This window comes from Azonexus fungiphilus (assembly GCF_003634965.1).
Lineage (GTDB): Bacteria > Pseudomonadota > Gammaproteobacteria > Burkholderiales > Rhodocyclaceae > Azonexus > Azonexus fungiphilus.
This window is the reverse complement of sequence record NZ_RBXP01000011.1, coordinates 506,512-562,960: the sequence shown is the minus strand read 5'-3', so window position 1 is coordinate 562,960 and position 56,449 is coordinate 506,512. Positions and strand designations below refer to the sequence as shown.

Sequence of the window (56,449 nt, the reverse complement as noted above, 5' to 3'; positions counted from 1 at the left end):
ACGGCGTGGGCGTAGGGCGACTTGAGGAACTCGAGGAAGGCGGCGGCGGCCGGGTTGTCCTTGCCTTTGGTAAGGATCACGGCGTCCTGGTGGATCGGCTCGTGCATCGCGCCGGGGACGATCCAGGCCGAACCGCTGCTCAGCTTGCCGTCCTTGAACACCTGCGAGAGGGCGACGAAGGCCAGGTCGGCGTTGCCGGTGCTGGCGAACTGGAAGGTCTGGGCAATGTTCTCGCCCTGAACCAGCTTGGGCTGGACGGCGTCGAGCAGCTTGAGCCGGGTCAGCGTCTCGATCGCGGCGGCGCCGTAGGGTGCGGTCTTCGGGTTGGCCACCGAGAGCTTGTTGAACTTGCCACTCTTCAGGACCTCGCCCTTGCCATCGACGAAATCGGCCTTCGCCGACCACAGCACCAGCGTGCCGACGGCGTAGGTGAAGCGGCTGCCGGCGACCGTGCCGCCTTCCTTGTCGAGCCTGGCCGGGGTCGTGTCGTCGGCCGCCAGGAAAACCTCGAAAGGCGCGCCGTTGCTGATCTGGGCGTAGAACTTGCCGGTCGCGCCGAAGGACAGCACGGCCTTGTGGCCGGTCTTGCGCGCGAATTCGGCAGCAATTTGCTGCGCCGGTGCGGTGAAGTTGGCGGCGACGGCAACCTGGACTTCGCCGGCATGGGCACCAGCCGCTGCCAGCAGGGTGATGAACAGGACGGACAGACGCTTCATGGGGCTTCTCCTGGGAAGATGGAAGGGGTCAGGCGTGCTTGCAGAGGATCACCGACGAGGCCTTGAACACCGCGCAGGCCGGTTCGCCGACGGCGATGCCGAGCTTCTCGACGCTGTCGTGGGTGACCACGGCGCAGACCGACTTGCCGTTCTTCATCGCCAGCGTCACTTCCGAATTGACCGGGCCTTCGTGGATGCGGGTGACTTCGCCCCACAGGTGGTTGCGCGCCGTGGTCTTCACCGCCGGGTCGTTGAGCAGCAGTACCGACGACGACTTGACCAGGGCGTTGATCTCCATGCCGATCGCCAGGCCGAGGTTCTCGGCCGACTCGCCGGTGATCACGGCGACCAGTTCGTTGTCGTCGTCGAGCTTGAGGCGGACCTCGTAGTCCACCTGGCCGGCACGCAGGCCGACGATCTTGCCGGCGAACTGGTTGCGGGCGCTGGTCTTCATCGACATGCGCTTCAACAACTGGCTGAACTGCTGGAAATCGCTGGCCTGGCCGTCGTTCATGCTCGCCGTCAGGCGGTCGAGTGCCGCCTGGTATTCGGCTTCGAGGGCGCGGTAGAGGGCGATCACCTTGCGTCCGTAGTCGGTCAGCTGGGTGCCGCCGCCGTGCTTGCCGCCGGTCGAGCGCAGCACCAGCGGCTGTTCGGCCAGGTTGTTCATCGCATCGACCGCGTCCCAGGCCGCCTTGTACGAGAGCGGCACGGCTTTTGCAGCCTGCGAGATCGAGCCTTGCTGGTCGATCGCCTCGAGCAGCCGGATGCGGGTGTCGCCGAGAAAGGTTCCGAGCGGGCCGTCGAATTCGAGCTTGCTGCGCAGTCGCGGAAGGGCTTGGTTCATTTCGTTCTATTGTTCGTTATATAGCGATTCCGAGTTTACCGGAAAATTACTGTCGCGCTATGGTTGCTTTTGCATAACCGACATCGCTACAGTGCGGACATCCCCGGCTGATCACGTTACTTATTTGGCTATATAGCGAAAACCGGGCCAGAATCATCACCGAACCAGGAGAACGCCATGAATGTCAGCGCCCGCAATGTTTTCAAAGGGAAAATCAGCGCCATCACCGACGGCGCGGTCAACGCCGAGGTCGAACTCGAATTGTCGGGAGGCGACAAAGTTGTCGCAATCGTCACAGAGGGCAGCGTCCAATCGCTCGGCCTGGCCGTCGGCAAGGAAGCCGTCGCCTACGTCAAGGCGCCCTGGGTGATGTTGCTCGCCGGCACCCCGGATGTCCGCTTCTCGGCCCGCAACCAGCTGGCCGGCGCGGTCAGCGCGCTGACCCGGGGGGCGGTCAATACCGAGGTGGCGATTGCGCTGGCCGGCGGTACCGTCGTGCATGCGGTGGTCACCAACGAAGCCGTGCTTGAACTGGCGCTCAAGGTCGGCGCGCCGGCGACGGCGCTGATCAAGGCCAGCCACGTGATCCTCGGCGTGCCGGCCTGACGGCGAAGCTCGGATCAGTCCTGCAGCTTGGCGAACCAGGCCTCGAGCGCGGCGGCTTCGGCGGGTAGTTCGCTGGCCAGGCCGCCGGTGAACTCGCGCCAGGCGTCGAGATGGCGAGGCTGGACGATGGCCAGCACGGGCACGCCCTGGCTCATGAACTCGAGCATTTCCGGGGCGAAGCCCTGGCCGATCGATTCCATCCCGGAAAAACGGTTGAAGACGACCAGTTCGGCACCGCCGGCGGCGACCCGGCGCAGCACGCTGCTCGCTTCGGCGAGGGCGGCGGTGTCGAGGCCGCAGGACTTGGCGGTGCTCACCTTGCATTGCAGGATCGGGTGGCTGGCGCCGGTCTCGATGTCGATCAGGCAGACGAAGCTCAGCTCGCCGCTGTTGCGCATGTCCTGGAGCAGGCCGCCGACGCGGACGCCGCGTTCCCTGAGGGTGGCGACGAAATCGCCGACGACGCGGTCGACGTCGATGTCGCGGGCGGGAACGATGGCGGCGATCGGCAGGCGGTCGGTGGCAGAAGTGTCGGCGGGCATGGTGCGATTCTAGGCGTTTGTGGCGATTCTGCCCAAAGTTCGTCGCCCGGATCGCGGCACTTTTCCGCTTTCCTGCGGTCGACGGCGTCCTCCCGCGTAAAATACGCGCTTTGCTCGCCGGCCGCGCCGGAAAAGGTTAGATAAACGCATGACCATTCAACAGAAAGTGCCGACCGTCGGCTTCGTTTCGCTCGGCTGCCCGAAGGCCGGTTCCGACGCCGAACTCATCCTCACCCGGCTGCGCGCCGAAGGCTACGAGATTTCGCCCAGCTATGACGATTCCGACCTGGTCATCGTCAATACCTGCGGCTTCATCGACGCCGCCGTCGAGGAATCGCTCGACGCCATCGGCGAGGCCCTGAACGAGAACGGCAAGGTCATCGTCACCGGCTGCCTCGGCGCCAAGGGCGACATCGTCCAGACGACGCATCCGTCGGTGCTGGCGATCACCGGCCCGCACGCGATGGAAGAAGTCATGGGTCACGTGCACCAGCACCTGCCCAAGCCGCACGACCCGTATTCCGACCTGGTGCCGCCGCAGGGCATCCGCCTGACGCCGGAACACTACGCCTACCTGAAGATTTCCGAAGGCTGCAACCACAACTGCACCTTCTGCATCATCCCCTCGCTGCGCGGCCCGCTGGTTTCGCGCCCGGTCGGCGATGTCCTCGCCGAAGCCGAGAACCTGGCCCGGGCCGGTGTGAAGGAGATTCTGGTCATCTCGCAGGACACCAGCGCCTACGGCGTCGACCTCAAGTACCGCACCAGTTTCTGGGGCGGCAAGCCGGTGAAGACCCGGCTCAAGGAGTTGTGCGACGCGCTGTCGTCCTTCGGCATCTGGGTCCGCCTGCACTACGTCTACCCGTATCCGTCGGTCGACGACGTCATCCCGCTGATGGCCGAGGGCAAGATCCTGCCTTACCTCGACGTGCCCTTCCAGCACGCCAGCCCGAAGATCCTCAAGGCGATGAAGCGCCCGGCCTCGGCCGAGAACACGCTGGAACGCATCCGCAAGTGGCGCGAGATCTGCCCGGAAATCGTCATCCGCTCGACCTTCATCACCGGCTTCCCGGGCGAGACCGACGAGGACTTCGACCAGCTGATCCAGTTCCTCGAGGACGCCCAGCTCGACCGCGTCGGCTGCTTCGCCTACTCGCCGGTCGAGGGCGCCACCGCCAACGAACTCGCCGGCCTGCCGCCGGAAGACGTGCGCGAAGACCGCCGCCGCTGGCTGATGCAGGTCCAGGAAGACATTTCCGCCGACAAGCTGGCGGCCAAGATCGACACGGTGATCGAGGTGCTGGTCGACGAAGTCGATGAAGAGGGCACGATCGCCCGCTCCAAGGCCGACGCGCCGGAAATCGACGGCGTCGTCTACCTCGACGGCCATTTCGACGCCCAGCCGGGTGACTTCCTCAAGGTCCGCGTCATCGACGCCGACCACCACGATCTCTACGCCCAGGTCGTCTGATCAGGACCAGAAGACGCCGTCGGCGTCTTCGTCGAGCAGCGCGATCAGGCGCTCGATTTCGCGCACCGGCTTGCGCGAATGCTGGCGCCACGGCGGCGTGCCGCCGAAGTGCGGCGCGTCGAGCAGCCAGGTGCCGGCGGCCGGGTTGTAGCGGAAGCGGGCGATCTCCAGGCTGAGCCAGCGGTTGTCGAGCTGGCGCGAGTCGACGACGATCACCGCGTCGTCGGTAAAGCGCAGTTCGAGGCGCTGCGTCGCCCGGGCGTCGGCGGGAACGCGGCGCTCGCAGTAGGCGCCGAGGCGGTTGCGGACGAGGTGCTGGATGAGGACGGGCAGCGGCATGGCGTTACGGATGGCGGACTATGCCCGGATCATAGACCGTGCCGGCAACGGCGGGAAGCGTTTGACGCTGTTCCGGCGCCTGCCGGACAATGCCGGACCGACACGCGAAAGGCGGACATGCAGGCTTTGCTCGATACCTTGCGGCAGTTGCTCGGCGCGGACCAGGTGCTGGTCGACGCCGCCGCTACCGCGCCCTTTCTCACCGACTGGCGCGGCCGCTATCGCGGCGCGGCGCTGTGCGTCGTCCGCCCGGGCAATGCCGAAGAAGTCGCCGCCGTCGTTCGCGCCTGCTACGCGGCCGCCGTCCCGGTCGTGCCGCAGGGCGGCAACACCAGCCTGTGCGGCGCGGCGACGCCGGACAGCAGCGGTCGGGCGGTGGTCGTCAGCCTCGGCCGCTTGAACCGGATTCTGACGGTCGACCCGCAAAACAACACGATTTCCGTCGAAGCCGGATGCACGCTGGCCGCCGTCCAGGACGCGGCGCGCGCCGTCGACCGGCTGTTTCCGCTGGCGCTGGCCTCGGAAGGCACGTGCCAGATCGGCGGCAACCTGTCGACCAATGCCGGCGGCGTCCAGGTGCTGCGTTACGGCAACATGCGCGAGTTGACCCTCGGCCTGCAGGCGGTGCTGCCCGGCGGCGAGTTGTGGGACGGCCTGCGCGGCCTGCGCAAGGACAATACCGGCTACGACCTGAAGCAGTTGTTCATCGGCGCCGAGGGTACGCTCGGCGTGATCACCGCCGCCGTGCTCAAGCTCTTTCCGCTGCCGCGCACGCAGACCACCTGCTGGCTCAACGTGGCTTCGCCGGATCTGGCGGTCGACCTGCTGAATCGGGCAAAAACCGCCTTCGATGCACAACTGACTGCCTTCGAACTGGTCTCCGAGGTCGCCCTCGGCCTGGTCCTGCGCCACATTCCGGGCAGCACGCGACCGGCGGCGGCGAGCCCGTGGTACGTGCTGGCCGAGTTTTCCGACGCCGATCCGGCGGCGGTCGAGCGCTGGCTGGGCGAACAGGTCGAGTCCGGCCGCGTCGGCGACGGCACCATCGCCGCCAGCGAAGCCCAGGCCCGGCGGCTGTGGGCGCTGCGCGAGGCGATTTCCGAAGCGCAGAAGATCGAGGGCGTCAGCATCAAGCACGACGTCGCCGTGCCGGTCTCGGCCATCGGCGAATTCCTGGCCCGGGCCGACGCGGCGCTGGCCGCGGCCTTTCCCGGCATCCGCGTGGTTGCTTTCGGCCATGTCGGCGACGGCAACCTGCACTACAACCTGTCGAAGTCCGATGCCGCCGACAACGCCGCCTTCCTGGCCAGCCAGCCGGCGGTCAACCGCATCGTGCACGACACGGTGCACGCGCTGCGCGGCACGATTTCGGCCGAACACGGTATCGGCCAGCTCAAGCGCGAGGAAATCCTGCGTTACAAGCCGGCCGTCGAAATTGCGCTGATGCGCACGCTCAGGCGGGCAATCGACCCGCGCGGGCTGATGAATCCCGGCGCACTGCCGGGGGCGGAGTGAGTTCGGCGGCTTCCTGCAGTTCGTCGCGGATCACCCGCAACAGCAGTTCGTCGAGCGTGTGGAAGCCGATCTCGCAGCGCGCCAGTTGCTCCATCGCGAAAGCCGCGCCGGTGCCGAAGGCCTCGCGCCGGATCGAGTCGTGGATCAGTCGCACCGTCTGGTAGGGAAAGCCGAAGATCACTTCGTGCCGGCCGACGATGCCGCCCAGGCGCAGCGAGGTGATGTGGTCGCGGTCGACATCGAGGACTTCGGCGATGCGTCGGGCGGTGCCGGAGATTTCGGGCTTGTCGCGGAAATGCTGCTCGACGATCTCGACGTCGGCAAAAGGCGCGATGCGTCGCAGGATCTTCGACGACAGCAGCAGGAAGTTGATGCCCAGCGTGATGTTCGGCGACGAGAGTACGCGGGTATTGCGCCCGAGGTCGCGGATGTAGTCGAGGGTCGCTTCCGGGTAGCCGGAAATCGCGGTGACCAGCATGATGCCGCGTTGGCGGACGGCTTCGCCATACTGGTGCACACTATCGACGTCGGAAAAATCGATGATCCCGTCAACCGGATTCGCATCCAGCCAGTCTCCGAAGCTGGCGCTGTCGAGGGTGGTCACCGGGATGTCGAGCTCGGCCGGGGCGCCCGAGCGGCGGGCAATCCAGCACAGTTCGAAGCGCGGGTCGTCGTGCAGTACGCCGGCGACCGCCTGGCCGGCCTTGCCGTAACCGATGAGTCCAATTTTGAGCATGGGTTTCTCCTTCAATGTGGTTTGCTTGATCTTCTGTCGATAGTCACCTCGAGGGATCGACGAATATTTCGGGGAGCCGGCGTCCTGCCTGCCGGCATGGTCTCTGTTGTTGTTCTGGTGGGCCGTCTGGCGGCCTGGTGCGACGAGCGGGGGAAAAAATGGGGGGAAATCCCCCCGTAAAAAAACCTCGTCGAAAAGGAATGGAGTTACGACTTAAGTTACAACTCCATTGCAGGGCAATATAATTGAGGCCCGAAAATCGCGCAACATTATTTCCGCCAGGGGGCGAGATTGAAAACCAGAAACCCGCCGTCCGGCCAGACGGCGCTCGATGTCCTGCAACAGTTCCGCCTGATCTACGGTTCGATGCGCCGGCATTTCCGGCAGGTCGAGGAACGCTGCGGCATGCCCGGCTCGCAGATGTGGGTGCTCCAGGAAGTGCAGCGCTCGCCCGACCTCGGTATCGGCGAACTCGCCGCGCGCATGGGCATCCACCAGTCCACCTGCAGCATCCTGGTGGACAAGCTGGTGGCGATCGGCTGCCTGGAAAAACGCAAGCAGCAGCGCGACCAGCGGCGTGTCGGCCTCGGCCTCACCGACGCCGGACGGCAGGCGCTGGCGGCCTTGCCCGGCCCCGCCGAAGGCATCCTGCCGGAAGCCCTGGCGGCCTTGCCCGATGTCGTCCTGAAAACATTGCACATCAATCTTGAAGAACTGCTGCGGCACCTGCCGGGCAGGGAAGACAAATACGCCAGCATGCCGCTTGCCGACATGCTGCAGCCATCACAAGGAGAATGACTTGCTTCGTACCCGCTATGGAATCCTATTGATCGCCCTGGCGCTCGGTGGCTGCGCCGGTGGCCAGGTGTTCGACGGCGCCGCCAGCGCGCCGGCCGCCGAAACGCCGGCCAAGGCGACCAAGGCCGCGGCCGTGCCGGCGCCGCCGATGGCCGACGAGAAGGCGATCATCGCCGCCGTCGACGTCGCCAACAGCGTCTTTTTTCAGCCCTCGGCCAGCGCCGTCGATGCCGACGGCCGCCGCCTGCTGCTCGAGCATGCCGCCCGCCTGAAAGCCAACCCCGACCTGGTGGTGACGCTGCTCGGCCATACCGACAACCTGGGCAGCCCGTCGTACAACCTGGCGATCGCCGAGCAGCGGGTCAATGCGGTGCACGCCATCCTGCGCAGCCAGGGCGTGCCGCAGACCCAGATCCGCCGCCAGGCGGTCGGCAGCGAGGCGGTGCCGCTGGCCTGCAAGTCGGCGCAATGCCGCAAGGTGATGCGCCGGGTGCAGCTGGTCTACGGCGAGTAAAACCGGCTCAGTGGATCGACTGGCTGGCGTCGCCGTCGAACAGCGCAGCGACGTCGGCCGGGCTGAAACGGTAGTCGCGGTTGCAGATGTCGTCGCGGATCAGGATCTCGCCGTGCTCGGCGACGATGGTCTCGGCGTCGGCGCGGCCCAGGCTGCGGATCATGTCGCGCACCTTCTCCCAGTCTTCCGGGCAGTGGTAGACCACCGGCAGCGGGTCGTAGACGCGGATGCCGCCGGCCGCGATTTCCTCGTGGAAGAGCCGGCCGAGCAGGGCCTCGGCGTCGAGTTCGAGCAGTTCCGCCGGCTTCACCGTCGCCGCCAGCTGGGTCACCCGGTGCCAGCCGTCGGCGTCGAGCTTGTCGGCATCCGGCAGCTTCTGCAGGAACAGGCAGGCGGCGGCCTTCGGCGCGGCCGTGCAGAACAGCCGTGACGGCTGCTGCTCGGACTGCTCCAGGTAATGCTCGAAAATCTGCGCGATGCTCTCGCCGACCAGCGGCACGTAGCTCTGGTACGGCTGGCGTGCGCTCGGCAGGTCGAGGCTCATCAGCAGCTGGCCGCCCTGGTGGGCGCCGAGCAGTTCGGGCACCGGCGCCGGCAGCACCACCGGGTTGCTGCGCGCCATTCCGCGCATCTGCAGCTGTTCGTTGCAATCCATGACCAGCAGCTGGATCGGCCCGTTGCCACGCAGCTGCAGCGTCAGCCGGCCCGGCTGCTTGAGCTGGGCGGCGATCAGCGCCGTCACCGCGGCCGTCTCGCCGAGCAGTTGCGCCACCGTCGGCTGGTAGTCGCGCCCGGCCTGCATCTGCTGCCAGGCGTCGTCGAGGCGGACGACGGCACCGCGGATGTCCAGGCCCTCGAACAGGAAACGCTGCACGTAGCCGCTCATTTCAGCTTCTCCGCGTAGGTTTCCGGGGCAAAGCCGACGAGCAGCTCGCGGCCGGTATCGAGCACCGGGCGCTTGATCAGCGCCGGATACTGGGCCATCAATTTCAGGGCTTTTGCCGCGTCGACCGTCGACCGTTCCTCGTCGGAAAGCTTCTTCCACATCAGGCCGCGCGTGTTGAGCAGTTTCTCCCAGCCCGCCCGCGCCGCCCAGTCCGGCAGATTGGCCTCGGCCACGCCGGCCTTCTTGTAATCGACGAATTCGTAAGCAATGCCTTTCTCGCCCAGCCAGTTCATGGCTTTTTTCATGGTGTCGCAGTTCTTGATGCCAAAGACGCGGATCGTGCCCATCTCTGTTCTCCGGTTCGTGTTTGGGGAAGGGCGTGATTATCCCAGCTTTTGCCCAGCTCAGTTTCGGGACGGATTGCTGCTGAAGGGGCAATAGTGATGCTTTGGCCCCGGACATGGAGCCAATCGGATTGGACGATTATTTTCTGGTAAATCTTTTGTCATGGCGGCTAAGATCGCGAGAGTCGATAAAAATGCCTTTGGGGTGCGGCTATGAACGAATTCACGCCTACGGATTTAAAAACCATCCTGCACTCCAAGCGGGCCAATCTCTACTACCTCGAACACTGCCGGGTTCTGGTCAATGGTGGTCGCGTCGAATACGTGACCGACGAGGGATCTCGCTCCATGTACTGGAATATTCCCATCGCCAATACCACGTCGGTCATGCTCGGGACAGGAACGTCGATCACCCAGGCTGCCATGCGGGAATTGGCCAAGGCGGGGGTGATGGTCGGTTTCTGCGGGGGCGGCGGCACGCCCTTGTTCAGTGCCAACGAAATCGATGTCGAAGTCGCCTGGTTTTCGCCGCAAAGCGAATATCGCCCGACCGAGTATCTGCAGGCCTGGGTTCGTTTCTGGTTCGACGACGCCAAGCGCCTTGAAGCCGCGAAAGCCTTCCAGCGGGTCCGTCTCGACTTCATCGCCAGGCAGTGGACCAACAATCGACAGTTGTCCGACGCCGGTTTTCAGGTCGACGCTCATGTTCTGCTCAATGCGCTGGACGCTTCGCGCCAGCAGGTCGAAGCTGCAATCGACAACACCGCCTTGCTGACCGAAGAGGCGCGACTGACCAAGCATCTCTTCAAACTGGCAGTGAATGCGGTTGGCTACGGTGAATTCACGCGCGCCAAGCGCGGCGGCGGCACCGATCCGGCCAATCGTTTTCTCGATCACGGCAACTATCTCGCCTATGGCCTTGGTGCCACGGCAACCTGGGTGCTCGGTCTGCCGCACGGGCTGGCAATCCTGCACGGCAAGACGCGGCGTGGCGGGTTGGTCTTCGACGTGGCCGATCTGATCAAGGACGCGCTGGTTCTGCCGCAAGCTTTCATCTCGGCCATGCGCGGCGACGATGAGCAGACTTTCCGCCAAGGCTGCATCGAACGCTTCACCCAGACCGAGGCGCTCGATTTCGCCATCGACACGATCAAGGCCGTCGCGCTCAAAACGGGGGCGGCCGAATCATGAACATCATGCTGATTTCCCAGTGCAGCAAGAATGCGCTGGTCGAAACCCGGCGCATTCTCGACCAGTTCGCCGAACGGCGCGGCGAACGGACGTGGCAGACGGCGATCACGCAAAACGGGCTGGATACCCTGCGTCGTCTACTGCGCCAGACCGCCCGCAAGAATACGGCGGTGGCCTGCCACTGGATACGCGGCAAGGACCACAGCGAACTGATCTGGATCGTCGGCGATGCCCGCCAGTTCAACGAACGCGGCGCCACGCCGACCAATACGACCAGCCGCGACATCCTGCGCGCCAACGACGAAAACGACTGGCACAGCGCCGAAGTGATCCGCTTGCTGGCAAGCATCGCCGCGCTATTTCACGATTTCGGCAAAGCCAGCGAAGCCTTTCAGAACAAGCTGAATAGCGGCCAGCCTCTGGCCGACGCCTATCGTCACGAGTGGGTGTCGCTGCGCCTGTTTGAAGCTTTCGTGAATGGCGATAGCGACGCCGACTGGTTGGCGCGGTTGGCCGATCTTCCGGATGGTGCAGCCAAGGAGGTTGAGGCCCGCTTGCTCAAGGATGGGCTGGGCGCCAGCAACGTCAAAACGCCGTTTGCCACCTTGCCGCCCCTGGCGCAGGTGGTCGGCTGGCTGATCGTCAGCCATCACCGCATGCCGACGCCGGAAGCCCTGCATCACAAGGCGCTGGCTTATCTGCCCGCCAATATCGAAGCCAACTGGTGCGGCGCCCGCGAAGGTGCCAGTCAAAAAGAAGTCGCTGCCTGCTGGCATTTCCCCAAGGGCTTGCCGCTGAGCAGCAAACATTGGCGCGAGCATGCGGGCAAAGCGGCCTCGGCCTTGCTGCAACAGCAGGGGAGGGTTCCACGCGATTGGCGCCAGGAGGCTTACGTCCTGCACCTTTCCCGCATGGCGCTGATGCTGTCCGATCACTACTACTCCAGCCAGCCCAGTCGCGAGCGTTACGGCGACAAGGTCGGCAAGAAGGAGGCGGTCTACGCCAATACCGACCGTAAAACCGGCCAGCTCAAACAGCGTCTCGACGAACACCTGATCGGCGTCGAGGTGAATGCCAGCCGTGTCGTGCGGGCCTTGCCCCGGCTGGCGGCGCAACTGCCGCGTCTGGCCCGCCACAAGGGCTTTCGCGAACGCAGCAAGGATGCCTTTGCCTGGCAGAACCGCGCTTTTGACCTAGCCGAAGGCCTGCGCGCCCGCTCGGCGGAACAGGGCTTTTTCGGCATCAACATGGCGTCGACCGGCTGCGGCAAAACCCTGGCCAACGGCCGCATTCTCTATGCGCTGGCCGATTCGGGGCGCGGGGCGCGGTTCACCGTCGCCCTCGGTTTGCGCACGCTGACCCTGCAAACCGGCGATGCCTATCGCGACCGCCTGCGTCTCGGCAGCGACGAAATGGCCGTGCTGGTCGGCGGTGCCGCCGTGCGGGCGCTGCATGAGCAGCAACAGGCGGAAGCGCGGCTACAGGCCAATGGCTCGGAATCCGGTGCCGAACTGCTGCCCGAATACAACCAGGTTTTCTACGACGGCAGTCTGGAGGATGGCCCGCTGAACCGCTGGCTGGGCGAAAACCAGCCGGCCAGCAAATTGCTTAACGCGCCCATCCTGGTGTGCACCATCGACCACCTGATGCCCGCCACAGAAGGCACGCGCGGTGGCCACCAGATTCCGCCGATGCTGCGCCTGATGAGTTCCGATCTGGTGCTCGACGAGCCGGACGATTTCGGCATGGAAGACCTGCCGGCACTCAGCCGTCTGGTGCATTGGGCCGGCATGCTGGGCAGCCGGGTGTTGCTTTCCTCGGCCACCTTGCCGCCGGCGTTGATCGAAGGCCTGTTTCAGGCTTATCTGGCCGGTCGGCAGCAGTTCCAGCAGCATCGAGGCCGGCCCGGCCTGCCGCTCAATGTTTGCTGCGCCTGGTTCGACGAGTTCTCGGCGGAGGCTTCCGAGCACAGCGCTGCCGAAAGCTACCGTACGGAGCACCAGAATTTCGTGCAGAAACGCCTGGCCCGGCTGGCGCGCGCCGAAGCACGGCGGCATGCCGAAATCCTGCCGCTGCCGATTGCCCAGGCCAAGCGTGAAATCGTCTGTGCCGAACTGGCGCAAGCCTTGCGGCCGCAAATGAGCCGTCTGCACCAGTTGAATGGCACGGTCGACCCGGTCAGCGGCAAGACAATCAGTTTTGGCCTGGTGCGCTTCGCCAACATCAATCCTCTGGTTGCCGTGGCGCAGGAGTTGATCCGCCTCGGCGCCGAGCGCGGCCAGCGCATTCACCTCTGCATTTACCACTCGCGCCATCCGCTGCTGGTGCGTTCGGCCATCGAAAATCGACTGGATCGCCTGCTCAACCGGAAACAGCCGCAAGCCGTCTTTGCCGAGCCGGAAATCCAGCAGGCGCTCGCCGCCGGCCCGGAAGCCGACCACCTCTTTGTCGTTCTCGCCACCGCCGTCGCCGAAGTTGGGCGGGACCACGATTACGACTGGGCGATTGTCGAACCCTCGTCGATGCGCTCGATCATCCAATTGGCCGGCCGGGTGCGCCGCCATCGGCCGGAAGCCTACGCGCCCACCAACTTGTTGCTGCTCGATACCAACATCCAGCACCTGACCACTGGCATGAGCCAGCCAGCCTTCTTGCGTCCCGGCTTCGAATCGTCCAATCCGGCGGCCAGGAACTTCCGGCTCCTGAGCCATCGTCTGGCCGAACTGCTGACACCCGAGCAATTGAAAAATATCGACGCTTCCAGCCGCATTCGCGAGCGCGATGTACTTAGCCCAACCGGCAACCTCGTCGATCTTGAACATGCCCGCTTGCGCGAACTGATGCAGGCGGCGTCGTCCGGACAAACGCCGCTCAGCCTGCCTGTGCCTCTGTGGTGGACGACCGGCGCGCATCTCAGCGGTTACCTGCAGCGCCGCGATCCCTTCCGTCTGGACAGGCTGGGCCGGCAACGTTACGGCCTGCTGCCGGATGAGGACGGGGAGATTGGCTTCTATCGCTTTGGCGACGACGGCAAGCCGGTTGCGGTCGACAACCTCCTGCATCGAATTGCCCTGGAAACAGGTCCCGGCCTGGGCTTCTGGGGCGAGCCGGATTACCCGGCGGCACTGGCCAGTCTGGCCGAGCGTCTGGACATGGAACTCCGCGAGTGCGCGGAGAAATTCGGCGTGCTGGATTTGCCGTTGAAGTCCGTGGAGGACGGGCTGCGAGTTGATGAAGAGTGGGGATTTCACCCCGTTTTGGGTTTCAGCAGGTTTGGCTAAGCAGTTTTCAGCAAAGGAGAAGAGAGGATGACAGAGCCAAGTAATCCACTGGCACCACCAGCTTCGGTGGCGTCGATCAAAGCGGTGATCAATGCTTTTCTGCAAGAGCGCCTCCAGCCCAAGCTGGAAAAGCTCAAGCCGGAAGAGGATGAGCAGCGGCAAGCCTTGCTGCTGGATTACCTGCCGGCAAACTGGATTCCCGATGCCGCCCGGCGGGTTGGGCAGATTCAGCAAGTCACCCATGCCCTCAAATTCACCCATCCCGATGCGCGCGGTTCCAGTCTGAGCGTTGCCGGCAATCCGGCGGTTGGTGAGGAAATCGTCGGCACGCATACGGTGGCCCAGCGCTTGGCGCCGGATGTGGTTGGCAATGCGGCGGCGCTGGATGTGTATAAATTTCTCCGCCTTTCGGTGGGCGGAAAAACCATCCTGGATCTTGCCGCAACGGCTGATCCTGCTCTGGCTGCAGCGTTTTCCGATGATGCCGATCTGGCGAATACCTGGATGGCGGCATTCGCATCGCTGACCGAAGCCAAGGGACAGCCGGCTTCCAACAAGCTCGCCAAGCAGGTGTATTGGCCGATTGAAGGCCAAAACTACCATCTACTAGCCCCCTTGTTCCCGACCTCGTTGGTACACGGCTTGTGGAAGCGAGTCCGCGAGGATCGCTTTTCCGACGAGGCCAAGGCGGCGCGGGAGGCGAGGCGCAACGGGCTTGCCCATCCGCACGGTTATTGCGAATACCCGAATGTGGCGATTCAGAACTTCGGGGGCACCAAGCCGCAGAACATCAGCCAACTGAACAGCGAGCGCTATGGCGAAAACTACCTCTTGCCTTCGCTGCCGCCGAACTGGAAATCCGCCGAGGTTCGCGCGCCGCTGGCGGTCAGCAGCGTTTTCGACCGCATTTTCGGCAGCCGTCCACGGGTACGCGAGCTGGTCCGCATCCTGAAAGAGTTCCTGGTCAGCGTCGAACATGCCGGGACCAACATCCGCATCCGCGACAAGCGGGCCGAACTGGCCGGCTTGATCCGTGACGAGGCGTTCCAGTACGCCGCCGAGTTGCGGCAACTGGAACCTGGCTGGAGTGCATTGCCCGAATGCCTACTCAATAGCGCCGAGCAATGCTGGCTCGACCCGGAGCGGGTTGAGCAGGACGCCGATTTTGCCAGCCTGCGTCAACGTGGCGACTGGCAGGACGAAATCTGCCGGCGCTTCGGCAACTGGCTCAACGCCCGCCTGACCACACCCAGCACGCCGATGGGCGCAGTTGAGGCGGCGTATTGGCGCGATGTTCTGGACGAGGAAATGCGCATGATGCGCGATGAGGTGGCCGACGATGAGTGATGTCTTTGCCTTGGTTCTGTTGCCGCATCTCAAGGTCCAGAACGCCAACGCCATCTCCGGGCCGTTGACCTGGGGTTTTCCTTCGCCGACCGCCTTTGCCGGGTTTGCCCATGCACTGGAGCGCAAGTTCGCGGCGGAGCTGGCTGAAGGCTTTGCCGGTGTGGGCATCATCTGCCACCACTTCGAACCGCAGGTTTTTCAACCGCCGGGGCGTCGTACCCAGGTGTTCCGCTTGACCCGCAATCCGGTCGGCAAGGATGGCGGCACCCTGGCGCTGGTCGAAGAAGGCCGCGCCCACATGGAAGTCAGTCTGGTTATCGCCGTCCGGGACTACAAGTCTGAAGGCGACGGCAAAGAACTGGCCGAACGGCTGCACCACGCCGCCCAGGGCATGCGGCTGGCCGGCGGCAGCCTGCTGCATCAGGCGGGGAAACGCTATCAGGCCCAATGGTGGCCGCTGGCCGGCGATGTCGAGGGCGACGCGAGGATATTTCGCCGCCTGCGCCGTCGCCTGTTGCCGGGTTTTGCCTTGGTTCAGCGAGACGACTTGCTGGCCGGCCATCTGGCGGAGATGCGGGCAATCCAGCCGGATAGCAACGCTCTCGATGCCTTGCTCGATCTTTCGCGCCTCAACATCGAGCCGGTCGTCAGCCAAGCAGACGAGGCCGATGCGCCGGTGAAATGGGAAATCCGCCGCAAGCCCGGCTGGCTGGTACCGCTGCCCATCGGCTATGCCGGCATTTCGCCGCTTTACGCGCCGGGCGAGGTGGAAAACGCCCGCGACGCTGCCACGCCTTTCCGCTTTGTCGAAAGTCTTTACTCGCTGGGCGAGTGGGTTAGTCCGCATCGGCTGAACGACCTGAGCCAACTGCTGTGGACGCAGGAATCCGACGCCGCCAACGGCATTTATCGCTGCATCAATCGCTATTCCGAGTCTTTGAACAACCTCGTGCTTGCCAACTTCAAGGAGCAACAAAATGGCTAAAACCGACCTGAAAACCGCTTCCGTCCTCGCTTTTGAACGCAAGCTCGATCCTTCCGACGCACTTTTCAGTGCCGGGAAATGGGGCGACCGTAGCAATGGCGAAAAATGGGTAGCCGTCACCGTGCGCGAGAAATCCGTGCGCGGCACGATCTCCAACCGCCTCTCGACCAAGGACCAGGACCCGGCCAAGCTCGATGCCTCGATCCAGTCGCCGAATTTGCAGACAGTCGATGTCGCAACCCTGCCCAACGACGCCGATACGCTGCGCGTGCGCTTTACCCTGCGCATCCTGGGCGGTGCCGGAACGCCCTCGGCATGCAACAACGCCGACTACCAGATCAAGCTGCAAGGCACGGTGCAGCGATACGCCAAAGAGGTTGGCTTTGCCGAACTGGCCCGGCGCTATGCCAGCAACCTGGCCAACGGCCGTTTCCTGTGGCGCAACCGGATGGGGGCGGAACAGATCGAAGTTCAAGTGCGCCAACTGGTGCAGGGCGAAGCCGCGCAAAGCTGGACTTTCGAGGCACTGGCATTCTCACTGCGCGATTTCTCGTACGATAGCTCGGCGCTGGGCGAGTTGACCAAGGTGATCGAGCAGGGGCTGGCTGGGCAAGCGCACGCCTTGCTGGAAATTGTTGCCTACGTGCGAGTCGGCGATGGGCAGGAGGTTTATCCCTCGCAGGAACTCATTCTCGACCGGGGCGACAAGAAGGGCCAAAAGAGCAAGACGCTCTACGTCGTGGGCGACGTCGCCGGCATCCATAGCCAGAAAATCGGCAATGCCCTGCGCACCATCGATACCTGGTACCCGGCGGATGAAGAGAACGGGAACATCGGCCCGATTGCGGTGGAACCGTACGGCTCGGTGACTTCGCAAGGCAAGGCCTACCGCCAACCGAAGCAGAAAGCGGATTTCTACAATCTGCTCGATGAGTGGGTGCTGAAAGACAAAGCGCCGGAAGCCGGTAATCAACATTACGTGATGGCAACCCTGATCCGCGGCGGTGTCTTTGGCGAAAAGGACTGAGGCATGGATTCCTATCTCGAACTCCAGCTATTGCCAGACCCGGAGTTTCCCGCCAACATGCTGATGAACGCCCTGTTCGCCAAGCTGCACCGAGGTTTGGTCAGCAATGGGGAAGGGCGGATCGGGGTCAGCTTTCCCGATGTCGAGCAGAAAGGTATCGGGCTCGGGGCGCGACTGCGCCTGCATGGGACGGCGGCCGATCTTGAGCGGCTGATGTCGGCGAACTGGCTACAAGGGATGCGCGATCATCTCTTGTGTAGTCCGCTCAGTTCGGTTCCCGCGAACGCGGCTTACCGGGTTGTACAGCGCGTGCAGGCTAAAAGCAGCCCGGAACGGGAGCGGCGGCGCTTGATCGCGCGCAAGGGAGTCAGCGTCGAGTCAGCGGTTCAGGCGATTCCGGATAGTGCCGCCGAGATGCTGCGCTTGCCTTACGTGCTACTCACCAGCCAAAGCACGCAGCAGCAGTTCCGCTTGTTTGTCGAGCATCTTCCCGTGCAGAAAGATGCTGTATGGGGGACCTTCAGTGCTTACGGGCTGAGTTCCACCGCGACCGTGCCCTGGTTTTAGACCCTTTTTCAGGGGGTGAAATATCCCCCTGAAAAATCAATGGGTTGGTCGAGCGTGTGGGTTTTTGGTTTTTGCGGCTGGAATGGTGTTTTTTCTTTAAAAATTCGATTGATAGGTAAATTTTTTGTACGTCACTGCCGGATAGGCAGCTCAGAAAGCCCAGCTGATCGACACCTTGCCGCGCACGACCGTCACTGCCGGATAGGCAGCTCAGAAATGCAGCGGCAACCGCAACCGAGGCGCCGCCGTCGTCACTGCCGGATAGGCAGCTCAGAAAGAGTGGTCAACGGGAAAATGGTCCTGATTGCCCGTCACTGCCGGATAGGCAGCTCAGAAACACGACGGCGTGCAATGGATTGCACCCAACTACGTCACTGCCGGATAGGCAGCTCAGAAAATGGGCATCTACAGCGCCAACCCGCCGCCGGGCGTCACTGCCGGATAGGCAGCTCAGAAATTGTAGAGCCCAAGACGGTCGTTGAGGGCGAGCGTCACTGCCGGATAGGCAGCTCAGAAAGCCCCCGCGACGAGATTTTTTTTCCACGTTACCGTCACTGCCGGATAGGCAGCTCAGAAAATCCAGGCCGACAAGTCCGTTCCGGTCAATCGCGTCACTGCCGGATAGGCAGCTCAGAAACGGCGGGAACGCCACCGGCCCCGGAAACCCAACGTCACTGCCGGATAGGCAGCTCAGAAAACGCCGGAACCCCACATTTCCGTACAGGAGCGCGTCACTGCCGGATAGGCAGCTCAGAAACGACACAATCCAGTTGTTGTACCCGCGAACGCCGTCACTGCCGGATAGGCAGCTCAGAAAAACAGCCTGGCCGAGGCCACAGGAAAGACCGTCGTCACTGCCGGATAGGCAGCTCAGAAAGCAATGGGGGCAATTGATACGCATGGCTACGCCGTCACTGCCGGATAGGCAGCTCAGAAAAATAGTGCACTTGTAGACTGTCTGTGCGTAAGCGTCACTGCCGGATAGGCAGCTCAGAAAAGCAGGTGCTGGAACTGCAGGTGATCGAGAACCGTCACTGCCGGATAGGCAGCTCAGAAAGCCAGCGCGTGCAGCGGGTCGGTCGGCCAGGTCGTCACTGCCGGATAGGCAGCTCAGAAAACCACCTGTTTCGACGGCCAGTACTTCTTCGACGTCACTGCCGGATAGGCAGCTCAGAAACAGGTCGTCATCGACCAGATCGGTCAGCATGACGTCACTGCCGGATAGGCAGCTCAGAAAAAGAGCCTGGAGCTGGTCGGCGAGGACTTCGCCGTCACTGCCGGATAGGCAGCTCAGAAACAGGGAGGCATCGTAGGTATTGATCGAAAAGGCGTCACTGCCGGATAGGCAGCTCAGAAAAGCGGGCTGACGCGCGAAACGCCGCGAGTGATCGTCACTGCCGGATAGGCAGCTCAGAAAGGCGCCCCTTTCGGTTTTTCCACCCCTTCACCCGTCACTGCCGGATAGGCAGCTCAGAAACGGAGCGGGGTGTTGCGATCAGCGGTCAGAGCCGTCACTGCCGGATAGGCAGCTCAGAAAAGGACCAGGCGATCAGTGGCGCACGTAACGACCGTCACTGCCGGATAGGCAGCTCAGAAAATCGGCCGCAGTCCGCCCCTCGCTGACCATCTCGTCACTGCCGGATAGGCAGCTCAGAAATGTCCGGCGGCAAGCTGCCGACCAAGCTGGCACGTCACTGCCGGATAGGCAGCTCAGAAAGCCGGCAAAGGCTTCCACGGCTTGTCGTTCGTCGTCACTGCCGGATAGGCAGCTCAGAAAAGATCGACGAGCAGCAGGCGCAGTGGGTCCGTCGTCACTGCCGGATAGGCAGCTCAGAAATCGATGGTCACGCCGCTGATGACGAGCTCGCCCGTCACTGCCGGATAGGCAGCTCAGAAAGCCGGGCTCGCGGCTACAAGCAAAAAACGCTGCGTCACTGCCGGATAGGCAGCTCAGAAAAAGGGGATCATGCGGTATGTGGTCAACGCGGCCGTCACTGCCGGATAGGCAGCTCAGAAATTTGAGAGCCCGGTAGCCTGGCGGACCATCATCGTCACTGCCGGATAGGCAGCTCAGAAAGAATTCAAGTTCTTCCTCAGCCTCATCGGCCCCGTCACTGCCGGATAGGCAGCTCAGAAAATTGGCGCCTGCCACTACTGCGGCGACGACGTCGTCACTGCCGGATAGGCAGCTCAGAAACGGAACACCCGGAACAACCCTGTTGCCACAAGCGTCACTGCCGGATAGGCAGCTCAGAAAAGGCTGGCGCCTGGTCGATGATCCGCTGCATCCGTCACTGCCGGATAGGCAGCTCAGAAAGCGAATACCAGACTTCGCGCCATTGCGCCCACCGTCACTGCCGGATAGGCAGCTCAGAAAAAAACGACTCCCCTTCCTTGATGCGCTTCTCGCGTCACTGCCGGATAGGCAGCTCAGAAATGCCGCGCAAGCGTGACGCACATGGCCGCAAACGTCACTGCCGGATAGGCAGCTCAGAAATGACCGAAGAAGGCGGATCGCATCTCGTTGCCCGTCACTGCCGGATAGGCAGCTCAGAAAAACAAGGCGCTGCAGGACGCTCAGGCCAACGCCGTCACTGCCGGATAGGCAGCTCAGAAAAAGGTCGAGAACTACGGCTGGCTGGCCGAGTTCGTCACTGCCGGATAGGCAGCTCAGAAAAACGTTCCATATCGCTCAGGCGCTGCAGGAAGCGTCACTGCCGGATAGGCAGCTCAGAAATGACCAAGCAACAGCTTGACGAACAGCTGGCCCGTCACTGCCGGATAGGCAGCTCAGAAATGGGTGGCTGGCGTGCGCAAGTTCTACGGCGACGTCACTGCCGGATAGGCAGCTCAGAAAAAGATCATCGCAAGAACGATCAGCCAAACGACCGTCACTGCCGGATAGGCAGCTCAGAAAAATCTCTTCTATCGCGCAGTCCGTCAGTTCGCCGTCACTGCCGGATAGGCAGCTCAGAAAAGCACGAACGATCATCAGATGTTCCGGCCGGCCGTCACTGCCGGATAGGCAGCTCAGAAACGCGACTTCGAGATCCGGTTCCCGGAGACCGACGTCACTGCCGGATAGGCAGCTCAGAAATGATTAACCGGGTTTCCGGGGTGCGTGCAGTACGTCACTGCCGGATAGGCAGCTCAGAAATGGATCTCGAAAGCGGCGAACCCGCCGACATCCGTCACTGCCGGATAGGCAGCTCAGAAAAGCAGCAGGATCAGGAAAAAGAGCACGGTCACCGTCACTGCCGGATAGGCAGCTCAGAAAGGCACCCGCCGACCGAAACCGGGACCGGTTTCCGTCACTGCCGGATAGGCAGCTCAGAAATTGCCGAACCGGGTGCCGGTGATGATGAACGTCGTCACTGCCGGATAGGCAGCTCAGAAAAGCAGTTCCATGCTTGATGGGCCAACGCTTCGCGTCACTGCCGGATAGGCAGCTCAGAAAAGCGCACCCTCGCCGCGATCCGCGCCGGCCTGCGTCACTGCCGGATAGGCAGCTCAGAAATGTCGTTCGAATCGCTCGACGAGGGGGAGTACCGTCACTGCCGGATAGGCAGCTCAGAAAGCCCGGGGTGGCGCTGCAGGCGATCAGCAACTCGTCACTGCCGGATAGGCAGCTCAGAAAGATGCCGGACCGGTCGAGCAGCGCATCGTGCTCGTCACTGCCGGATAGGCAGCTCAGAAATCGTTGCCCTGGGGGCTGTCGCGCATCGTCGACGTCACTGCCGGATAGGCAGCTCAGAAAGCCTATAGAGCCAAGGATTTGGCGCGGTTCTCTCGTCACTGCCGGATAGGCAGCTCAGAAAAGGGAAACGCTCAGTAACCAGGCGAAGAAGATCGTCACTGCCGGATAGGCAGCTCAGAAAATAGATCGGAACGCCGGCGGCCGAAATTCCAACGTCACTGCCGGATAGGCAGCTCAGAAAAGTCGCTGTCGTTGAGGCCGTCCAGCTCGAGGCGTCACTGCCGGATAGGCAGCTCAGAAATGCAGATGCCCGATCTGCTGCGGCAGGCCATTCGTCACTGCCGGATAGGCAGCTCAGAAAGAGGGGAATTCCCCCGGTGGAATGTCTGTTTTCGTCACTGCCGGATAGGCAGCTCAGAAATGGTCGGACATCGTTCGCGAGTTCCTCGAGGCCGTCACTGCCGGATAGGCAGCTCAGAAACGCGACGCCGAGCAGGTTTCATCGCTCTCGGTCGTCACTGCCGGATAGGCAGCTCAGAAACGGAACGGTTAGCGTTGCCGGGGTCGATGTCGCGTCACTGCCGGATAGGCAGCTCAGAAATTCTACGCAAGCGGCGCCACGGCCGTTACCACCGTCACTGCCGGATAGGCAGCTCAGAAAAGGTGGCGGCGGTCGTCGTTGTCGAGCGGCAGCGTCACTGCCGGATAGGCAGCTCAGAAAAGGCTGCTGCCGCCAAGAAGGGGGTTTGACCACGTCACTGCCGGATAGGCAGCTCAGAAAGGAGAAGGCAAAAGGAGCGATCCACGGATTTTCGTCACTGCCGGATAGGCAGCTCAGAAAGCACCAGCAGCTCGGGCACCGGCGTTACCGGTCGTCACTGCCGGATAGGCAGCTCAGAAATCGATCACATCGTAGCCGGCGATGATGGCCACCGTCACTGCCGGATAGGCAGCTCAGAAAAGTACGTTGAAATGGCTCTTCACCACAGGTGAACAGATTCAGGGGGCGCCGACTAATTCTGTGAGCTCGACTATTGATAGTTTGTCAGCGACTTGGAGGGGAGAAATTTAATTTTTGGCGTAGCAGCAGTGGCTGGTGGCTTAGTCGCTGGAATGCCCCGCCAGCGCCTCGCACCTTTCCCGCAGGTGGTCCCTGAGCAGTACCACCGTGGGCGATAGCTGGCGGCGGTCGGCGCAGAGCAGGGCGAGGGGGACGGGCTCGCCTTGCCAGTCGGGGCAGAGGCGGACGAGGCGGCCGGCGGCGAGGTCGGCGGCGATGTCGAGGCCGGATTTGTAGGCGATGCCGCGGCCGGCGATGGCCCAGCGGCGGACGGCGTCGCCGTCGTCGCAGGCGCGGTTGCCGGCGACGTCGATGCGCAGTTCGTCGGCGCCGCGGGTGAAGCGCCACTGGTCGTGGAGTTCGTCGCCGAGGCGGAAGCGCAGGCAGTTGTGGCCGGCGAGGTCGGCCGGGCTGGCCGGGGCGCCGTGGGCGGCGAGGTAGGTGGGGGCGGCGCAGAGGATGCGGCGGTTGGCGGCGTACAGCGGCAGCGCGACGAGGCCGGAGTCGGGCGGGCTGCCGTAGCGGATGGCGAGGTCGACCGGTTGCCGGTAGACGTCGGCCAGGCGGTCGCTGAACTGCAGGCGGAAGCTGACCTCGGGCCAGCGCGCCTGGAATTCGTCGAGCCAGCCGAGGATGTGGTTGCGGCCGAGGTCGGAGGGCAGCGAGATCTGCAGGTGGTCGCGGACGACCTGGCGGCCGGTGGCGATTTCCTCGGTGGCGTCGCGCAGGCCGTCGAGCGCCAGGCGGGCGGCGGGGAGCAGGCGTTCGCCTTCGCCGGTGAGGCGCAGGCTGCGCGTCGAGCGCAGCATCAGCGGCACGCCGAGTTCGCCTTCGAGCCGCTTCAGCCCGGCGCTGGCCAGGGCCGGCGAGAGATCGAGCTGGCGCGCGGCGGCGGAGAGGCTGCCGAGTTCGGCGGCGCGGACGAAGAGTTCGAGGTCGTGCAGGTTGCGGATTTTCATTGAATTTTTGAAAGTGTTTCGTTTGTCGCCTAGTTTATTTCGATAATGGCGTAAACGATACTGGCGCCGTCCATTCCAACCCTTGCGGAGCCCGAGATGAAAGCTGTTGCCTATCAACAATCCCTGCCGATCGATGCGGCGAATGCGCTGGTCGATGTCGAACTGCCGGCGCCGGTGGCCGGCGAGCACGACCTGCTGGTCGCGGTGCGCGCGATTTCGGTCAATCCGGTCGATACCAAGGTGCGCCGCGGCGTGACGCCGGCAGCCGGCGAGTGGAAGGTGCTCGGCTGGGACGTTGCCGGCGAGGTCGTCGGCGTCGGCGCGGCGGTGCGCGGTTTTGCGCCCGGCGACCGCGTCTGGTACGCCGGTTCGATCGCCCGGCCGGGCGGCAACAGCGAACTGCATGCGGTCGACGCGAGAATTGCCGCAAAAATGCCGTCGACCGTGGACTTCGCGCAGGCGGCGGCCTTGCCGCTGACGGCGATCACCGCCTGGGAAATCCTCTTCGACCGGCTCGGCCTGCACGCCGCTTCGACCGGCACGCTGCTGGTCATCGGCGCCGCCGGCGGCGTCGGCTCGATCCTCGTCCAGCTGGCGCGCCAGCTGACCGGGTTGACCGTGGTCGGCACCGCGTCGCGGGCGGAAACCCGCGACTGGCTGCTCGATCTTGGCGCGCATGCGGTGGTCGATCATGGCGCCCCGCTCGCCGCCGGCCTGCGCGCCGCCGGCTACGCCGAGGCCGATTACGTGGTCAGCCTCAACCAGAGCGAGCAGCACTTCGCCGAGGTGGTCGAGCTGATCGCGCCGCAGGGCAAGTTCGCGCTGATCGACGATCCGGCCAGCCTCGACATCGTCCCGCTCAAGCGCAAGAGCGTTTCGGTGCACTGGGAGTTCATGTTCACCCGGCCGCTGTTCGCCACTGCCGACCTCGCCCGCCAGGGCGAACTGCTCGCCGAGCTGGCGCGGCTGGTCGATGACGGGCGGGTGCGCACGACGCTGGCCGCCAACCTCGGCCGCATCGACGCCGCCAACCTGCGCCGGGCGCACGCCCTGATCGAGAGCGGCAAGGCGCGCGGCAAGCTGGTGCTCGCCGGTTTTTGACCGACAATCACGGTCGACCGTGATATTTGCCCATTTTTGAATGTAGACCGGAGACTTTCGATGTCCGCGTTATTCACCCCGTTTTCCTTGCGCAGCCTGACTTTGCCCAACCGCATCGGCATCCCGCCGATGTGCCAGTATTCCGCCACCGACGGCCGCGCCGGCGACTGGCACCTGCAGCACTACGCCAGCCGCGCCGTCGGCGGCGCCGGCCTGGTCATCGTCGAAGCCAGCGCGGTGCTGCCCGAGGGGCGCATCAGCCCGGGCGACCTGGGCCTCTGGGACGAGGCCCAGGTGGCGCCGCTGGCGCGCATCGCCGCCGCCATCGCCGACCAGGGTGCGGTGCCGGCAATCCAGCTGGCGCACGCCGGTCGCAAGGCCAGCGTCGGCCGCGGCTGGGAAGCCCAGCGCACGCTGACGGCGGCCGAGGGCGGGTGGACGGCGGTGGCGCCGTCGGCGCTCGCCTTCACCGGCTACGACACGCCGCAGGAACTCGACGCCGCGGCCATCGCCGGCGTCGTTGCCGCCTTCGTCGCGGCCGCCGAGCGGGCCCGCCGCGCCGGTTTCCAGGCGGTCGAGATCCACGCCGCGCACGGCTACCTGCTGCACCAGTTCCTGTCGCCGCTGAGCAACCGGCGCGACGACGACTACGGCGGCAGCTTCGCCAACCGCGTGCGCCTGACCCGCGAGGTGGTCGCCGCGGTGCGCGCCGTCTGGCCGTCCGAACTGCCGCTGCTGATCCGCCTGTCGGCGACCGACTGGCTCGACGGCGGCTGGGATGCCGAGCAGACGGTGGCGCTCTGCCGGCTGCTCAGGGACGACGGTGTCGATCTCGTCGATGTGTCCACCGGCGGCCTCGATCCGGCGGCGAAGATTCCCGCCGCGCCCGGCTTCCAGGTGCCGTTCGCGGCGCGCATCCGGCGCGAGACCGGCCTGCCGGTGGCGGCGGTCGGGCTGATCACCGAAGCCGCCCAGGCCGAGGCGCTGGTCGCCGGCGGCGAGGCCGACCTGGTGCTGGTCGGCCGCGAGATCCTGCGCAATCCCTACTGGCCGCTGCAGGCGGCGCAGGCGCTGGGTGTCGCCGCCGCCTGGCCGGCCCAGTACCTGCGCGCGCTGCCGCCGGGAACGCCGCGCCGCGACTGAGTCAGCGGAACTCGAAGGCTTCCTGGTGGAAGTCGGCGGCAGCCAGGCCGGCGCGGCGGAAACGCCGGGCCAGCGCCTCGCCCCAGCCGCGCGGGCCGCAGAACCAGACGCTGCAGCCGGGGCGCTGGCGGGCGGCGATCTCGTCGTCGGCGAACGGGCCGTCGCGCTCGCTCAGGCGACGGTGCAGGCGGACGCCGGTGCGGGCGCAGAGCGCGGCCAGCGTCTCCGGGAAGCTGCCGTCGCCGGTGCTTGAGTAGAACAGGTCGACGTCGGCGCGCTCGCCGCGCCCGGCCAGCGCCTGCAGGCGGGCGAGGAAGGGCGTGATGCCGATGCCGCCGGCGACCCAGATCTGCGGTGCCGGTGCACGGTCGACCGGGGTTTTCGGCGAAAAATCGAAATGGCCATAAGGTCCTTCAAGCCGGAGCGCCTGGCCGACCTGCAGGCGCTCCGGCAGGCTCGCCGTGAACTTGCCGAGCGCCTTGATCGCCAGCGTCAGCGTGCCGTCGCCGGCCTGCCAGTCGGAAGCGATGGTGAACGGATGGGCGCCTTCGCCGGCCACCCCGAAATCGACGAACAGGAACTGGCCGGCACGGTGCCCCGGCCAGCTTGCCGGCCGGCAGTCCAGCTCGAGGATGCCGCCGGGCTGCGCGCGCAATCCCGTCAAGCTTGCCGCATGCTGGCGCCGGCGGCCGATCCGGCCGCTCAGCGAGAGCAGCGCCGGGACCACGCCGAGGGCGGCGACGGCGAGCGTCGTCCACGCCAGCGGCGTCTGCCAGAATTCGGCCGGCATCAGCAGCAGGCCGTGGAAGGCGCCGGCCAGGAAAATCGCGCCGAAAGCCTTGTGCACCAGGCGGAAGGCGCGATAGGGAATGCGCCGGAGCAGGGCGACGACGACCAGCGCCATCAGCAGGTAGCCGGCCCATTCGCCGACATCCTTGGCCAGGTCGATCCAGAAATCCGGCTGGTGGGCGCCGCGCGGCCGGTTCGGGCCGGCGATCAGGCCGGCCTTGGCCAGCGTCTTGGGCAGCCATTCGAGTTGCCAGTGCAGCAGCACGAGCAGGCCGGCGCCGATGCCGACCTGCTTGTGCAGCCGATAGAGCCGGTCGAGTCCGCCGCCGATGTTTTCCAGCCAGGGCGCGCGGGTGGCCAGCAGCATGCCGGCGCTCATCCACCACAGCGCGACGATGCCCGAGAGCAGGATCAGGTGGCGCCGCCACGACCAGGGGCCGCCGTCGGCAGCGAGCAGCTCAGGTAGCGCGAAGGCGGCCCAGAGGCCGAGCGGCAGCAGGCCGAGCAGCAAGCGCGGATGTTTCATCGTTCTCTCCCTGTTCTTGTGATGGGGAAAGTCTACGCCGCCGGCGCCGGCGAATCTGCCGCGATCCGGTTGCAGGATGTAAGCAAATGCAAGGAAGGCCGGTCATTCCGTTGTCACGTTGCTGCAATGCACCGTACATAGAATCGCCACATTTTTTCTCCAGGGGTCCTCGCAATGCATCCAGCCTTCCGGCGCCTGCCACTGGCACTGGCCGTCCAAACCTTGTTCCTGACCCAGGCCTACGCCGCCAGCTTCGTCGTTGCCGACGGCGAAACCAGCAACACCGGCCAGACCGTGGTCGGGGGAGAAAGCGGCAACGTGGCGGCGGGCGGCACGCTGTCGACTGCCGGCAGCACGGTCGCGATCAATGTCGGCACCGGCACGGTGAACATCGTCAACGGCGGCACGATCAGCCAGACCGGCAGCGGACGCACGATCGACGCCAACACCGGCACGCCGCTGCTGGTCATCAGCAACCAGTCCGGCGGCCTGATCAGCGCCAGCGGCAACGTCGTCATCCGCCTGAACCGTGCCGCCGGCAGCTACCTGATCGACAACCAGGGGACGATCGCCCAGAGCGGGCCGTCGGTCGGCGGCGAGCGGGCGATCAAGGCCGATGCCGCCTATTCCTCGACCAACAACCAGATCATCAACGGCGCCGCCGGCAACCGCAGCGCGGTGATCAGCTCGACCGGCAACGATGCGCTGCGCCTGGGCAGCAATTTCACGCTGACCAATTACGGCGCGATCTTCTCGACCGGCGCGGTCAATACCAGTTGCCCGGATTATCTCGGGGCGGCCTGCGTCAATGACTATTCGGCGGCCGATGGCGTGGCCATCGAGAACGGGCGCACCAACGTGCTGATCCTCAACCATGGTTCGATCACCGGCCCGCGTCATGCCATCGACGGCGGCGACCCGGTGGCTGCGGCCGCCGACAGCGACCTGGTCGGCATCGACCGCCTGGTGGTGACGTCGACCGGTCCCAACGGCGCGACCTTCGACAAGGTCGTCGGGGTGACCACGACCAGCGGCATCCGCATCGACAACCCGGTGGTGATCAACTACGCCGGTGCCACGCTGACCGGCAACAACGGCTCCGGCGTCGGCCTCGACGGCCACGGCGTGGTCATCAACCATGGCGCGATCAGCGGCAATTACGCCGGCGCCGGCAATGTCTACGACCACGAGGGATTGGGCCTGACGACCAGCAACGGCGATGGCGACGGGGTCGATATCGACGGTGTCGCCTATGTCGAGAACTGGGGCAGCATCCGCGGCAACGGTGCCGGCGGCCTCGACTCGGGCGGCAATGCGAATGGCGCCGACGGCATCGCGGCCGGTGGCGGGACCATCGTCAACCATGCCGGGGCGACGATCTACGGCCAGTCCAAGGGCATCCTCATCGACGACGGAGCCAACGGCACGGCGCTTGCCGCCGGGCGCGGCACGGCGACGGCCAATCCGGCCGCGGCGCGCATCTACAACGAAGGCAGCATCGTCGGCGAGCGGCGGACGGCAATCGGACTGGTCGGCAATTTCGACGATCTCCTGGTCAATTACGCCAGCGGCACGATCACCGGCGGCAGCGAATCGACGCGGGTGGACGAAGCGGCCAGCACGACGGCCGGGGCGGCCGTGCAGATGGGCGGCGGTGCCGACACGCTGAGCAACTACGGCCGCATCGAAGGCCGCAACGGCCTGGCGATCGACATGGGCGACGGCGACGACGTGCTCAAGCTGTTCGCCGGCGGCAGCAGCGGCGTCGTCGTTGGCAGCGTGGTCGGCGGTGCCGGCAGCGACACCCTCGAGACCGGCGGCAGCCAGCGCTTCGCCAGCGGCACGCTGAGCGGCTTCGAGCGCTTCATCGTGCGCGACGGGAGCACGGTGTTCGATTATGCGCTGGGCAACGTCACCGCCCTGCAGGTCGACGCCGGCGCCAGCCTGCAGGTCAATGGCGGGGTGTCGACCAGCGCCGACATCGCCATCGAAGGCAGCTTCCGGGCGCCCGTCGGCGAGGTGCTGCGCAACATCGCGGTCGGCGGCAATCTTGCGCTCGGCGCCGCGGCCAGTGTCGAGATGCGCCTGGGGCAGGGCAACAGCAGCGATCGCTTCACGGTGGCCGGGACCACGACGCTGGCGGCGAGCGCGACGATCCGTCCGTTGCCGCAGGCCTACGTGACCCATGGCGCGCAGTACACGCTGGTCCAGGGCGGTGTCTCGGGCTTGCCGAGCCTGGCGGCGGATGCCGGGTCGGCAACGGTCAGCTATGCCCTGAGCCAGTCCGGCGGCGACCTGTTGCTGACGGCGACGCGCACGGCGACGCTGGCGTCGCTGGCGGCAGGCGATCGCCGCGGGCTGGCCGGCGTCCTCGATCAACTCGGTCAGTCCGGCAGTTCCAGCGCCGATCCGCTGCTCGCTGCGCTGGACAGCCAGTCATCGGGCGCGGCGCTTGACCAGGCCCTGGCGCAAGTCGCGCCGCCCAGCAACGGCGGCGGCTTCCGGGCGACGCAGATGGCATCGGGCATGTTGTTCTCGGCCTTCGACAATCGTGCGGCGGCGGCGCGCAGCGGCCTCGCTTCCGGCGATGACGGCGGGCGCCGGTTCTGGCTGGAAACCCTGGGCGCCTGGGGGAGCCAGGGGGCGCGGGCGGATAGCGGTGGCTACCGGATCGCCGCCGGCGGCGTCGCTGCCGGTATCGAGGCGGATCGCTCGGCGCACGAGGTGGTCGGGATTTCGGCCGGCTACACGCGTGCCACCACCGACGGCAACGGCATCGCACGCGGTGACGACCTGCGCGTCGGTTCGCTGCATCTGGGGACTTACCTGATCCGCCGTGCCGACGACCTGACGCTCGATGCGTCGCTGGTTGCCGGCTACAACGACTACGCCAGCCGCCGTCGCGTCGCCTTCGGCGGCTTTGCCGCCGACTTGCGCGGCGACTATCGCGGCTACGGTGTGAACGGCCGGGTCGAGTTCGGCTTCCCGTTCGCCATCTCGCCGACCTGGTCCGGGCGCTGGTTGCTCGGTGCGCGGGCGGGCTACGTGCGCACCGGCAGCTATACGGAGAAGGGCGATGCCGCGGCTGCGCTGCGCGTCGGCGACGGCAGCTCGCGTTCGCTGCAGTCGGTGCTCGGCGTCGAGTTGCGCCAGCAGTTGTCGACCGACAGCCAGTGGCAGCTGCGCGCCCGTTACCTGCACGAATTCGCCAATGCGCCGCAGATCAGCGCCAGCCTGAACGGTGGCGGTTCGAGTTTCCGGATCGATTCGGACAAGCCGGAGCGCGATGCCTTGCAGGTCGGTGCCGCCTATCGCAAGCAGGTTGCCGACGGTGTCAGCGTCGCGCTCAGCTATGACGGCGAGTTCCGCCAGGCCTACCGGATCCACCAGTTGAGCGCGCGGGCGATCTGGGCGTTCTGATCGCGGCGGTGAAAGCAGCCGGGGCAGGGGAATCCTGCCCCGGCTTTTTTATTTGCGCAGCTTGGCGAAGGCGTTGGCCATCGCGTTGCCGGCCGGCGGCGGCGCGTTGTGGCGAGCCTGCTGCTTCGACAGCGGCGCACCGCGCTGGCTGCCGCCGTCGTGTTTCTTCGGCTCGTCGCTCATGCGCATGGTCAGCGCGATGCGCTGGCGGGCGAGGTCGACTTCGAGCACCTTGACCTTGACCACCTGGCCGGCCTTGACCACGTCGTGCGGGTCCTTGACGAAGCTGTTGGACAGCGCCGAGACATGGACCAGGCCGTCCTGGTGCACACCGATGTCGACGAAGGCGCCAAAGGCGGCGACGTTGGTGACGACGCCTTCGAGGATCATGCCCGGGCGCAGGTCCTTCACTTCCTCGACGCCGTCGGCGAAGGTCGCCGTCTTGAACTCGGGGCGCGGGTCGCGGCCGGGTTTTTCCAGTTCCTTGAAGATGTCCTGCACGGTCGGCAGGCCGAAGCGCTCGTCGGTGTATTTGGCCGGGTTGAGGCCCTTGAGCGCCTGGCTGTTGCCGAGCAGTTCCTTGATCGGCTTCTTCAGGTCGACGATGATCTTCTCGACCAGCGGATAGGCTTCCGGGTGCACGGAAGAGGCGTCGAGCGGGTTCTCGCCGTTCGGCACGCGCAGGAAGCCGGCGGCCTGTTCGAAGGTCTTGTCGCCGAGGCGCGGCACCTTCTTCAGGTCGTCGCGGCTCTTGAAGGCGCCGTGGGCGTCGCGGTAGCTGACGATGTTCGCGGCCAGGCTGCCGTTGAGGCCGGAAATGCGGGTGAGCAGCGGCACCGAGGCGGTGTTCACATCGACGCCGACGGCGTTGACGCAGTCCTCGACGACGGCATCGAGGTTCTTCGCCAGCTTGGATTGCGACACGTCGTGCTGGTACTGGCCGACGCCGATCGACTTTGGTTCGATCTTGACCAGTTCGGCGAGCGGGTCCTGCAGGCGGCGGGCGATCGACACGGCGCCGCGAATCGAGACGTCGAGGTCGGGGAATTCCTTGGCGGCCAGTTCCGAAGCGGAATAGACCGAGGCGCCGGCTTCCGAGACGACGATCTTCTGCAGCCGGGCTTCCGGGTACTTCTTCATGACGTCCTGGACCAGCTTGTCGGTCTCGCGGCTGGCGGTGCCGTTGCCGATGGCGACCAGCGTCACGCCATGCGTCGAGGCCAGGCGGGCGATCGTCGAGATCGAGCCGGCCCAGTCGTTGCGCGGTTCGTGCGGGTAGATGGTGGCGGTGTCGAGCAGCTTGCCGGTGGCGTCGACGACGGCGATCTTGCAGCCGGTGCGGATGCCCGGGTCGATGCCCATGGTCACGTGCTGGCCGGCCGGGGCGGCGAGCAGCAGGTCCTTGAGGTTCTTGCCGAAGATGCGGATGGCTTCTTCCTCGGCGCGCTCGCGCAGTTCGTTGACCAGTTCCAGTTCGAGGTGGGTATAGACCTTGACCTTCCAGGTCCAGCGCACGGTGTCCTGCAGCCATTTGTCGGCCGGGCGGTTCTGGTGCTTGATGCCGAAGCGCGCGGCGATGCGCTGCTCGCAGGCGTTCGGGCCGGGCTTGACGGCGTCTTCGTTGAGTTCCGAGTCGAGCACCAGGGCGACGTTGAGGAAGCCTTCGTTGCGCCCGCGCAGCAGCGCCAGCGCACGGTGCGAGGGCATGTCGACGATGGATTCGGCGAAGTCGAACCAGTCGCGGAACTTGGCGCCTTCGGTTTCCTTGCCTTCGACCACGGTCGACCGCAAAAGTCCGTGCTCTTTCAGGTAGTCGCGCAGCGTCTGCAAGAGTTGCGCGTCTTCGGCGAACTTTTCCATCAGGATCTGGCGGGCGCCGTCGAGGACGGCCTTGGTGTCGGCGAAACCGGCCTCGGCGTTGATGTACTTCTCGGCTTCGTCTTCCGGCGTCAGCTCGGGGTTTTCCAGCAGGCCGAGGGCGAGCGGCTCGATCCCGGCTTCGCGGGCGATCTGCGCCTTGGTCCGGCGCTTCTGCTTGTACGGCAGGTAGAGGTCTTCGAGGCGCTGCTTCGTTTCGGCGTTCTCGATCTCGCCGCGCAGTTCCGGCGTCAGCTTGCCCTGTTCCTCGATGCTGGCCAGCACCGCGCCGCGGCGATCCTCGAGCTCGCGCAGGTAGCCGAGGCGCTCTTCGAGGTTGCGCAGTTGGGTGTCGTCGAGTTCCCCGGTGACTTCCTTGCGGTAGCGGGCGATGAAGGGCACGGTGGCGCCTTCGTCGAGGAGCTGGACGGCGGCCTTGACCTGGGCCGGGCGGACGCCGAGTTCGAGGGCGATGCGGTGTTCGATGGGTGCGAGCATGGAAACGGCGGGCAGCAAAAAAGGGGGGCAATGATGCGCAATCCCCGGCGAAATTACAACTGCGCGCCGAACGGTGTAGGATGTCTGCGTCAGCATTCCAATGTCAGAGGAGGAAACCCATGCAAGTCCAGACTTACCTGTTCGGTGCCGTCGACGTCGCGCCGGAAAAGATCGTCACTTTCCCCAAGGGCCTGTTCGCTTTCGAGGACAAGACCCGCTTCATGCTGGCCCACGAGGAAGCCAAGGGCACGCCGGCGAGCTTCACGCTGCAGTCGCTCGAGGATCCGGCCCTGGCCTTCCAGATCATCGACCCGGCTGCGCTCGGCTTCAGCTACGAGCTCGAGCTGACCGACGAGGAAGACGCGCTGCTGCAGTCGCCGGCGGCCGAGGACGTGGTCGTCATGCTGGTTCTCTACAAGCAGGAAGAAGAGGGCGCCGGCATCGCCCCGAGCCTGCGCGCACCGCTGATCATCAACCTGAAGGCGCGTGTCGGCCTGCAGAAGCTGCTCGCCCAGGTGGCCACCAACGTCACCCTGTCGAACCTGGTGAGCAAGGTCTGAGCGACCTCGCGCCATGCCAAGCCGGCCCGCGGGCCGGCTTTTATTTTGCCCGCAGCCGGGCCAGCGGGTCCTGGCGGAAGTACTCGCGCAGCAGCGCGTAGAGCGCCGGGTACTCGGCGTCTACGACGTCCGGGATGCCGAAGAAGCATTCGCTGAGGACGGCGAAGAATTCCTCGGGGGCTTCGCTGGCGTAGGGGTCGATGATCGTCTCCTCGCCGCTGTCCACGCGGGCGCAGAAGTCGTCGTAGGCGGCGAAAAACACGCTTTCCCAGCGGTCGACCGTCAGCGTCGAGTGCAGCGCCGGGATGCCGTCGACTTCGCCGTTGAGCATGTCGAGCTTGTGCGCGAATTCGTGGATGACGACGTTGTAGTCGCCGCCGGCCATCTGCACGTCGCGCCACGAGACGAGCAGCGGCCCGCCTTCCCAGGCTTCGCCGGCGAGCACGTCGGCGAACTCGTGCACGACGCCATCGGCGTCGGCGATTTCACGCTGGACGACGAATTCGTCGGGATAGACGACGATGCCGACCCAGTCGCCATAGGCGCCCAGGCCCAGTTCGAGGATCGGCAGGCAGCCCTGGGCGGCGATCGCGACGCAGATTTCGTCGTTCAGTTCGAGCCCGCCGGCGGCGGTGAATTCCTTTTCGGCGAGAAAGCGTTCGCTCAGCGTTTTCAGGCGTTTCTGCTGGTCGACCGTCAGCGTCGCGAAGAAGGGCAGGCTGGCCAGCGTGCGCTGCCACAGGGCCTCGGGAATTGGCGCCGGGCGCCGGCGCCACCAGTCGAACAGGCCCATCCGCCGGTCAGCCCTTCTTCATCGTCAGCCAGATGCCGACGAAGATCAGCGCGATGCCGGCGTAGTGGTAGGCGTGCGGGATCTCGCCGAGGAAGACGACCGAGAGCAGGGTGCCGAAGACCGGCATCAGGTGGATGAACAGGCTGGCCTTGTTGGCGCCGACTTCGGCGACGCCGCGGTTGTAGAAGATGTAGCCGACGAAGCTGGGGAAGATGCCGACGTAGGCGAGCGAGGCCAGCGAACCGAGGTGCACGTTGATCGTCCGCCCCTCGGCGATTTCCCAGAGATAGGCCGGAAACAGCGCGGCCAGGCCGACGGTGGTGAAGGCGGCGAGCATCAGCATCGGATGCACGCCGGCCGGGCGCCAGGCCAGGCCGACGGTGTAGATCGCCCAGATGGCGACGGCGCCGAGCATCCACAGGTCGCCGCTGTTGAGCGCCAGGTGCAGCAGCACGTCGAGGTCGCCGCGGGCGACGATGGTCATCGCGCCGATCAGCGAGATGACGACGCCGGTCGCCGCCAGCGGCGTCAGGCGCTTGCCGAGGAAGGCCCAGGAAATGGCGATGGTGGCGACCGGGATGAAGGAGTTTAGCAGCACCGCGTTGGTCGCGGTGGTCGTCTGCAGCGCCAGGTAGGCGAAGGTGTTGTAGCCGCCGACGCCGAGCAGGCCGAGGACGAGCACCGGCCGCCAGCCCTGCTTGAGCAGCTGCCACTGGCTTTTCAGGTGCGGCAGCGCCAGCGGCAGTACCAGCAGGAAGGCGATCGCCCAGCGCCAGAAGGCCAGCGCCATCGGCGGCACGTCGGCGCGGATGCCGCGGCCGAGCACCATGTTGCCCGACCAGAACAGCGCGGTCAGGGTGAGCAGGAGATAGGGATTGGTCAGCAGTCTTGGCATGGTCGGCGGATTATGAACGAAACTGCGGCGGCCGTCGGGGCCGCCGCAGTGTCTGGTTTTTTGCCCGGGACGGGCGTCGACCGTCAGATCGACGCCAGGGGCTCAGGGGTAGAGGCCGCGTTCGGCGCGCGCTTCGAGGACCCGGTGGCAGGCGATGATGAAGGCCGCGGTGCGCAGCGGCACCTGCTTTTCCAGCGCCACCTGCCAGATCGCATCGAAGGCCGAGACCATGATCCGCTCGAGGCGGGCGTTGATCTCGTCCTCGGTCCAGAAGAAGCTGGAGAAGTCCTGCACCCACTCGAAGTAGGACACGGTGACGCCGCCGGCGTTGGCCAGCACGTCGGGGACGACGAGCACCTTGCGCTCGCGCAGCACGTCGTCGGCGGCCGGCGTGGTCGGGCCGTTGGCGCCCTCGACGACGACCCGGGCGCGCACGCGGGCGGCGCGCTCGGGCGTGATCTGGCCTTCCAGCGCGGCCGGTACCAGGTATTCGCACTCGAGCTGCCAGAAATCCTCGATGTCGATCGGCGCCGCGCCGGGGAAGCCGGCCAGGCCGCCGTTCGCGGCAACCCAGGCCTGGGCGGCGGGAACGTCGATGCCGGCTTCGTTGACCAGGGTCGCGGTGTGGTCGGCCGCCGCGATGACGCGGGCGCCGGCGGCACGGAACAGGCGGGCGGCGATGCCGCCGACGTTGCCGAAGCCCTGGACGACGACGCGCGCGCCTTCCATCGGAATCTGCTGGTGCTTGCCAGCCTCGCGGGCGCACAGGTAAACGCCGCGGCCGGTCGCTTCCTGGCGGCCGAGGCTGCCGCCGAGCGCGATCGGCTTGCCGGTGACGACGCCGGTGGCGGTGCCGCCGCGGTTCATCGAGAAGGTGTCCATCATCATCGCCATGATCTTGGCGTTGGTGCCGACATCGGGCGCCGGGATGTCGCGGTCGGGGCCGATGATCAGGCCGATTTCCGAGGTGAAGCGGCGGGTCATCCGCTGCAGCTCGCCGGGGCTCAGCGCCGTCGGGTCGACCCGGATGCCGCCCTTGGCGCCGCCGAAGGGCAGGCCGATGGCGGCGTTCTTGACGGTCATCCAGCCGGCCAGCGCCATCACTTCGTTGAGCGTCACCGCCGGGTGGTAGCGGATGCCGCCCTTGCCCGGGCCGCGCGACAGGTTGTGCTGGACGCGGTAGCCCTCGAAGTGGGCGATGGTGCCGTCGTCGCGCTCGATCGGCACGTCGACGATCAGGGTCCGCTTCGGATGCTTGAGCGTCTCGATCCAGCGCTCGAGCGGGCCGAGGTAGGGGCGCACCCGCTCGATCTGCTCGATGAAGCTGGCCCAGGGCTCGGGCGCCGCCGGGTTGAGGTAGGAAAGGCCACCCAGTTTCGCGTAGCCACTCTGATTTGCGTTGTCATTGCTCATGCTAGGTGTCCTTTCCAGGGGTTAGGCGTTGGTCAGGCCTTCTTCACGGTCACGCCGGGCGCGCTGCATGAACCAGACCAGGGCCAGCAGCAGCAAGGCCGGGATGAACATCCATTCCTTGTCCGGGCTGCCGGGGTTGGGAACCTCGATATGCTTGAAAGTGAATCCCTGCTCGAGGCCGAGCTTTTCTGCCGGACTGCCGAAACGGACCGCTGCCACCTGCACCTGGTCACCCAGGCTCATCACGGTCAGGCCCATGCGACCGAGGCGCTCGCTGGCCTTGCCCGGTTCGCCGAGCGAGAGCAGCACCCCCTTGGTGACGTCCTTGCCTTCCAGCGTCGTGCCTTCGACCCAGACGCGCAGCTTGGTGTTTGCCGGCGCGGCTTCGACAACCCGCGTCAACTCGGTGGCTGCGAGTTTCTCGAACGGCGGATGGATCATGTCCATCCAGAATCCAGGACGGAACAGGCTGAAGGTCACCAGAAGCAGGATCAGCGTTTCATGGATGCGGTTGCGGGTCAGGAAGAAGCCCTGGGTTGCCGCGGCAAACATCAGGCTGGCCAGCGTCGCGCTGCCGATCGTCAGGATCAGGTGGAAGGCGTCGGTAATGCCGATCAACAGCAACTGCGTGTTGAAGATGAACATGAACGGCAGGATCGCCGTGCGCGCGCTGTAGCCGAAGGCGGTGAAACCGGTCTTGATCGGATCACTCTTGGCGATCCCGGCGGCGGCGTAGGAGGCGAGCCCGACCGGCGGCGTGACGTCGGCCATCAGCCCGAAGTAGAAGACGAACAGGTGTACCGCGATCAGCGGCACGAGCAGGCCGCTCTGCGCGCCGAGTTCGACGATCACCGGGGCCATCAGCGTGGACACGACGATGTAGTTGGCGGTGGTCGGCAGACCCATGCCGAGGATCAGCGAGATCACCGCGACCAGGACCAGCATCACCATCAGGTTGCCGCCGGAAAGGATTTCGACCAGTTCGGTCATCGCCAGGCCGACGCCGGTCAGCGTCACGGTACCGACGATGACGCCGGCGGTGGCAGTGGCGATGCCGATGCCGATCATGTTGCGGGCGCCGGTGACCAGGCCGTCGAAGAGGTCCTTGAAGCCCTGGCGGCTGGCCTGGGCGTATTGCCCCTGGCCGCGGAAATAGGCGAACAGCGGACGCTGGGTGACGAGGATGAACATCAGGAACATCGTTGCCCAGAACGCCGATAGCGCCGGCGAAAGCTGTTCGACCATCAGGTTCCAGACGAGGGCGGCGACCGGCAGCAGGAAATGCAGCCCGGATTTCAGCGTCGGCGCGATTTCCGGCAGGTATTCCATCTTTTCGTCGGGCTTGTCCATGTGCAGCTCGGGATAGCGAGCGGCGAAACGGACGATGGCGACATAAGCGGCGAGCATCAGCAGGCCGACGATGACGAAGGCGCTATCGCCGGCGACATCCTTGATCCAGCCGAATCCCCAGTAAATGATCGCGGACAGGATGACCATGCCGGAGACGGTCATCACCGTCGAGATCATGGTTTTTTGCCAAGGCAGCGGCTCGCGCCGCGGCAAGCCCTGCAATTTCATCTTCAGAGCTTCAAGGTGCACGATGTAGAACAGCGCGATATAGGAGATCAAGGCAGGCACCAGGGCGTGCTTCATCACTTCGACATAAGGAATGCCGACATACTCGACCATCAGGAAGGCGGCAGCGCCCATCACCGGCGGCATGATCTGGCCGTTGACCGATGAGGCGACCTCGACCGAGGCGGCCTGGTCGGCACGGTAGCCGACGCTCTTCATCAGCGGGATGGTGAAGGTGCCGGTGGTCACGACATTGGCGATCGACGAGCCGGAAATCAGGCCGGTACTCGCCGAGGCGACCACCGCGGCTTTCGCCGGGCCGCCGCGCATGTGGCCGAGCAGGGCGATCGCCGACTTGATGAAGTAGTTGCCGGCGCCGGCGGTTTCGAGCAGGGCGCCGAAAAGCACGAAGAGGAAGATGAAGCTGGCCGAGACGCTCAGGGCGACGCCGAAGACGCCTTCGGTGGTCAGCCAGATGTGGCTCATCCCCTTGGCCAGCGAAGCGCCGCGATGGGCGATGACTTCCGGCATGTAAGGGCCGAGGAAGATGTAGCCGAGGAAGACGATGGCCAGGATCACCATGGGCAGGCCGAGTGCCCGGCGGGCGGCTTCGAGCAGCAGTGCCAGGCCGGTGACTGCGACGACCAGGTCGAGCGTCGTCGGCATGCCGGGGCGAGCTGCAAGCTCCTTGTAGAAGAGGAACAGATAGCCGGCACAAAAGGCGGCGGCGATCGCCAGCAGCCAGTCGATGACCGGCACGTAGGCGCGCGGCGAGCGCTTCCAGGCCGGGTAGGCGGCAAAGGCGAGGAAAACGGCGAAGGCGAGGTGGATGGCTCGCGATTCGGTATCGTTGAGGACGAAGACGCCGAGCGAGAAAGGCAGCGGCGAGGCGATCCAGAGCTGGAACAGGGACCAGGCCAGGGCCACGGCGACCAGCAGTTGGGCGGCGAGACCGGTCGGCTTGCGGCCGCCGGTATCGGCTTCGGCGACGATCTGCTTGAGCTGTTCGTCGGTCAGTTCATGAATTGTGTTGTTTTTGTCCGAGCTTGTCATGCTGCGGTTCCCCCAGTGTTTCGGGCTGATGTGTAAACGCAGCAAGACGCCAGCGGCGTCTTGCTGAGGGTTATTCGTCGGCCGACATCGTCAGGACGCCCGGACGATGCCGGCCCGGAGCGGAATTACATCCAGCCCTTTTCCTTGTAGTACTTGACCGCACCGTTGTGCAGCGGCGCCGACAGACCGTCCTTGATCATGCTCTTCGGGTCGAGGTTGCCGAAAGCCGGGTGCAGCTTCTTGAACTCTTCGAAGTTCTCGAAGACCGACTTGACCATCGTGTAGACGACGTCATCCGGCACCTTGGCCGACGAGACGATGCTGGCGACGACGCCGAAGGTCGTGGTCGGGTTCGGGTTGTTGGCGTACATGCCACCCGGGATGGTCGCCTTGGCATAGTACGGATAGGCGGCGATCAGCTTGTCCACGCCGGCGCCGGTGACGCTGACCAGCTTGGCACCGCAGGTCGTCGTGACGTCCTGGATGTTGGCAGCCGGGTGGCCGACGACGAAGGCAAAGCCGTCGATCTTGTTGTCGCACAGGGCAGCGCCGTGCTCGTCAGGCTTCAGTTCGGAAACCAGCGAGAAATCGCTGGTCTTCATGTTGATCGCCGGCAGCAGGACTTCCATGGTGGCGCGCTGGCCGGAGCCCGGGACGCCGATGTTGAAGCGCTTGCCTTTGAAGTCCTCGAACTTGGCGACGTTGGCTTCCTTGCGCGAAGCGATCGTCAGCGGTTCCGGATGCAGTGCGAAGACAGCGCGCAGGTCGCCCATGGCGCCACCGTCCTTGAACTGGGCCAGGCCCTTGACGGCATTGAACTGGACGTCGGATTGGGAAACGCCGAAGTCGAGTTCGCCGGCCTTGATGGTGTTCACGTTGTAGACCGAACCGCCGGTGCTTTCGACCGAGCAGCGGATGCCGTGCTTGGCGCGATCCTTGTTCATCAGGCGGCAGATGGCGCCACCGGCTGCGTAGTACACGCCGGTCACGCCGCCGGTACCGATGGTGACGAATTTCTGCTGGGCTTGCGCCGGCGTGGCGCCAAGCGTGCCGATGATGGCCAGTGCGGATGCCAGTACGGTGATTTTCTTCATGTTTTCTCCTTACGGGTGACGTGAAAGGTGTGGGCTTGCCATTTCGGCTTGTGGCCAAAGGCTTTCGGGCCGATACGGCACATAACGTTGTCCACGGTCCCACAGTTTGCAGGGAGCGGGGATTGGGGTAAACCCCGATGGTAATCCATGGTGAAGTCGCGGGCTCGAAAGTCTTGCTGTCTCTGCCTGTGACCATCTGTAAGGGCTTGTGTTCCCTGCTGTCATTCCTGATGGGGGCGACCTATAATCGCGGCCATGGTTTCAGTCGTCCATTCCGTCGCCGCCCAGAGCGATTTCGAACAGTTCCTCACGGTCCTCTCGGCGGGGCTGCCGGCGCCCGATGTGCAGCGCCTGCACGATGCCGTCGCTTATGCCTGGGAGGCCTACGGCGAGCGCACGCTGGGCAGTGGCGAACGCGTCTGGTCGCATGCGCTGGGCATGGCGGTGATCATTGCCGGCCTCAAGCTCGACGTCGAATCGCGGATTGCCGCGGTGCTCTTCGCGATTCCGTCACAGGACGAGCACGGCCTGGCGCTGATCGAGGAGAAATTCGGCAAGCCGGCCGCCCACCTGGTGCACGGCATCTTCCGCCTGAACCGGCTGCGGCCGATCGCCAAGGGCTTCGTCGCCGTCGACATCGAGGCCGGCGAGAACAATCCGGCCGAGATGCGCGCCCAGGTCGAGGTCCTGCGCAAGATGCTGCTGGCGATGGTCGAGGACATCCGCGTCGTCCTGCTGCGCCTGGCCAGCCGGACGCAGACGCTGCGCTACTACGCGGCGACACCGGACGAACTGCGCGTCCAGGTGGCGCGCGAGACGCTCGAACTCTATTCGCCGCTGGCCAATCGCCTCGGCGTCTGGGAGCTGAAGTGGGAACTCGAGGACCTGTCGTTCCGCTTCATCCATCCCGACATCTACAAGACCGTCGCCAAGCAGCTCGACGAGAAGCGCAGCGAGCGCGAGGCCTTCATCAGCGACGCGGTGGCCCGCGTGCGCAGCGAGTTGGCGGCCGCCGGCATCCATCAGGCCGAGATCTACGGCCGGCCGAAGCACATCTACAGCATCTGGAACAAGATGCGCAAGAAGGGCGTCGACTTCTCCGAGGTCTACGACGTGCGCGCCCTGCGCATCATCGTCGACGACGTCAAGGACTGCTATACCGCGCTCGGCATCGTGCACAACCTGTGGGCGCCGATTCCCAAGGAATTCGATGACTACATCTCGAATCCCAAGGGCAACCACTACCGCTCGCTGCATACCGCGGTCCAGTGTCCGGACGGGCGCAGCCTGGAAATCCAGATCCGTACCTGGGAAATGCACCGCCACGCCGAGCTCGGCGTTGCCGCCCACTGGCGCTACAAGGAAGGCAGCAAGGCGCCGGGCGCCGATGCCTACGACGAGAAGATCGCCTGGCTGCGCCAGCTGCTGACCTGGAAGAACGAGGTCGCCGACAGCTCCGACTGGGTCAATCACTACAAGCAGGCGGCGCTCGACGAGACGATCTACGTGATGACGCCGCAGGGCCGCGTCGTCGACCTGCCGTCGGGATCGACACCGGTCGATTTCGCCTACCGGGTGCATACCGACCTCGGCCACCGTTGCCGCGGCGCCAAGGTCGACGGCCAGCTGGTGCCGCTCAACACGCCGCTGGAGACCGGGCAGCAGGTCGAGGTGGTGACTGCCAAGCTCGGCGGTCCGTCGCGCGACTGGCTCAACCCGGCGCTCGGCTACATCCACACCAAGAGCGCGCGGACCAAGGTGCGCAACTGGTTCTCGACGCTGGCCCTGGAAGAAACCCTGGCCGAAGGCCGGGCGCTGGTTGCCAAGGAATTGCAGCGGGCCGGCCAGACTGGTGCCAACATCGACGACCTGGCGCGCCGGATGGCCTTCGCCAAGGCCGACGACCTCTACATCGCCGCCGCCCGGGGCGATCTCAACCAGCGCCAGTTCCAGGCGCTGCTGCGCGGCGAGCCGTCGCCCGAGGCGCTCGTTCCGGATGCGGTGGCGACCAAGCCGCGCAAGCCGGTCGAGGGCAACCAGGGCATCCTGATCGTCGGCGTCGACAAGCTGCTGACGCAACTGGCGCGCTGCTGCAAGCCGGCGCCGCCGGACGAGATCCAGGGCTTCATCACGCGCGGCAAGGGCATCTCGATCCACCGCGCCGACTGCAGCAACTTCGCCAACCTCGCCGCGCTGCACCCGGAGCGGGTCATCGAGACCGACTGGGGCGGCGAGACCAGCGGCGTCTTCGCCTGCGACATCGTCGTCGATGCGCACGACCGCCAGGGCCTGCTGCGCGACATCTCGGAAATCTTCACCCGCGAGAAGCTCAATGTCGTCGGGGTCAATACGCAGTCGCGCAACGGCAACGCGCACATGAGCTTCACCGTCGAAATCGCCAACCTCCGGCAGCTGCAGCGGACGCTGACGCTGATCCACGAAGTCGAGGGCGTCGTCGGCGTCCGTCGCGCCTGAACCAGGGAGCCCGCATGAAGGGAAACGTCGCAGCCATCGTCCTGATCGTCGTCGGCGTTGTCGCGCTGGGCGCCAACCTCGACCTCTTCCACGTCAACCTCTTCGAGTTGATCGGCACCTGGTGGCCGCTGATCCCGATCGGTGTCGGCATCAGCATGCTGCTGACCCGCGAGCGTTCCTGAGCTGCCGGGGTCAGGGCGCCAGCAGTTGCGGCAGGATGTTGTCGAGGTCGCTCTTGCGCAGCAGGCCGAGCTTGTGGCCGACAACACGGCCGTGACGGTCGATGAACAGCGTGTACGGGAGGCCGCCGCGGCGGTTGCCGAGCGCCTGCATGAGCGGCTGGCCCTGGTTGCGGGCGAGGAACACCGGGTAGTTCATCGCGTATTCGCGGACGAAGGCCTTGACCGCCGGCGCGTCGTCCTCGATGCCGATGCCGACGACCTCGACCTTGCCCGCCTGGGCCTTGCGGAAAGCGTTGAGTTCCGGGATCTCGGCCCGGCAGGGCGGGCACCAGCGGGCCCAGAAATTGACCACCAGCGGCTTGCCGCGGAAGCTGGCAAGGGCCACCGGCTTGTCGTCCGGATCGGCCAGCGTGGCGGCGAAGAAGGCCTCGGGTTGCGGCGCGTCGGCGGCCACGGTCAACGACGAAAAAACAGCAAAAATGCAGGCAGCGAAAAGCTTGTTCACGAATTGATCCGGATCAATGGGGCGTCGGGAGCGCGAATATTAGCATTCGCCGAAGCGTCGGTCGCGCCGGCTGCGACAATTTGCCGCAGCGCCGCCGCTAACGCTCCGTGCCACAATCGACCCCGCCCGCCGGCCCCGACCGGGCGGCGGACGCATCACCAAGGAAACCCGTGAACAGGAAAATCCTCATCGACATCATTGGCGTGCTGCTGATCGCGCTGGTCGTGCTGGTCGGCTACAAGCTGTCGCCGATGCTGCTCCCCAAGGCCGACCTGACGGTCGAACCGGATCCGGCCTGCAGCCTGGCCCGCAGCGCGTGCACGGTCGACCTGCCGAACGGGGCAAAAATGACGGTGGCCGCGGGCAGCACGCCGATCCCGCTGGTCCGCCCGTTCGAATTCAAGGTCGAGGTGCCCGGAGCGCGCCGGGTCGAGGTCGATTTTGCCGGCGTCGACATGGACATGGGCTACAACCGCCCGCTGCTCGCCGAGCGCGCGCCGGGCGTCTTCGCCGGCGAGGCGACGCTGCCGGTGTGCATCACCGGCCACATGACCTGGCAGGCGACGGTGCTGGTCGAGACCGCCGATGCCCGCATCGCCGTTCCCTTCCGCTTCGTCACCGGCTGATCCGACATGTCCTCCGAACGCCTGCTGCTTGCCATCGTCGCCGTCCTGGTTGCCGTCATCGTCGGCGTCGCCGTGCTCTGGCAGCCCGACGCCCCGGCCCCGGCGGCACCGCCGACGTTGCCGGCGGGCGGCGAATTCACGCTGCAGTCGGCCGACGGTCCGGTGTCGCTGAAGGATTTCCGCGGCCGCGTCACGCTGCTCTACTTCGGCTACACCTATTGCCCCGACATCTGCCCGACCACCTTGAGCGCGCTGACCGCCGGCCTGGCGCAACTGACCCCGGAAGAGCGGGCGCGCGTCGCGGTCGTCTTCATTTCGGTCGATCCGCAGCGCGACACGCCGGAACACCTGAAAACCTACGTTGCCTTCTTCGATCCCGGCTTCGTCGGCGTCACCGGCAGCCCGGCCGAACTCGGCGAGCTGGCCGGCCGCTACGGCGTCTTCTACCAGCGCCAGCCGGGCGGCAAGGACGATGCCTACATCGTCGACCACACCGCCGAAACCTTCGCGGTCGGCCCCGACGGCCGGCTGCTCGCCCGCATGGCGCATGGCACGCCGCCCGACCAGGTGGCCGCGCTGATCCGCCAGTACCTGAACCAACCCTGAGGAGCTGTTCCGATGAAACGCCTGTCCGTGATTTTTGCCGCCCTGAGCCTGTCGACCGCCGCATTCGCCGGCGCCGCCGACGATGTCGTCGTCCATGAACCCTACGTCCGCCTGGCGCCGCCGAACGCGCCGGCAACCGGTGCCTTCATGGTCCTCAGGAACGGCGGCGCCAAGGCGGTCAAGCTGGTCAAGGCGGAAAACCCCGCGTCGCGCCTGACCGAACTGCACAACCACATCAACGACAACGGCGTGATGCGCATGCGCCAGGTGCCGGCGATCGAGATTCCGGCCAAGGGCGAAGCAGTGCTCAAGCCGGGCGGCCTGCATGTGATGCTGATCGACATGAAGGCGCCGCTGAGCGAGGGCCAGGTGGTGCCGATCACCCTCGGCTTCGACGACGGCAGCAGCAAGGTGGTCGAGGTCAAGGTACAGAAGGTGATGCCGGCCGCGATGCCGGCGGCGGCGCCGATGCAGCACGGCCAGCACCACCACTGAGCGTTAGCATGCCACCGACAGGCCCGGCCGGCGCTGACGCGCCGCCGGGCCTGTCGCCGTTTACAGCAGCTGGAAGGCGAGGATCGCGACCAGCGTCGGCGGCAGCGCCGAGACGAACAGGCCGAGCGGATTGACCGCGCCGTCGCTGAAGTGGCGGCGGAGGATCGAGAAACCGGCCGGGTTGGGCGCATTGGCGATGACCGTGAGGCCGCCGCCGGTGACTGCACCGGCGACCAGCGCGTACTTGAACTCGTCGGACAGTCCCTCGACCAGCGAGCCGAGGTAGGTCAGCGCCGCGTTGTCGGTGATCGCGGTCAGCGCGGTGGCGCCGAAATAGACGGTGGTCGGGGTCATGCTGCCGAGCAGCGGCTGCAGCCACCAGGCCTGGAGACCGCCGAGGATGACCAGGCCGGCGAGGAAGAAGGCGACCAGCAGGCCTTCGCGCAGGATCAGCCGTTCCTGGAACTGCGGGTAGGCCGAGGCGATGCCCATGAAGGCCAGGAAGGCCCCGATGAAGATCGGCGGGTGGTGGGCGAAGACGACGATGACCAGGAGCAGCAGCAGGTGGATGGCGAGGATCAGCCCGGGCTGCCGCTCGCTGTCCGCCTCGGTCGCCGGCGGTTCGGGCAGGGCGCGCAACTCCTTCTGGAAGATCAGGGTGACGACGATGGCGTTGATCAGCGTCGCGACCGCTGCCTTCCAGCCGAAGTGGCTGAGCATGAACCAGCTGTCCCAGTTCCAGGTGGCGGCGACCATCAGCACCGGCGGCGCGGCGAAGTTGGTCAGCGTGCCGCCGATCGAGATGTTCACGAACAGCGTCCCGAGCGTGCCGTACATCAGCTTGCGCGACAGCTGGTGCTGGTAGTAGCGGTCGCGCAGCATCAGCGCGGCCAGCGTCATCGCCGCCGGCTCGGTGATCAGCGAGCCGAGCAGGGGCACCACCGCGAGGATCGTGAAGTAGGTCGACACCGTGCCCTGCAGCGGCGTGTAGCGGGCGACCATGTCCACGATCGTCGAGGCGAAGCGCAGCACCGGCCGGCTCGCGGCGACAACCATGATCGCGAAGACGAACATCGGTTCGGTGTAGTTGCGGCTGTCGATGTAGGCGATGGCGCTCTGGCTGCCTTCGGTCAGAACCATGAACAGGAAGAGCACGCCGGCCCAGAAGCCGAAGACGACCTCGACTTCGCCGAGCAGGTGCCAGAGTCCGGCATGCTGCGGGCGTCGATGCGCCAGCTGTTCGAAATACTTGGTCGAGAAGGTGTGCAGGATCGCGATCGCGAACAGGGTCGCGCCGATCATCTGGATCGTTGTCGGGGCCATGGGGACTCCTGGTTGGTCGGGCGGACGGGGAATCCGGCCCTTGAAATGGCGGAGTGCTTGGCGGGCAAGCGCTTGGTGTGGCCGCCGCAGTATAAGAGTTGTTTGCCTCTACTTACAAACCTGTCAGTCTTCAGCTGCGTACCGGGTGCTTGGCCAGCTTGCGCTGCAGCGTCCGCCGATGCATCTTGAGCGCCCGCGCGGTGGCCGAGATGTTGCCTGCGTGCTCGTTGAGGACGCGCTGGATGTGCTCCCATTCGAGCCGGTCCATCGACAGCGGTTCGTCCGGCGTCGCCTCGTCGTCGGTCATCGCGGCATCGTCGAAGGCGGCGAGGATGGCCTCGATCTCGACCGGCTTGGCCAGGTATTGCGTGGCGCCGCGCTTGATCGCCTCGACCGCGGTGGCGATGCTGCCGTAACCGGTGAGGACGACGATGCGGGCCTGCGGGCAGATTTCCAGCAGGCGCGGAATCAGCGACAGGCCGGAGACGCCGCCGAGGTTGAGGTCGAGGACGATGCGCCGCGGCTGGTGCGTGGCGGCCAGTTGCAGCGCGCTGTCGCCGTCTTCGGCGCCGATCGCCGGATGGCCGCGACGGTTCAGCGTGCGCGCCAGGATCGCGTTGAAGGTCGGGTCGTCGTCGATGATCAGGATGGGCTGGGTCATGGCTTCTCGATGGGCAGGCTGATGCGGGCGAGGGCGCCGCCGGATTCGGGGTTTTCCAGGCTCAGGCGGCCGCCGAGCTGGCCGATCGCCGAGCAGGTCAGGAGCAGGCCGACGCCGCAGCCACCGTCGTGCGCCGGCAGCTTGTCCTTGCCGCAGAGGGCGATGACCTCGGCCGGAAAGCCCGGGCCGCGGTCGCGGATCTCGATCTCGATGTCGCGGCTGTGCCAGGCCAGGCGGACTTCCAGCGGCTGCGGGCAGGCGTTGGCGGCGTTGTTGAGCAGGTTGAGCAGGGCCTGCTCGAGGCGCGGATCGGCGACGATCCCCGGCGCCTCGCCGTCGCTGGCGACGACCAGCCGGCTGCCCGGTTGCGGGCGCAGGGCGTGCCATTTCTGGCGCAGCGCATCGAGCCAACGGTCGACCGGCTGAAATCGCGCATTTTCAAGGCGCTCGGCGCCGGCACGGCGGGACAGGCCGGTGATGATCTCCTTGCAGGCGGCGATCTGCCGGCGCAGCAGTTCGATGTCGTCGCGGGCGTCGGCCGGCAACCGCTGGTCCTGGGCCAGCTCGCCGGCGAGCAGCGCCATCGTCGCCAGCGGGGTGCCCAGTTCGTGGGCGGCGCCGGCGGCCAGCGTGCCCATCGCGGTGACTCGCTCGTCACGCAGCGCCTGCTCGCGGGCCGCCGCCAGTTCGGCATCGCGCCGGCGAATGGCCTGGCTCATGCGCAGGATGACCCAGCCGATCAGCAGCGCCGACACGGCGAAGGTCAGCCACATGCCGACCAGGTGCAGCTGCGTTGCCCGGCTGGCGTCGGCGATCGGCAGCGGCAGGTAGAACAGCATCAGCAGCGAATAGGCGGCGACGGCACTGGCGCCGACAACGATCACCTGGCGGCGCGGCAGACCGAGGGCGGCGATGGCGACTGGCGGCAGGAGCAGGGAAACGAGCGGATTGGTGGCGCCGCCGCTGAAGAAGATCAGCGCCGACAGCGTCGCGATGTCGATGATCAGCTGGCTGCACAACTCGTTCGCCGTCGCCGTCCGCTGGCGGCCGGCAAACCAGTGGCCGAGGGCGTTGAGCAGGGCGCCGATGGCGAGGATGGCGAGCATCACCGACTGCGGCAGGGCGATGCCGAGCAGCCCGGGCACGATCAGGACGAGCAGTGCCATCAGCACCAGCATCGCCCAGCGCAGCCCGAACAGGCGGCGCAGGTTGAGCAGGTATTCCTTGCTGTCGGCGGTGGGGACGATGAATGGCATCGCTGGATTATCGGCGATTTGCCGCGCCGGGTGCGCGTCGCGGACCTGCGGCGGATTGTCGCAGGCGGTGCGGCGACAGGCTTATTTGATCGCTTGCCGGCGGCATCGCCGGCCGACGCCCTTATAATCCGGCTGGTGTTGCATAATTGTTACAGGGTTTTGATGTCTGTTTTTCTTCGCGGCAATTTCCTGCTTGCCCTGATTTACGCGCTGACCGGCTGGCTGGCGCTGCAGATTGCCGTGCCGCCCGGCTACGCCGCGCCGCTCTTTCCGCCGGCAGGGATCGCGCTGGCGGCGCTGCTGGTTCACGGTCGACGCTGTCTTTTCGGCATTTTTGCCGGCTCGCTGGCGGTCCAGATCGCGGCCGCGACGCAGAGCGGTTTCGCCGATGCCGTCTGGCCGATGCTGCTGCTGCCGGCGATCGGCGCCGTCCTCCAGGGCGCCTTCGGCCACTGGCTGGCCGGCCGCCTGCTCGGGCCGGACAATCCGCTCGACAGCCACGAGAGCATCATCCGCTTCGTCTTCGTCATCGCCCCGGTCGGCTGCCTGGTCGGCCCGACCCTTGGCACCCTCGCGCTGTCGCTGATGGGCGGCGTCGCCAGCGACGATAGCGCCTTCGTCTGGATGAACTGGTGGGCCGGCGACACCCTCGGCGTGCTCATCATGGTGCCGCTGCTGCTCGTCTTCTTCGGGCTGCCGGCGAGCGAATGGCGGTCCCGTCGGCTGACCGTCAGCGTGCCGATGCTGATCGCCCTCGGCGTGCTCGCCGCCACCTTCGTCCAGGTCAGCCACTGGGAGGCGCGGCGCCTGCAGGGCCAGCTCAACCGCGACGCCGAACACCTGGGCAGTCTGGTGCGCAAGCGTTTCGACGCGCAACTCGACCAGATGCTGGCGCTCGAACGCCTGGCGACGGTGCATCCGGCGCTTGATGCCGAAGTCTGGCGCGAGTACGTGACGCCGCTGCTCGAACGCTATCCGGGAACGCAGAACTTCGGCTGGAGCCCGCTCGTCCTCGAGCGCGAGCGCAGCGCCTTCGAAGCCCGGGTCCGGGCTGCCGGCAACGAGAATTTCGCCATTCTCGGCCGCGAAGCCTCCGGGCGCACTTACGTCGCCGAGACCCGCCCCGAATACCTGCCGCTGCTCTACGTCGAGCCGCTGGCCAGCAACCGCAGCGTGCTCGGCCTCGACCCGCTGGTCCTCGAACAGACCGCGCAGGCCGCCCGGCGCACCCGCGAGACCCGGCTGCCGGTGGCGTCGGCGTCGATCCGCCTGGTCCAGGAGCAGGGCGAGCAGCGCGGCGTCGTTGTCTATCACGCGGTCTTTGCCGGCATGCCGGTGCGCCAGATCGGGATGATTTCCGGCGTCTTCCGGATGGACGACGTGCTCAATTCGACGCTGGTCGGCAACATCAACCACGGGCTGGCTGTCTGCCTGGTCGATCTCGATCACGACGACAGCGTCCAGCGGCTCTACGGACCGGCCGGTTGCGAGGCTGCCGGCTGGGTCGAGCGCCGCCTGCACCGCGAGGAGTCGATCGGCTTTGCCGGCCGCCACTGGCTGTTGCGCGTCGCCGCCACCGACGACTACATGGCCTCGCTGCGCAGCTGGGGCGTCTGGCTGACCCTGGCGGTCGGCCTGCTCAGCACCGCCGTGCTCGGCGCCTTCCTGCTGCTGACCAGCGGTCGGGCGCGGCGCGTCGAACGGCTGGTCGAGGAGCGCACCCGCCAGCTTGCCGATGCCGGGCGCAAGGTTGCCGAACAGCAGGAGGAGCTCAGCCAGGCCCAGCGCATTGCCCGTCTCGGCAGCTGGGAGCTGCTGCCCGGCGAGAGTGGCTGCCATTGTTCGGACGAGCTGCGCAGCATCATGCGCCTCGGCCGCGACGAACCGGTGCGGCCGCTCGATCTGGTCGCCCGCGTGCATCCGGAAGACCGGGCGGCGCTGCACAATGCCATCGAGCAGCTCAGTCGCGAACCGGGCCAGGCATCCTTCGACTGCCGCCTGGCCGGTCCGGGACCGGTCGGCACGATGCTGCATTTCCGCATCGAGAGCGATCTGCGCGACGACGGCGTCCGCCTGCGCGGCACCGCACAGGACGTCACCGCAGCCCGGGCTGCCGAGGAGCACATCGCCTTCCTCGCCCACTACGACGTGCTTACCGGCCTGCCCAACCGCACCCAGTGGAGCGACCGGGCCCAGCTCGAACTGCGTAGTGCCGCCCGGCAGAGCGAGTGCATGGCGGTACTCTTCATCGACCTCGATCATTTCAAGTCGGTCAACGATTCGCTCGGCCACCCGGTCGGCGACCAGCTGCTCTCCGGCGTTGCCCGCCGCTTCAGCGCCTGTCTGCGCGAGAACGATTTCCTCGCCCGTCTCGGTGGCGACGAGTTCGTCATCCTGCTGCCCCGGCTCGACCATGCCGAGGATGCGGCGGTGGTGGCGCGCAAGCTGATCGGCGCGCTGCAGTCGCCGATGCTGATCGAAGGGCACGAGCTGACCGTCTCGGCGAGTATCGGCATCGCCGTCTACCCCGGCGATGGCGATGATGTCAGCACCCTGCTCAAGCACGCCGACGTCGCGATGTATTGCGCCAAGGACCAGGGGCGCAACACCTACCACTACTTCAAGCCGGAAATGGACGTCCATGCGCTCGAACGGCTGATGCTCGAGAATGCGCTGCGGCGGGCGATCGAGCGCGACGAACTGGTCCTTCACTACCAGCCGCAGGTCGCCGCCGGCGACAGCCGGCTGCTCGGCTGCGAAGCCCTGGTGCGCTGGCAGCATCCCGAACTGGGCATGCTCCAGCCGGTGCAGTTCATTGCCGTTGCCGAGGAAAGCGGACTGATCGTCCCGCTCGGCGACTGGGTGCTCGACGCCGCCTGCCGCCAGCTGGCGCAATGGCAGGCGCAGGGGCGCGACCTGGTGATGGCGGTGAACATCTCGGCACTGCAGTTCTGCCAGAGCGGTTTCGTCGACAGCGTCCGGCGCATCCTTGCGGCGACTGGCGCCGATCCGCGCAAGCTCGAACTCGAGCTGACCGAAAGCGCCTTGATGCAGCCGACGCCGGAAGTCCTGGCGCGCATGAATGCGCTCTGCGAACTCGGCATCCGCCTGGCGCTCGACGATTTCGGCACCGGCTATTCCAGCCTGGCCTACCTGAAGCGCTTGCCGATCTGCCGGCTCAAGCTCGATCGCAGCTTCGTCAAGGACGTGCCCGACGATCTCGAGGACGTGGCGATCGCGATGGCGACCCTGTCGCTGGCTCGCGACCTTGGCATGGACGTCGTCGCCGAAGGCGTCGAGAACGAGATCCAGCGTGCCTTCCTGGCCGAGCGCGGGTGTCCGGTGATGCAGGGCTACCTGTTCAGCCGGCCGCTGCCGGCGGCCGAGCTGCAACGCTGGATCGACGCCTGGAGCGGCGCTACAGCCTGAAGGCGCCGGTCAGCGCGGCGATCATCCAGGCATGGTCGAGGACGCCGGCGCTTTCGCGGATGCTGTGCATCGCCCACATCGGTGAGCCGACGTCGACGCTGGGAATGCCGAGGCGGGCGGCGACGATCGGGCCGATCGTGCTGCCGCAGCCGAGATCGGTGCGGTGGGCGTACTGCTGGCAGGGGACGCCGGCCTGCTCGCAAATGGCCATGAACAGCGCCGCCGTGTCGGCGCCGGTGCTGTAGCGCTGGTTGGCGTTGCACTTGATCACCGGGCCGCCGTTGACCAGCACGCGGTGGGCGGGTTCGTAGGCGGCCGGGAAGTTCGGGTGCCAGGCATGGGCCATGTCGGCGCTGATGAAGAAGCTGCGCGCCAGGACCCGGCGCAGGTCCTCGGCGTCGAGGGCGAAGCAGCCGGCGAGCCGCTGCAGGACGTCGCCGACCAGGCTGCCGCCGGCGCCGGCGGCGCTTTCCGAGCCGACTTCCTCGTGGTCGAAGAGCGCCACCAGGCAGGTTTGCGCCGGCTGCCCGACGGCCAGCAGGGCGCTCAGCGCGGCGTGACAGGAAGCCAGGTTGTCGAGTCGTCCGGCCGCAAGAAATTCACGGTCGACGCCCCAGAAAGCCCCTTTTTGCGTGTCGCAGACGGCCAGTTCCCAGGTCATCAGGCTATCCACCGCGACCCCGAGCGCCTCGGCCAGCGGCCGGCGGAAGCGGGCCTCGGCCGGGGTGCCGTCGGCGATCCCGAGGAGCGGCGGCAGTTCGCTCTGCTTGTTGAACTTGAGACCGCTTTCGTTGACCTCGCGGTTCATGTGGATGGCCAGGTTGGGCAGGCGCAGCCAGGGCGCTTCGAGGTGCACCAGCCGGCTTTCGATGCCGCTGGCGTTGCGCAGCATGACGCGGCCGGCCAGGCTCAGGTCGCGGTCGGCGAAGGTGGCCAGGATCGGACCGCCATAGACTTCGACGCCGAGCCGGACGAGGCCGGCGCTTTCCTCGGCCGGCTTCGGCTTGAGGCGCAGGCCGGGCGAGTCGGTATGGGCGCCGACCATGGTCAGGCCGGTGTCGAGCAGCGGCTGGCTGCCGACGGCGAAGGCGATGATCGAGGAGCCGCCGCGGGTCACGTAGTAGCGGCCGCCGGCTTGCAGCTGCCAGCGTTCGAACTCTTCCAGGCGCTGGTAGCCGGCGGCCTGCAGGCGGGCCTGGCAGCTGGCGACGGCATGCCAGGGGCTGGGGCTGGCATCGATGAAATCGAGCAGGTCCTGCGCTTGCGCGCGGGCGTTATCGGCGATCACGGTCATCGGCGGGCATTTCCTTCGGTACAGGCGGCGACGACGATGTCGGCGACGCGGCGGTCATAGAGCATGGCCAGGTGGCCGACCGGCGGCAGGTCGGCGTTGGTGGCCCCGGGCAGGGTCTGGTTGTCCTGCGGCATCACGTAATTGTCGCAGGGATTGCGCAGTGCCAGCGTCGGCACGCCCGGCGCTTCGCCGGCCATGTCGTGCAGCCACAGCGAAGCGGGGCGCATCTCGCGGGCATTCTGGCCGATGCCGTAGCGGGCCAGTTCGGTGCCGGCGTTTGGTGTCGCCAGCGTGATCAGTTTAGCGACCTGCGCGTGGCCGTGACGGGCCAGGCAGGAGCGGGCGATCAGGCCGCCCATGCTGTGCCCGACCAGGGTCAGGCGCTCGGCGCCGGTGGCGCGGCAGACCGCTTCGATGCGCGCGTGCAGTTGCGGCACCATGCGGCCCATGCTGGTGAACGGCGGAAACAGGCTGAGTGTGGCGACGGTGCAGCCGGCCGCTTCGAGCCGCCGGCGCAGCAGCCACCAGACGCCGCGGCTGCAGCCGTAGCCATGCACCAGCAGGACGACGCGGCGGCCCGCGGCGAGACGGTCGGGGGGCATCCACAGGCGCTCGAACGGGAGCAGCACCAGGAAGGTGAACAGGAAGGCAAGATACTCGCCGACGACGATCGCCGGTCCCGGCGTCGGTCCGGGTGAACGGTGACGGGCCGCGAGCAGCCAGGTCAGCGCGTTCTGCCAGGCGCGGCCGAGCAGCAGCGTGGCCAGCGCGGCGATGACGGCAGCGCCGCCGGCGAGGGCCAGGGGGCCTCGGTAGAGCAGGTAGTAGGCGGTCAGTTCGGCGACCAGCCAGAGCAGCAGGAAGGGCGGCAGCATCGGCGGGCCGGTCAGGCGGGGGCGTCGGCGGCCGGCTTGGGCAACCAGATGCAGGCGCCCTTGGATTCCTTGTCGATCGCCGCCAGCATCCGCTCGTGCTCGGCCAGTTCGGCTTCGCTCGCGCGGCGGACGAGCAGCGGCTTGCGCTGGCGGGCCTTGCCGTCGGCGCCGAGGAGCACGCGCGGGGCTTCGTCGGGCTCGATCATCAGTGCGTTCTGGCCGCGCGTCATCGCCAGATAGACCTCGGCCAGCAGTTCGGTATCGAGCAAGGCGCCGTGCAGGGTCCGGCTCGAGTTGTCGATCTCGTAGCGTTCGCACAGCGCGTCCAGGCTGTTGCGCTTGCCCGGGTGCAGTTCCTTGGCCTCGCGCAGGGTGTCGATGACGCCGTTGCAGACGGTTTCGACCGGCACCCGGCCGAGCCGGTCGAGCTCGGCGTTGAGGAAGCCGAGGTCGAAGGGGGCGTTGTGGATGATCAGCTGGGCACCGCTGATGAACTCGAGGAACTCGTCGGCGATGTCGGCGAACTTCGGCTTGTCGGCCAGGAATTCGAGGGTGATCCCGTGCACCGCCTGGGCGCCGGCGTCGATCTCGCGTTCCGGGTGCATGTACTTGTGCAGGTGATGCCCGGTCAGCCGGCGGTTGACCATCTCGATGCAGGCGATTTCGATGATCCGGTGGCCGTCGCGCGGGCTCAGGCCGGTGGTTTCGGTATCGAGGACGATCTGTCTCATGCGCCTTCCTTCTTCAGTTCGTCGATGCCCCGGTTGGCCAGCGCATCGGCACGCTCGTTCTCGGGGTGGCCGGCGTGGCCCTTGACCCAGATCCACTGTAGCTGGTGGCGGCGGGCCTGCTCGTCGAGTTGCTGCCACAGGTCGGCGTTCTTCACCGGCTTCTTGTCGGCGGTCTTCCAGCCGTTGCGTTTCCAGCCGTGGATCCACTCGCTGATGCCCTTGAGCACGTATTGCGAGTCGCTGTGCACGCGCGCGGTGACCGGCCGTTTCATGGCGTCGAGGGCGCGGATCACCGCCATCAGTTCCATGCGGTTGTTGGTGGTGGCCGGCTCACCGCCCCACAGTTCCTTCTCGTGCCCGCCGGCGCGCAGGATTGCGCCCCAGCCGCCGGGGCCGGGATTGCCGCGGCAGGCGCCGTCGGTGTAGATGTCGACGCTGTCAGTCGCCATGGATTTCCTTTTGTGCTACGGGCCGCAAGGCCTTGGCGCGCAAGGCCTTCTTGCGCCAGTTGGGGGTGATCAGGCGCATGCCGTGCACGCGCTTGACGGCGCGCAGCATATAGACGGCGCCGGAAAATTTCCACCAGCGGCGGCCGGCGGTTTCGGTGAAGCGCCAGCGCTGCAGCCATTTCTGCTGCTCGCAGGGCGGCGCGTAACAGCCGAAATCACCACGGTCGACGTCGAATCCGAGCAATTTCAGCCAGTCCTTCAGGCGCAGCGGCGACAGGTAGCTGCCGTTCCACGGGAAGCCGCCGCCGCGCCGGGTCTGCTTGCGCAGCCCCCACAGCGACAGCGGGTTGAAGCCGGTGACGATGAGCTGGCCCTCGGGAATCAGGATGCGCTCGACCTCGCGCAGGATCTGGTGCGGGTCGTCGGCGAACTCGAGGACATGCGGCAGGATCACCAGGTCGACGCTCTGGTTGGCGATCGGCAGCGCCGTCGGCAGGCAGTTGACGGCGACCGGCGCACCGCCGCCGATGCGCGCACGCAGCGCCATCCGGTTGGCGCGCAGCAGGTCGCATTGGGGCAGGCCGATCTGCAGTGCGTTGAAGCCGAAGATGTCGGGCACCGTCTCGTCGATGCGCTGGCTTTCCCAGTCGAGCACGTAGCGCCCCTGCGGCGAGGCGAGCCAGGCGTCGAGCCCGGTGTTTGACATCCGGGCGCTCTGGCTCGATAGTTCCGGCATGTTCGACATCTCGCTCATTCCCGCCTTCAAGGACAATTACATCTGGCTGCTGCAGCGCGGCCGGCAGGCTTTCGTCGTCGATCCGGGCGAGGCGGCAGCGGTCGTCGAGCGGCTGGAAAACCTCGGCCTGACGCTCGCCGGCATCCTCGTCACGCATCACCATGCCGACCATCAGGGCGGCATCGGCGAACTGCTCGAACGCTGGTCCTGCGACGTTTACGCGCCGGCCGAAGAGTCTATCACAGGCACGACCCGGCCCCTGCGCGGCGGCGAACGCATCGACGTGCTGGGCACGCCGGTCGAGGTGCTGGCGGTGCCCGGGCACACCCTCGGGCATCTCGCCTACCTGGCGCCGGGGGCGCTTTTCTGTGGCGACACCCTGTTCGGTGCCGGCTGCGGCCGGCTGTTCGAGGGGACACCGGCGCAGATGAGCGCGTCGCTGGCGCGCATTGCGGCGCTGCCGGACGCGACGCGCATCTACTGCGCCCATGAATATACCCAGATGAACCTGCCGTTCGCGCTTGCCGTCGAGCCGGACAACCGCGCTCTCGCCGAACGTGCCGCCCGGGTCGCGGCGCTACGGGCGGCCGGGCAGGCGACGGTGCCGCTGACGCTGGCCGAGGAGAAGGCGACCAATCCCTTCCTGCGCTGCAGCGAGCCG

The 56,449-nt window shown here is 66.1% G+C and carries 46 protein-coding genes and 1 CRISPR repeat array (2 of these 47 running past the window's edge); of the genes, 22 read left to right on the top strand and 24 right to left on the bottom strand.

Annotation, left to right across the window (positions count from 1 at the left end; genetic code table 11):
• Both modA and DFR40_RS05425 read right to left on the bottom strand, forming a co-directional pair.
• Positions 1 to 716 carry the 5' portion of a molybdate ABC transporter substrate-binding protein gene (gene modA, locus DFR40_RS05430; protein WP_121457436.1) on the bottom strand. It extends 31 nt beyond the left edge of the window, so the window shows 716 of its 747 coding nt (coding positions 1–716); its start codon is at positions 714 to 716; its stop codon lies off the left edge, out of view.
• Positions 717 to 744: 28 nt separating this feature from the next.
• A complete protein-coding gene (locus tag DFR40_RS05425) occupies positions 745 to 1,563 on the bottom strand; it encodes a TOBE domain-containing protein (protein ID WP_121457435.1) in 819 nt (272 codons plus the stop codon).
• 177 nt (positions 1,564 to 1,740) lie between these two features.
• On the opposite strand from DFR40_RS05425, the gene DFR40_RS05420 reads away from it, so the two are divergent.
• A complete protein-coding gene (locus DFR40_RS05420; RefSeq protein WP_121457434.1) occupies positions 1,741 to 2,169 on the top strand; it encodes a TOBE domain-containing protein in 429 nt (142 codons plus the stop codon).
• A gap of 14 nt (positions 2,170 to 2,183) precedes the next feature.
• On the opposite strand, the gene DFR40_RS05415 is transcribed toward DFR40_RS05420, so the two are convergent.
• Positions 2,184 to 2,711: a DUF2478 domain-containing protein gene (locus DFR40_RS05415; RefSeq protein WP_121457433.1), complete on the bottom strand. Its 528-nt coding sequence runs from the start codon at positions 2,709 to 2,711 to the stop codon at positions 2,184 to 2,186.
• Positions 2,712 to 2,859: 148 nt separating this feature from the next.
• Between DFR40_RS05415 and rimO the strand changes: the two genes are divergently transcribed.
• Entirely contained in the window at positions 2,860 to 4,182 is a 1,323-nt protein-coding gene (gene rimO / locus DFR40_RS05410; protein ID WP_121457432.1) for a 30S ribosomal protein S12 methylthiotransferase RimO, read from the top strand.
• Here rimO and DFR40_RS05405 read toward each other — a convergent pair whose 3' ends face one another.
• Positions 4,183 to 4,521, bottom strand: a complete 339-nt coding sequence (locus DFR40_RS05405; RefSeq protein WP_121457431.1) for a DUF3024 domain-containing protein — start codon at positions 4,519 to 4,521, stop codon at positions 4,183 to 4,185. It abuts the gene before it with no gap.
• A gap of 117 nt (positions 4,522 to 4,638) precedes the next feature.
• On the opposite strand from DFR40_RS05405, the gene DFR40_RS05400 reads away from it, so the two are divergent.
• Positions 4,639 to 6,036, top strand: a complete 1,398-nt coding sequence (locus DFR40_RS05400; protein ID WP_121457430.1) for an FAD-binding oxidoreductase — start codon at positions 4,639 to 4,641, stop codon at positions 6,034 to 6,036.
• Here the strand turns inward: DFR40_RS05400 and DFR40_RS05395 are convergent.
• Positions 5,975 to 6,772 (bottom strand): 4-hydroxy-tetrahydrodipicolinate reductase, encoded by a 798-nt coding sequence (locus DFR40_RS05395; RefSeq protein ID WP_121457429.1) that lies wholly within the window; start codon positions 6,770 to 6,772, stop codon positions 5,975 to 5,977. The genes DFR40_RS05400 and DFR40_RS05395 overlap by 62 nt on opposite strands.
• Before the next feature lie 291 nt (positions 6,773 to 7,063).
• Here DFR40_RS05395 and DFR40_RS05390 point away from each other — a divergent pair, with 291 nt between their 5' ends.
• Positions 7,064 to 7,570, top strand: a complete 507-nt coding sequence (locus DFR40_RS05390) for a MarR family winged helix-turn-helix transcriptional regulator (RefSeq protein ID WP_245985606.1) — start codon at positions 7,064 to 7,066, stop codon at positions 7,568 to 7,570.
• Between the two features lies 1 nt (position 7,571).
• Entirely contained in the window at positions 7,572 to 8,084 is a 513-nt protein-coding gene (locus DFR40_RS05385) for an OmpA family protein (protein WP_147431290.1), read from the top strand.
• Between the two features lie 7 nt (positions 8,085 to 8,091).
• Here the strand turns inward: DFR40_RS05385 and hslO are convergent, their stop codons facing one another.
• Positions 8,092 to 8,970 carry an Hsp33 family molecular chaperone HslO gene (hslO, locus tag DFR40_RS05380; RefSeq protein ID WP_121457427.1) on the bottom strand — a complete coding sequence of 293 codons (879 nt, stop codon included), beginning with the start codon at positions 8,968 to 8,970 and terminating at the stop codon, positions 8,092 to 8,094.
• Entirely contained in the window at positions 8,967 to 9,317 is a 351-nt protein-coding gene (locus DFR40_RS05375; protein WP_121457426.1) for an arsenate reductase, read from the bottom strand. The genes hslO and DFR40_RS05375 overlap by 4 nt, the downstream gene beginning before the upstream one ends.
• A gap of 210 nt (positions 9,318 to 9,527) precedes the next feature.
• Here DFR40_RS05375 and cas1f point away from each other — a divergent pair, with 210 nt between their 5' ends.
• The 6 genes from cas1f to cas6f are packed head-to-tail and all read left to right on the top strand — an operon-like array spanning position 9,528 to position 17,712.
• On the top strand, positions 9,528 to 10,505 hold the full coding sequence (gene cas1f, locus DFR40_RS05370) for a type I-F CRISPR-associated endonuclease Cas1f (RefSeq protein ID WP_121457425.1): 978 nt from the start codon (positions 9,528 to 9,530) through the stop codon (positions 10,503 to 10,505).
• Positions 10,502 to 13,786: a type I-F CRISPR-associated helicase Cas3f gene (cas3f, locus tag DFR40_RS05365; RefSeq protein ID WP_121457424.1), complete on the top strand. Its 3,285-nt coding sequence runs from the start codon at positions 10,502 to 10,504 to the stop codon at positions 13,784 to 13,786. The genes cas1f and cas3f overlap by 4 nt, the downstream gene beginning before the upstream one ends.
• A gap of 27 nt (positions 13,787 to 13,813) precedes the next feature.
• Positions 13,814 to 15,133, top strand: coding sequence for a type I-F CRISPR-associated protein Csy1 (csy1, locus tag DFR40_RS05360; RefSeq protein WP_121457423.1), 1,320 nt, complete (start codon positions 13,814 to 13,816; stop codon positions 15,131 to 15,133).
• Positions 15,126 to 16,118, top strand: coding sequence for a type I-F CRISPR-associated protein Csy2 (gene csy2, locus DFR40_RS05355; RefSeq protein WP_119492270.1), 993 nt, complete (start codon positions 15,126 to 15,128; stop codon positions 16,116 to 16,118). The genes csy1 and csy2 overlap by 8 nt, the downstream gene beginning before the upstream one ends.
• On the top strand, positions 16,111 to 17,145 hold the full coding sequence (gene csy3 / locus DFR40_RS05350; RefSeq protein ID WP_121457422.1) for a type I-F CRISPR-associated protein Csy3: 1,035 nt from the start codon (positions 16,111 to 16,113) through the stop codon (positions 17,143 to 17,145). Before csy2 ends, csy3 begins: the two co-directional genes overlap by 8 nt.
• Before the next feature lie 3 nt (positions 17,146 to 17,148).
• Positions 17,149 to 17,712, top strand: a complete 564-nt coding sequence (cas6f, locus tag DFR40_RS05345; RefSeq protein ID WP_121457421.1) for a type I-F CRISPR-associated endoribonuclease Cas6/Csy4 — start codon at positions 17,149 to 17,151, stop codon at positions 17,710 to 17,712.
• 129 nt (positions 17,713 to 17,841) lie between these two features.
• A CRISPR array of direct repeats spans positions 17,842 to 22,370; the repeat unit is 28 nt; unit sequence CGTCACTGCCGGATAGGCAGCTCAGAAA.
• A 140-nt stretch (positions 22,371 to 22,510) separates the two neighbouring features.
• Here the strand turns inward: cas6f and DFR40_RS05340 are convergent.
• Positions 22,511 to 23,428, bottom strand: coding sequence for a LysR family transcriptional regulator (locus tag DFR40_RS05340; protein WP_121457420.1), 918 nt, complete (start codon positions 23,426 to 23,428; stop codon positions 22,511 to 22,513).
• 96 nt (positions 23,429 to 23,524) lie between these two features.
• Between DFR40_RS05340 and DFR40_RS05335 the strand changes: the two genes are divergently transcribed.
• Together DFR40_RS05335 and DFR40_RS05330 are read left to right on the top strand one after the other, a co-directional pair.
• A complete protein-coding gene (locus tag DFR40_RS05335; protein ID WP_121457419.1) occupies positions 23,525 to 24,529 on the top strand; it encodes a zinc-binding alcohol dehydrogenase family protein in 1,005 nt (334 codons plus the stop codon).
• A gap of 60 nt (positions 24,530 to 24,589) precedes the next feature.
• A complete protein-coding gene (locus tag DFR40_RS05330; protein WP_121457418.1) occupies positions 24,590 to 25,672 on the top strand; it encodes an NADH:flavin oxidoreductase/NADH oxidase in 1,083 nt (360 codons plus the stop codon).
• A gap of 1 nt (position 25,673) precedes the next feature.
• On the opposite strand, the gene DFR40_RS05325 is transcribed toward DFR40_RS05330, so the two are convergent.
• Positions 25,674 to 26,987: a ferredoxin reductase family protein gene (locus DFR40_RS05325; RefSeq protein ID WP_121457417.1), complete on the bottom strand. Its 1,314-nt coding sequence runs from the start codon at positions 26,985 to 26,987 to the stop codon at positions 25,674 to 25,676.
• Positions 26,988 to 27,161: 174 nt separating this feature from the next.
• On the opposite strand from DFR40_RS05325, the gene DFR40_RS05320 reads away from it, so the two are divergent.
• Entirely contained in the window at positions 27,162 to 30,407 is a 3,246-nt protein-coding gene (locus DFR40_RS05320) for an autotransporter domain-containing protein (RefSeq protein WP_121457416.1), read from the top strand.
• Positions 30,408 to 30,455: 48 nt separating this feature from the next.
• Here DFR40_RS05320 and DFR40_RS05315 read toward each other — a convergent pair whose 3' ends face one another.
• Positions 30,456 to 32,762: a Tex family protein gene (locus DFR40_RS05315; protein WP_121457488.1), complete on the bottom strand. Its 2,307-nt coding sequence runs from the start codon at positions 32,760 to 32,762 to the stop codon at positions 30,456 to 30,458.
• Between the two features lie 119 nt (positions 32,763 to 32,881).
• Between DFR40_RS05315 and fliW the strand changes: the two genes are divergently transcribed.
• A complete protein-coding gene (gene fliW, locus DFR40_RS05310) occupies positions 32,882 to 33,322 on the top strand; it encodes a flagellar assembly protein FliW (RefSeq protein ID WP_121457415.1) in 441 nt (146 codons plus the stop codon).
• 40 nt (positions 33,323 to 33,362) lie between these two features.
• On the opposite strand, the gene DFR40_RS05305 is transcribed toward fliW, so the two are convergent.
• The 5 genes from DFR40_RS05305 to DFR40_RS05285 all read right to left on the bottom strand — a co-directional run bounded on the left by DFR40_RS05305 (position 33,363) and on the right by DFR40_RS05285 (position 40,145).
• Entirely contained in the window at positions 33,363 to 34,115 is a 753-nt protein-coding gene (locus DFR40_RS05305; protein ID WP_121457414.1) for a M90 family metallopeptidase, read from the bottom strand.
• A 7-nt stretch (positions 34,116 to 34,122) separates the two neighbouring features.
• Entirely contained in the window at positions 34,123 to 35,010 is an 888-nt protein-coding gene (locus DFR40_RS05300; RefSeq protein WP_121457413.1) for a DMT family transporter, read from the bottom strand.
• Between the two features lie 102 nt (positions 35,011 to 35,112).
• Entirely contained in the window at positions 35,113 to 36,423 is a 1,311-nt protein-coding gene (locus DFR40_RS05295; protein WP_121457412.1) for a Glu/Leu/Phe/Val family dehydrogenase, read from the bottom strand.
• Between the two features lie 21 nt (positions 36,424 to 36,444).
• Complete coding sequence (locus DFR40_RS05290; protein ID WP_121457411.1) at positions 36,445 to 39,051, bottom strand: TRAP transporter permease; 2,607 nt, start codon at positions 39,049 to 39,051, stop codon at positions 36,445 to 36,447.
• Between the two features lie 125 nt (positions 39,052 to 39,176).
• Positions 39,177 to 40,145: a TAXI family TRAP transporter solute-binding subunit gene (locus DFR40_RS05285; protein ID WP_121457410.1), complete on the bottom strand. Its 969-nt coding sequence runs from the start codon at positions 40,143 to 40,145 to the stop codon at positions 39,177 to 39,179.
• 255 nt (positions 40,146 to 40,400) lie between these two features.
• Here DFR40_RS05285 and DFR40_RS05280 point away from each other — a divergent pair, with 255 nt between their 5' ends.
• Complete coding sequence (locus DFR40_RS05280; RefSeq protein WP_121457409.1) at positions 40,401 to 42,620, top strand: RelA/SpoT family protein; 2,220 nt, start codon at positions 40,401 to 40,403, stop codon at positions 42,618 to 42,620.
• 14 nt (positions 42,621 to 42,634) lie between these two features.
• Positions 42,635 to 42,802: a LiaI-LiaF-like domain-containing protein gene (locus DFR40_RS17125; RefSeq protein WP_170160162.1), complete on the top strand. Its 168-nt coding sequence runs from the start codon at positions 42,635 to 42,637 to the stop codon at positions 42,800 to 42,802.
• A 10-nt stretch (positions 42,803 to 42,812) separates the two neighbouring features.
• On the opposite strand, the gene DFR40_RS05275 is transcribed toward DFR40_RS17125, so the two are convergent.
• Positions 42,813 to 43,307, bottom strand: coding sequence for a TlpA family protein disulfide reductase (locus DFR40_RS05275; RefSeq protein ID WP_121457408.1), 495 nt, complete (start codon positions 43,305 to 43,307; stop codon positions 42,813 to 42,815).
• Between the two features lie 170 nt (positions 43,308 to 43,477).
• Between DFR40_RS05275 and DFR40_RS05270 the strand changes: the two genes are divergently transcribed.
• Genes DFR40_RS05270 through DFR40_RS05260 form a run of 3 tightly spaced genes read left to right on the top strand, consistent with a single transcriptional unit; the run spans position 43,478 to position 45,034 of the window.
• A complete protein-coding gene (locus DFR40_RS05270) occupies positions 43,478 to 43,933 on the top strand; it encodes a hypothetical protein (protein ID WP_121457407.1) in 456 nt (151 codons plus the stop codon).
• 6 nt (positions 43,934 to 43,939) lie between these two features.
• Positions 43,940 to 44,539 carry an SCO family protein gene (locus DFR40_RS05265; RefSeq protein ID WP_121457406.1) on the top strand — a complete coding sequence of 200 codons (600 nt, stop codon included), beginning with the start codon at positions 43,940 to 43,942 and terminating at the stop codon, positions 44,537 to 44,539.
• 12 nt (positions 44,540 to 44,551) lie between these two features.
• On the top strand, positions 44,552 to 45,034 hold the full coding sequence (locus DFR40_RS05260) for a copper chaperone PCu(A)C (RefSeq protein ID WP_121457405.1): 483 nt from the start codon (positions 44,552 to 44,554) through the stop codon (positions 45,032 to 45,034).
• Between the two features lie 60 nt (positions 45,035 to 45,094).
• Here DFR40_RS05260 and DFR40_RS05255 read toward each other — a convergent pair whose 3' ends face one another.
• From DFR40_RS05255 to DFR40_RS05245, 3 genes are all read right to left on the bottom strand, one after another.
• Positions 45,095 to 46,357, bottom strand: a complete 1,263-nt coding sequence (locus DFR40_RS05255) for a putative Na+/H+ antiporter (protein WP_121457404.1) — start codon at positions 46,355 to 46,357, stop codon at positions 45,095 to 45,097.
• A 130-nt stretch (positions 46,358 to 46,487) separates the two neighbouring features.
• Positions 46,488 to 47,018, bottom strand: a complete 531-nt coding sequence (locus DFR40_RS05250) for a response regulator transcription factor (RefSeq protein WP_121457403.1) — start codon at positions 47,016 to 47,018, stop codon at positions 46,488 to 46,490.
• Entirely contained in the window at positions 47,015 to 48,274 is a 1,260-nt protein-coding gene (locus DFR40_RS05245; protein WP_121457402.1) for an ATP-binding protein, read from the bottom strand. The genes DFR40_RS05250 and DFR40_RS05245 overlap by 4 nt, the downstream gene beginning before the upstream one ends.
• A 162-nt stretch (positions 48,275 to 48,436) precedes the next feature.
• On the opposite strand from DFR40_RS05245, the gene DFR40_RS05240 reads away from it, so the two are divergent.
• Complete coding sequence (locus DFR40_RS05240; RefSeq protein ID WP_121457401.1) at positions 48,437 to 51,703, top strand: EAL domain-containing protein; 3,267 nt, start codon at positions 48,437 to 48,439, stop codon at positions 51,701 to 51,703.
• Here DFR40_RS05240 and DFR40_RS05235 read toward each other — a convergent pair.
• The 5 genes from DFR40_RS05235 to DFR40_RS05215 are packed head-to-tail and all read right to left on the bottom strand — an operon-like array spanning position 51,693 to position 55,758.
• On the bottom strand, positions 51,693 to 52,997 hold the full coding sequence (locus DFR40_RS05235; protein ID WP_121457400.1) for a M18 family aminopeptidase: 1,305 nt from the start codon (positions 52,995 to 52,997) through the stop codon (positions 51,693 to 51,695). The genes DFR40_RS05240 and DFR40_RS05235 overlap by 11 nt on opposite strands.
• Complete coding sequence (locus DFR40_RS05230; protein WP_121457399.1) at positions 52,994 to 53,872, bottom strand: esterase/lipase family protein; 879 nt, start codon at positions 53,870 to 53,872, stop codon at positions 52,994 to 52,996. Before DFR40_RS05230 ends, DFR40_RS05235 begins: the two co-directional genes overlap by 4 nt.
• 11 nt (positions 53,873 to 53,883) lie before the next feature.
• On the bottom strand, positions 53,884 to 54,603 hold the full coding sequence (gene dnaQ, locus DFR40_RS05225) for a DNA polymerase III subunit epsilon (protein ID WP_121457398.1): 720 nt from the start codon (positions 54,601 to 54,603) through the stop codon (positions 53,884 to 53,886).
• Entirely contained in the window at positions 54,600 to 55,052 is a 453-nt protein-coding gene (gene rnhA, locus DFR40_RS05220; RefSeq protein WP_121457397.1) for a ribonuclease HI, read from the bottom strand. The genes dnaQ and rnhA overlap by 4 nt, the downstream gene beginning before the upstream one ends.
• Positions 55,042 to 55,758, bottom strand: coding sequence for a class I SAM-dependent methyltransferase (locus DFR40_RS05215; RefSeq protein WP_121457396.1), 717 nt, complete (start codon positions 55,756 to 55,758; stop codon positions 55,042 to 55,044). The genes rnhA and DFR40_RS05215 overlap by 11 nt, the downstream gene beginning before the upstream one ends.
• Before the next feature lie 28 nt (positions 55,759 to 55,786).
• Between DFR40_RS05215 and gloB the strand changes: the two genes are divergently transcribed.
• A protein-coding gene (gloB, locus tag DFR40_RS05210) for a hydroxyacylglutathione hydrolase (protein WP_121457395.1) crosses the window boundary here: on the top strand, positions 55,787 to 56,449 show its 5' portion. The gene runs 93 nt beyond the window's last position; only the first 663 of its 756 coding nucleotides appear in the window; the start codon lies at positions 55,787 to 55,789; the stop codon falls past the right edge of the window.

Excerpts from the sequence above, each read along its gene's own strand:
- DFR40_RS05400 (WP_121457430.1), top strand. The coding sequence starts at position 4,639 with ATGCAGGCTTTGCTCGATACCTTGCGGCAGTTGCTCGGCGCGGACCAG.
- DFR40_RS05235 (WP_121457400.1), bottom strand. The coding sequence starts at position 52,997 with ATGACCGTGATCGCCGATAACGCCCGCGCGCAAGCGCAGGACCTGCTC.
- DFR40_RS05280 (WP_121457409.1), top strand. The coding sequence starts at position 40,401 with ATGGTTTCAGTCGTCCATTCCGTCGCCGCCCAGAGCGATTTCGAACAG.
- DFR40_RS05425 (WP_121457435.1), bottom strand. The coding sequence starts at position 1,563 with ATGAACCAAGCCCTTCCGCGACTGCGCAGCAAGCTCGAATTCGACGGC.
- DFR40_RS05300 (WP_121457413.1), bottom strand. The coding sequence starts at position 35,010 with ATGCCAAGACTGCTGACCAATCCCTATCTCCTGCTCACCCTGACCGCG.
- DFR40_RS05415 (WP_121457433.1), bottom strand. The coding sequence starts at position 2,711 with ATGCCCGCCGACACTTCTGCCACCGACCGCCTGCCGATCGCCGCCATC.
- DFR40_RS05325 (WP_121457417.1), bottom strand. The coding sequence starts at position 26,987 with ATGAAACATCCGCGCTTGCTGCTCGGCCTGCTGCCGCTCGGCCTCTGG.
- DFR40_RS05395 (WP_121457429.1), bottom strand. The coding sequence starts at position 6,772 with ATGCTCAAAATTGGACTCATCGGTTACGGCAAGGCCGGCCAGGCGGTC.
- DFR40_RS05250 (WP_121457403.1), bottom strand. The coding sequence starts at position 47,018 with ATGACCCAGCCCATCCTGATCATCGACGACGACCCGACCTTCAACGCG.
- fliW (WP_121457415.1), top strand. The coding sequence starts at position 32,882 with ATGCAAGTCCAGACTTACCTGTTCGGTGCCGTCGACGTCGCGCCGGAA.
- DFR40_RS05290 (WP_121457411.1), bottom strand. The coding sequence starts at position 39,051 with ATGACAAGCTCGGACAAAAACAACACAATTCATGAACTGACCGACGAA.
- DFR40_RS05320 (WP_121457416.1), top strand. The coding sequence starts at position 27,162 with ATGCATCCAGCCTTCCGGCGCCTGCCACTGGCACTGGCCGTCCAAACC.
- cas3f (WP_121457424.1), top strand. The coding sequence starts at position 10,502 with ATGAACATCATGCTGATTTCCCAGTGCAGCAAGAATGCGCTGGTCGAA.
- DFR40_RS05375 (WP_121457426.1), bottom strand. The coding sequence starts at position 9,317 with ATGGGCACGATCCGCGTCTTTGGCATCAAGAACTGCGACACCATGAAA.
- DFR40_RS05330 (WP_121457418.1), top strand. The coding sequence starts at position 24,590 with ATGTCCGCGTTATTCACCCCGTTTTCCTTGCGCAGCCTGACTTTGCCC.
- dnaQ (WP_121457398.1), bottom strand. The coding sequence starts at position 54,603 with ATGAGACAGATCGTCCTCGATACCGAAACCACCGGCCTGAGCCCGCGC.
- DFR40_RS05335 (WP_121457419.1), top strand. The coding sequence starts at position 23,525 with ATGAAAGCTGTTGCCTATCAACAATCCCTGCCGATCGATGCGGCGAAT.
- DFR40_RS05240 (WP_121457401.1), top strand. The coding sequence starts at position 48,437 with ATGTCTGTTTTTCTTCGCGGCAATTTCCTGCTTGCCCTGATTTACGCG.
- DFR40_RS05405 (WP_121457431.1), bottom strand. The coding sequence starts at position 4,521 with ATGCCGCTGCCCGTCCTCATCCAGCACCTCGTCCGCAACCGCCTCGGC.
- DFR40_RS05295 (WP_121457412.1), bottom strand. The coding sequence starts at position 36,423 with ATGAGCAATGACAACGCAAATCAGAGTGGCTACGCGAAACTGGGTGGC.
- csy3 (WP_121457422.1), top strand. The coding sequence starts at position 16,111 with ATGGCTAAAACCGACCTGAAAACCGCTTCCGTCCTCGCTTTTGAACGC.
- rnhA (WP_121457397.1), bottom strand. The coding sequence starts at position 55,052 with ATGGCGACTGACAGCGTCGACATCTACACCGACGGCGCCTGCCGCGGC.
- DFR40_RS05420 (WP_121457434.1), top strand. The coding sequence starts at position 1,741 with ATGAATGTCAGCGCCCGCAATGTTTTCAAAGGGAAAATCAGCGCCATC.
- cas6f (WP_121457421.1), top strand. The coding sequence starts at position 17,149 with ATGGATTCCTATCTCGAACTCCAGCTATTGCCAGACCCGGAGTTTCCC.
- DFR40_RS05230 (WP_121457399.1), bottom strand. The coding sequence starts at position 53,872 with ATGCTGCCGCCCTTCCTGCTGCTCTGGCTGGTCGCCGAACTGACCGCC.
- DFR40_RS05215 (WP_121457396.1), bottom strand. The coding sequence starts at position 55,758 with ATGTCAAACACCGGGCTCGACGCCTGGCTCGCCTCGCCGCAGGGGCGC.
- DFR40_RS05315 (WP_121457488.1), bottom strand. The coding sequence starts at position 32,762 with ATGCTCGCACCCATCGAACACCGCATCGCCCTCGAACTCGGCGTCCGC.
- hslO (WP_121457427.1), bottom strand. The coding sequence starts at position 8,970 with ATGAGCGGCTACGTGCAGCGTTTCCTGTTCGAGGGCCTGGACATCCGC.
- DFR40_RS17125 (WP_170160162.1), top strand. The coding sequence starts at position 42,635 with ATGAAGGGAAACGTCGCAGCCATCGTCCTGATCGTCGTCGGCGTTGTC.
- csy1 (WP_121457423.1), top strand. The coding sequence starts at position 13,814 with ATGACAGAGCCAAGTAATCCACTGGCACCACCAGCTTCGGTGGCGTCG.
- DFR40_RS05255 (WP_121457404.1), bottom strand. The coding sequence starts at position 46,357 with ATGGCCCCGACAACGATCCAGATGATCGGCGCGACCCTGTTCGCGATC.
- DFR40_RS05260 (WP_121457405.1), top strand. The coding sequence starts at position 44,552 with ATGAAACGCCTGTCCGTGATTTTTGCCGCCCTGAGCCTGTCGACCGCC.
- DFR40_RS05285 (WP_121457410.1), bottom strand. The coding sequence starts at position 40,145 with ATGAAGAAAATCACCGTACTGGCATCCGCACTGGCCATCATCGGCACG.
- DFR40_RS05245 (WP_121457402.1), bottom strand. The coding sequence starts at position 48,274 with ATGCCATTCATCGTCCCCACCGCCGACAGCAAGGAATACCTGCTCAAC.
- csy2 (WP_119492270.1), top strand. The coding sequence starts at position 15,126 with ATGAGTGATGTCTTTGCCTTGGTTCTGTTGCCGCATCTCAAGGTCCAG.
- rimO (WP_121457432.1), top strand. The coding sequence starts at position 2,860 with ATGACCATTCAACAGAAAGTGCCGACCGTCGGCTTCGTTTCGCTCGGC.
- cas1f (WP_121457425.1), top strand. The coding sequence starts at position 9,528 with ATGAACGAATTCACGCCTACGGATTTAAAAACCATCCTGCACTCCAAG.
- DFR40_RS05305 (WP_121457414.1), bottom strand. The coding sequence starts at position 34,115 with ATGGGCCTGTTCGACTGGTGGCGCCGGCGCCCGGCGCCAATTCCCGAG.
- DFR40_RS05265 (WP_121457406.1), top strand. The coding sequence starts at position 43,940 with ATGTCCTCCGAACGCCTGCTGCTTGCCATCGTCGCCGTCCTGGTTGCC.
- DFR40_RS05340 (WP_121457420.1), bottom strand. The coding sequence starts at position 23,428 with ATGAAAATCCGCAACCTGCACGACCTCGAACTCTTCGTCCGCGCCGCC.